At 65.1% G+C, this 57,671-nt stretch carries 47 protein-coding genes (1 of these 47 running past the window's edge); 21 read left to right on the top strand and 26 right to left on the bottom strand.

Annotated elements, in window-relative coordinates; all coding sequences use genetic code 11:
• From DRB17_RS20010 to DRB17_RS17045, 8 genes are all read right to left on the bottom strand, one after another.
• Nucleotides 1-253 carry the beginning of a division plane positioning ATPase MipZ gene (locus tag DRB17_RS20010; protein WP_161958874.1) on the bottom strand. The gene continues 1,460 nt to the left of window position 1, outside the view, so the window shows 253 of its 1,713 coding nt (coding positions 1-253); its start codon is at nucleotides 251-253; its stop codon lies off the left edge, out of view.
• 16 nt (nucleotides 254-269) lie between these two features.
• Nucleotides 270-1,952, bottom strand: coding sequence for an EAL domain-containing protein (locus DRB17_RS17075; RefSeq protein ID WP_161958873.1), 1,683 nt, complete (start codon nucleotides 1,950-1,952; stop codon nucleotides 270-272).
• Nucleotides 1,953-2,260: 308 nt separating this feature from the next.
• Nucleotides 2,261-3,031, bottom strand: a complete 771-nt coding sequence (locus tag DRB17_RS17070) for a FadR/GntR family transcriptional regulator (protein ID WP_114583441.1) — start codon at nucleotides 3,029-3,031, stop codon at nucleotides 2,261-2,263.
• A complete protein-coding gene (locus DRB17_RS17065) occupies nucleotides 3,028-4,029 on the bottom strand; it encodes an ABC transporter ATP-binding protein (protein WP_114583440.1) in 1,002 nt (333 codons plus the stop codon). The genes DRB17_RS17070 and DRB17_RS17065 overlap by 4 nt, the downstream gene beginning before the upstream one ends.
• Entirely contained in the window at nucleotides 4,026-5,957 is a 1,932-nt protein-coding gene (locus tag DRB17_RS17060; protein WP_114583439.1) for a dipeptide/oligopeptide/nickel ABC transporter permease/ATP-binding protein, read from the bottom strand. Before DRB17_RS17060 ends, DRB17_RS17065 begins: the two co-directional genes overlap by 4 nt.
• Nucleotides 5,954-6,901 (bottom strand): ABC transporter permease, encoded by a 948-nt coding sequence (locus DRB17_RS17055; RefSeq protein WP_114583438.1) that lies wholly within the window; start codon nucleotides 6,899-6,901, stop codon nucleotides 5,954-5,956. The genes DRB17_RS17060 and DRB17_RS17055 overlap by 4 nt, the downstream gene beginning before the upstream one ends.
• A 79-nt stretch (nucleotides 6,902-6,980) precedes the next feature.
• Nucleotides 6,981-8,546 (bottom strand): ABC transporter substrate-binding protein, encoded by a 1,566-nt coding sequence (locus DRB17_RS17050; RefSeq protein WP_206607928.1) that lies wholly within the window; start codon nucleotides 8,544-8,546, stop codon nucleotides 6,981-6,983.
• Between the two features lie 110 nt (nucleotides 8,547-8,656).
• Complete coding sequence (locus DRB17_RS17045) at nucleotides 8,657-9,316, bottom strand: DUF1028 domain-containing protein (RefSeq protein WP_161958872.1); 660 nt, start codon at nucleotides 9,314-9,316, stop codon at nucleotides 8,657-8,659.
• A 123-nt stretch (nucleotides 9,317-9,439) separates the two neighbouring features.
• On the opposite strand from DRB17_RS17045, the gene DRB17_RS17040 reads away from it, so the two are divergent.
• From DRB17_RS17040 to DRB17_RS17030, 3 genes are all read left to right on the top strand, one after another.
• The gene (locus DRB17_RS17040; RefSeq protein WP_241503879.1) at nucleotides 9,440-10,690 is read left to right on the top strand and encodes an allantoate amidohydrolase; all 1,251 of its coding nucleotides are present in this window, start codon (nucleotides 9,440-9,442) and stop codon (nucleotides 10,688-10,690) included.
• Nucleotides 10,691-10,892: 202 nt separating this feature from the next.
• Nucleotides 10,893-13,118, top strand: a complete 2,226-nt coding sequence (locus tag DRB17_RS17035; protein ID WP_114583436.1) for a CHASE2 domain-containing protein — start codon at nucleotides 10,893-10,895, stop codon at nucleotides 13,116-13,118.
• Nucleotides 13,115-16,492: a TonB-dependent receptor domain-containing protein gene (locus tag DRB17_RS17030; RefSeq protein ID WP_114583435.1), complete on the top strand. Its 3,378-nt coding sequence runs from the start codon at nucleotides 13,115-13,117 to the stop codon at nucleotides 16,490-16,492. Before DRB17_RS17035 ends, DRB17_RS17030 begins: the two co-directional genes overlap by 4 nt.
• Here DRB17_RS17030 and DRB17_RS17025 read toward each other — a convergent pair.
• Nucleotides 16,489-18,291 carry an IlvD/Edd family dehydratase gene (locus DRB17_RS17025; RefSeq protein ID WP_114583434.1) on the bottom strand — a complete coding sequence of 601 codons (1,803 nt, stop codon included), beginning with the start codon at nucleotides 18,289-18,291 and terminating at the stop codon, nucleotides 16,489-16,491. The genes DRB17_RS17030 and DRB17_RS17025 overlap by 4 nt on opposite strands.
• A gap of 117 nt (nucleotides 18,292-18,408) precedes the next feature.
• On the opposite strand from DRB17_RS17025, the gene DRB17_RS17020 reads away from it, so the two are divergent.
• The 8 genes from DRB17_RS17020 (at nucleotide 18,409) to parC (ending at nucleotide 26,950) form a co-directional block, all read left to right on the top strand.
• On the top strand, nucleotides 18,409-19,302 hold the full coding sequence (locus DRB17_RS17020; protein WP_161958871.1) for an SIS domain-containing protein: 894 nt from the start codon (nucleotides 18,409-18,411) through the stop codon (nucleotides 19,300-19,302).
• Nucleotides 19,299-20,330, top strand: a complete 1,032-nt coding sequence (locus tag DRB17_RS17015; RefSeq protein WP_114583432.1) for a TRAP transporter substrate-binding protein — start codon at nucleotides 19,299-19,301, stop codon at nucleotides 20,328-20,330. The genes DRB17_RS17020 and DRB17_RS17015 overlap by 4 nt, the downstream gene beginning before the upstream one ends.
• A gap of 68 nt (nucleotides 20,331-20,398) precedes the next feature.
• Nucleotides 20,399-21,004, top strand: coding sequence for a TRAP transporter small permease subunit (locus DRB17_RS17010; protein WP_114583431.1), 606 nt, complete (start codon nucleotides 20,399-20,401; stop codon nucleotides 21,002-21,004).
• A gap of 1 nt (nucleotide 21,005) precedes the next feature.
• On the top strand, nucleotides 21,006-22,445 hold the full coding sequence (locus tag DRB17_RS17005) for a TRAP transporter large permease (protein WP_114583430.1): 1,440 nt from the start codon (nucleotides 21,006-21,008) through the stop codon (nucleotides 22,443-22,445).
• Nucleotides 22,435-23,397 (top strand): sugar kinase, encoded by a 963-nt coding sequence (locus tag DRB17_RS17000; protein ID WP_114583429.1) that lies wholly within the window; start codon nucleotides 22,435-22,437, stop codon nucleotides 23,395-23,397. Before DRB17_RS17005 ends, DRB17_RS17000 begins: the two co-directional genes overlap by 11 nt.
• Nucleotides 23,394-24,050, top strand: coding sequence for a bifunctional 4-hydroxy-2-oxoglutarate aldolase/2-dehydro-3-deoxy-phosphogluconate aldolase (gene eda, locus DRB17_RS16995; protein WP_114583428.1), 657 nt, complete (start codon nucleotides 23,394-23,396; stop codon nucleotides 24,048-24,050). Before DRB17_RS17000 ends, eda begins: the two co-directional genes overlap by 4 nt.
• A 171-nt stretch (nucleotides 24,051-24,221) precedes the next feature.
• A complete protein-coding gene (locus DRB17_RS16990) occupies nucleotides 24,222-24,557 on the top strand; it encodes a hypothetical protein (protein ID WP_147274934.1) in 336 nt (111 codons plus the stop codon).
• Nucleotides 24,558-24,706: 149 nt separating this feature from the next.
• Entirely contained in the window at nucleotides 24,707-26,950 is a 2,244-nt protein-coding gene (gene parC, locus DRB17_RS16985) for a DNA topoisomerase IV subunit A (RefSeq protein WP_114583426.1), read from the top strand.
• 120 nt (nucleotides 26,951-27,070) lie between these two features.
• On the opposite strand, the gene DRB17_RS16980 is transcribed toward parC, so the two are convergent.
• The 13 genes from DRB17_RS16980 to DRB17_RS16920 all read right to left on the bottom strand — a co-directional run bounded on the left by DRB17_RS16980 (nucleotide 27,071) and on the right by DRB17_RS16920 (nucleotide 43,044).
• The gene (locus DRB17_RS16980) at nucleotides 27,071-28,015 is read right to left on the bottom strand and encodes a bifunctional 5,10-methylenetetrahydrofolate dehydrogenase/5,10-methenyltetrahydrofolate cyclohydrolase (protein ID WP_114583425.1); all 945 of its coding nucleotides are present in this window, start codon (nucleotides 28,013-28,015) and stop codon (nucleotides 27,071-27,073) included.
• Between the two features lie 86 nt (nucleotides 28,016-28,101).
• Nucleotides 28,102-29,721: a TRAP transporter large permease gene (locus DRB17_RS16975; RefSeq protein ID WP_114583424.1), complete on the bottom strand. Its 1,620-nt coding sequence runs from the start codon at nucleotides 29,719-29,721 to the stop codon at nucleotides 28,102-28,104.
• Nucleotides 29,722-29,730: 9 nt separating this feature from the next.
• Complete coding sequence (locus DRB17_RS16970) at nucleotides 29,731-30,264, bottom strand: TRAP transporter small permease subunit (RefSeq protein WP_114583423.1); 534 nt, start codon at nucleotides 30,262-30,264, stop codon at nucleotides 29,731-29,733.
• Nucleotides 30,265-30,380: 116 nt separating this feature from the next.
• On the bottom strand, nucleotides 30,381-31,496 hold the full coding sequence (locus DRB17_RS16965; RefSeq protein WP_114583422.1) for a TRAP transporter substrate-binding protein: 1,116 nt from the start codon (nucleotides 31,494-31,496) through the stop codon (nucleotides 30,381-30,383).
• 171 nt (nucleotides 31,497-31,667) lie between these two features.
• Nucleotides 31,668-32,426, bottom strand: a complete 759-nt coding sequence (locus DRB17_RS16960; RefSeq protein WP_114583421.1) for an arginyltransferase — start codon at nucleotides 32,424-32,426, stop codon at nucleotides 31,668-31,670.
• A 51-nt stretch (nucleotides 32,427-32,477) separates the two neighbouring features.
• Nucleotides 32,478-33,446, bottom strand: a complete 969-nt coding sequence (locus tag DRB17_RS16955) for an alpha-E domain-containing protein (protein ID WP_114583420.1) — start codon at nucleotides 33,444-33,446, stop codon at nucleotides 32,478-32,480.
• A complete protein-coding gene (locus DRB17_RS16950; protein WP_114583447.1) occupies nucleotides 33,439-34,932 on the bottom strand; it encodes a circularly permuted type 2 ATP-grasp protein in 1,494 nt (497 codons plus the stop codon). Before DRB17_RS16950 ends, DRB17_RS16955 begins: the two co-directional genes overlap by 8 nt.
• A 94-nt stretch (nucleotides 34,933-35,026) precedes the next feature.
• Nucleotides 35,027-35,524 carry an RDD family protein gene (locus tag DRB17_RS16945; protein ID WP_161958870.1) on the bottom strand — a complete coding sequence of 166 codons (498 nt, stop codon included), beginning with the start codon at nucleotides 35,522-35,524 and terminating at the stop codon, nucleotides 35,027-35,029.
• 111 nt (nucleotides 35,525-35,635) lie between these two features.
• On the bottom strand, nucleotides 35,636-36,583 hold the full coding sequence (gene motB, locus DRB17_RS16940; protein WP_114583418.1) for a flagellar motor protein MotB: 948 nt from the start codon (nucleotides 36,581-36,583) through the stop codon (nucleotides 35,636-35,638).
• 89 nt (nucleotides 36,584-36,672) lie between these two features.
• Nucleotides 36,673-37,839 carry a cystathionine gamma-synthase gene (locus DRB17_RS16935; RefSeq protein WP_114583417.1) on the bottom strand — a complete coding sequence of 389 codons (1,167 nt, stop codon included), beginning with the start codon at nucleotides 37,837-37,839 and terminating at the stop codon, nucleotides 36,673-36,675.
• Between the two features lie 18 nt (nucleotides 37,840-37,857).
• The gene (locus DRB17_RS16930) at nucleotides 37,858-39,240 is read right to left on the bottom strand and encodes a pyridoxal-phosphate dependent enzyme (RefSeq protein WP_114583416.1); all 1,383 of its coding nucleotides are present in this window, start codon (nucleotides 39,238-39,240) and stop codon (nucleotides 37,858-37,860) included.
• A 110-nt stretch (nucleotides 39,241-39,350) separates the two neighbouring features.
• Nucleotides 39,351-40,607: a threonine ammonia-lyase gene (locus DRB17_RS16925; protein ID WP_114583415.1), complete on the bottom strand. Its 1,257-nt coding sequence runs from the start codon at nucleotides 40,605-40,607 to the stop codon at nucleotides 39,351-39,353.
• A 46-nt stretch (nucleotides 40,608-40,653) separates the two neighbouring features.
• Nucleotides 40,654-43,044 (bottom strand): penicillin acylase family protein, encoded by a 2,391-nt coding sequence (locus tag DRB17_RS16920; protein ID WP_114583414.1) that lies wholly within the window; start codon nucleotides 43,042-43,044, stop codon nucleotides 40,654-40,656.
• A gap of 212 nt (nucleotides 43,045-43,256) precedes the next feature.
• Here DRB17_RS16920 and DRB17_RS16915 point away from each other — a divergent pair, with 212 nt between their 5' ends.
• Nucleotides 43,257-43,955: a substrate-binding periplasmic protein gene (locus DRB17_RS16915; protein WP_161958869.1), complete on the top strand. Its 699-nt coding sequence runs from the start codon at nucleotides 43,257-43,259 to the stop codon at nucleotides 43,953-43,955.
• 76 nt (nucleotides 43,956-44,031) lie between these two features.
• On the opposite strand, the gene DRB17_RS16910 is transcribed toward DRB17_RS16915, so the two are convergent.
• Nucleotides 44,032-45,525, bottom strand: a complete 1,494-nt coding sequence (locus tag DRB17_RS16910; RefSeq protein ID WP_114583412.1) for an aldehyde dehydrogenase family protein — start codon at nucleotides 45,523-45,525, stop codon at nucleotides 44,032-44,034.
• 46 nt (nucleotides 45,526-45,571) lie between these two features.
• On the bottom strand, nucleotides 45,572-47,095 hold the full coding sequence (locus DRB17_RS16905) for a malonate--CoA ligase (RefSeq protein ID WP_114583411.1): 1,524 nt from the start codon (nucleotides 47,093-47,095) through the stop codon (nucleotides 45,572-45,574).
• Between the two features lie 191 nt (nucleotides 47,096-47,286).
• On the opposite strand from DRB17_RS16905, the gene dctP reads away from it, so the two are divergent.
• The 8 genes from dctP (at nucleotide 47,287) to DRB17_RS16865 (ending at nucleotide 55,780) form a co-directional block, all read left to right on the top strand.
• Nucleotides 47,287-48,279: a TRAP transporter substrate-binding protein DctP gene (gene dctP, locus DRB17_RS16900; RefSeq protein ID WP_114583410.1), complete on the top strand. Its 993-nt coding sequence runs from the start codon at nucleotides 47,287-47,289 to the stop codon at nucleotides 48,277-48,279.
• Nucleotides 48,280-48,405: 126 nt separating this feature from the next.
• Nucleotides 48,406-48,957 (top strand): TRAP transporter small permease, encoded by a 552-nt coding sequence (locus tag DRB17_RS16895; RefSeq protein ID WP_114583409.1) that lies wholly within the window; start codon nucleotides 48,406-48,408, stop codon nucleotides 48,955-48,957.
• A complete protein-coding gene (locus DRB17_RS16890; protein ID WP_114583408.1) occupies nucleotides 48,954-50,270 on the top strand; it encodes a TRAP transporter large permease in 1,317 nt (438 codons plus the stop codon). Before DRB17_RS16895 ends, DRB17_RS16890 begins: the two co-directional genes overlap by 4 nt.
• A 13-nt stretch (nucleotides 50,271-50,283) precedes the next feature.
• A complete protein-coding gene (locus DRB17_RS16885) occupies nucleotides 50,284-51,747 on the top strand; it encodes a malonyl-CoA decarboxylase (protein ID WP_114583407.1) in 1,464 nt (487 codons plus the stop codon).
• Nucleotides 51,748-51,895: 148 nt separating this feature from the next.
• Nucleotides 51,896-53,065: a type III PLP-dependent enzyme gene (locus DRB17_RS16880; protein WP_161958868.1), complete on the top strand. Its 1,170-nt coding sequence runs from the start codon at nucleotides 51,896-51,898 to the stop codon at nucleotides 53,063-53,065.
• Nucleotides 53,059-53,934, top strand: a complete 876-nt coding sequence (locus DRB17_RS16875; protein WP_114583405.1) for an alpha/beta fold hydrolase — start codon at nucleotides 53,059-53,061, stop codon at nucleotides 53,932-53,934. Before DRB17_RS16880 ends, DRB17_RS16875 begins: the two co-directional genes overlap by 7 nt.
• An 8-nt stretch (nucleotides 53,935-53,942) precedes the next feature.
• Nucleotides 53,943-54,749 carry a formate/nitrite transporter family protein gene (locus DRB17_RS16870; RefSeq protein WP_114583446.1) on the top strand — a complete coding sequence of 269 codons (807 nt, stop codon included), beginning with the start codon at nucleotides 53,943-53,945 and terminating at the stop codon, nucleotides 54,747-54,749.
• Nucleotides 54,746-55,780 carry a YheT family hydrolase gene (locus DRB17_RS16865; protein WP_114583404.1) on the top strand — a complete coding sequence of 345 codons (1,035 nt, stop codon included), beginning with the start codon at nucleotides 54,746-54,748 and terminating at the stop codon, nucleotides 55,778-55,780. The genes DRB17_RS16870 and DRB17_RS16865 overlap by 4 nt, the downstream gene beginning before the upstream one ends.
• A 17-nt stretch (nucleotides 55,781-55,797) precedes the next feature.
• On the opposite strand, the gene DRB17_RS20255 is transcribed toward DRB17_RS16865, so the two are convergent.
• Nucleotides 55,798-55,971 (bottom strand): hypothetical protein, encoded by a 174-nt coding sequence (locus DRB17_RS20255; RefSeq protein ID WP_153242380.1) that lies wholly within the window; start codon nucleotides 55,969-55,971, stop codon nucleotides 55,798-55,800.
• 19 nt (nucleotides 55,972-55,990) lie between these two features.
• Nucleotides 55,991-57,130, bottom strand: coding sequence for an isobutyryl-CoA dehydrogenase (locus DRB17_RS16860; protein ID WP_114583403.1), 1,140 nt, complete (start codon nucleotides 57,128-57,130; stop codon nucleotides 55,991-55,993).
• A gap of 264 nt (nucleotides 57,131-57,394) precedes the next feature.
• Here DRB17_RS16860 and DRB17_RS16855 point away from each other — a divergent pair.
• Nucleotides 57,395-57,671 (top strand): PLP-dependent transferase (locus tag DRB17_RS16855; protein ID WP_193725746.1); only part of this gene is annotated, 277 nt, incomplete at its 3' end.

The raw sequence follows: 57,671 nt of genomic DNA, 5'->3' as shown, positions 1-57,671 counted from the left end.
CGATGGCAAAGTCCGAGGCGCCTGCAAGGGCGGCTTGGCCGGCAAACGCCTCCGATCTTGCGTCCACGACGCAGAGGTCGGCGTCCTGCCGCCGGATCGTTTCGATCAGCGTATCGGTCCCGCCGTCGTGCGGCGCTTCAAGCCGTGTGCAGCTCAGTGGCGGCTCCATACGCCTAGCGGCATCGGCGAGCAGGTCGGCTATGGGACCGGTTTCGGTGTCGGCTTCGGCGGCCGTGACCGTGATGACGCGCATCCTCCGCTCCGTTCCGCTAGGGAAGTGGCTGATCCTGTCCGCGCGTCGCGAAGTACCCTGTCGCCGGCATGGACGCGGCCTGTTGGAGGTGCTCGGTGGGCTTACCGAACAGGAAGCCCTGGACATAACTGACACCGCACTCGCGGACGAATTCGAGGGTTTCCCGCTCGTCGATCATCTCCGCAATGGTTTGCGTCCCGATCCGCCGGCACAGATCCGTCAGGGCCGACAGGAATGCCCGGCCCTTGGCCGCATTGCGGGCGCGCGACACGGCACCGCCGTCCAGCTTGACGTAGTCGACGTCAATTCGGCTGAGGTATTCGAAGCTGACGGATCCCGCGCTCAGGTCATCCAGGCAAACGCGATGGCCCCGGTGGCGCAGGTCGTGGACGAACGCGCTTGCCTTATCGATGTCGGCGATACGCTCGGCTTGTGTGATCTCGAATACGACACGCTCGGGCGGGACGGAGGAGGCCTGCAGGACCTCGTGCAGCAGACCGGCAAAGGATGTGTTCTCAAGCGACGCGGCAGAGATGTTGATGGCGATGCTGGACGCCGCCGCGCTGCCGCCGGCCTCGGCCATGCGGCTGAGGATGTGCCGCACCATCGCGGCGTCGAACAGGTGAACGAGTCCGGTCTGCTCGGCGAATGCCAACCGGCGGAAGGGCGAGGCGCCGCTGTCGGCATGGAAGCGGCACAGCGCCTCAACATAAAGCGGAAGGCCGCTGCGCGCATTCAATACCGGATGGTAGACGACGCCGAAGCCCTTGCCGTCCAGCATCTGCTCGAAGCCGCGAACGTCGGCAATGGATTCCTGCAGTAGCCGTGCGATGTTGCCCTGAAAGTCGGTGGTCGAGAACGACGAGACCTCGCCGAGACGGGCAAGCGAGCAGATCAGCGCCTTCGTCAGCTCGTCCTGTTCCGTGCCGGGGGGAACGCAGTCGTTCACCCCCGCGCAAACCGCGTTCCACGACGGGGCGGAATCATCATAATGCTTGCCCACGCCTTCGATCTCGTCGCACATGGCGGTGACGTCGCAGTGCGGGTCATGCTCTATGGCATATAGGTTGTCGTTCAGGCGGGTAACGCTGCCGCAGCCGGCGAACTGACCGCGGATACGGCCGTCGAGCGCCTGCAGACAGGTTTGCCATGTCCAATCGCTGACCGCGCCCGCGGCAAACTCGCTCGGTGCGCTGAAGCCGAGGATGCTTAGCGCACTCGTCCCAGTCGCAATGCCGCGCGCGGCGGAGCGTGCGAGACCGGCACGGGAGGAAGCGCCGGACGACATCTCCCGGGGCTCCTGGCTCGACTGCGTCGGCGTCATGCGGATACCGATGCAGGTTCCGTCCAGCGGCGCGACAGCGACCGCCGCGGCGCGCGCCTCGAGCTGGTTTCCGTTCTCGGCAATCAGGCGAACGCAGACGGGTGCGCGGCGCACGCCGTTGCGCGGCGTCGTCAGCAGTTCCTCCACCGCCGTGCCATCCATGACGTCGCGCAGCCATAGGCCGGCAAGATCCTCCGTGCCGTGACCCGTAAAGCCGCGCCAGTTCCCGTGCGCGGCCGTGATCCGGCCCGAGGCGTTGGCGACGAGCAGCAGGTCGGCCCAACTGAACGGTGACTCGGTCGATACCGAAATGGGGGGCGCGTTCGGCTTGTCGCCCGCCGCATTGAACGGGGTTCCGCTGCTATCTCGTTCCATCGGTTGCATTGTGCGTTTGTCCTTGCCGGTCACCAGTCAACAGAGGAATTTCCGCTACACTTCATTCAATGAACGCAAGTGTTTCGAGTGCAAGTTTATTGTATCTCGTAAACGCTAATTCTTTTTTTGTTGAAAAGCGGTTAAATGATTGTCTACCACTTAAGTATTAAAAATGGTTTGGGTGGTCCGCAATATGGTGTCACGGCACCACGCGGAACTTTTATTTTCAAATATGGGGAAGGCGTCGATGCCAACGGGAAGGCTCGCAACCTGTCAGCGCGCTATCGAAAATTGTGCCGAACGTCCATTCAGCGGGCATCGTCGCCGGGCAGCACGAAACGCCGTTCCAGTTTGGCCTCGGAGTCCAGCATGATTTGCTCTGCCGCGGCGATATGATCGCGCATCAAGCGACGGGCGGTTGCGCCATTGCCCTCGCGCAGCGCCGTCAGCAAAGCCGCGTGGTAGGCATGGCCTTCGCGGGTGAGGTCGTTCTGCGGCCGGTCATAGATTTCCTCGCAGACAGCCAGGTTCTTCAGAAGGCTGTTGGCGAAGCGGCAGAAGAAGCTCAGGAGGGGGTTGGGGCAGGCGTCGGCCAGGACGTCATGGAAGTCCAGTTCCGCGATGCGCTGCGCCCGTCCGTCCGCGCCGCCGGCGGGCTCACCCGCGCAGATATCGATTGTGTGCTCAAGCGCAAGGATCTGCGAATCCGACAGGCGCCCGGCGACCATCTCCGCCACTTCGGGCTCGACCAGTTTCCGCACGGCGTAAATGTCGGCGATGGTGATGGACTGCGTATAGAAATAGTTGCTCAGCAGTTCCATCGCCCTGGCGTAGCTGACGACCGTCACCGACGCCCCGCCGCTGGGTCCCGTGCGGATACGGACGAGCCCTTGCACTTCGAGCGATTTCAGGGCTTCGCGGATCGTGCCCTTGCTGACGTTGAAGCGGGCCATCAGGTCGCGCTCCTGGGGCAGGCGGCGACCCGGTGCGATTTCGTCGTTCATGATCCAGCGCTTGATCTCGTCGACGACGATGTCCGAGCGCTTGCGGCTACGACCCTTGTTGGTGGCCCCGTTCATGCCTGGCTGGCGTCCTTCCCGGCTTCCCTGGCAAGCGGGTAATAGCAGGCGGCAAGGTGGCCGTCAGCCATCCGCTCCAACGGCGGCCGCGCCTGTCGGCAGTCGTCGCGGGCGCGTGGGCACCGTGGCGCGAAGGCGCAGCCCGGCGGCGGCGCGGCGGGATTGGGCAACTCGCCCTCAGAGAGTGCGTCCGGGTCGCTGCGCCGCCCCAATGTCGGCACGCTCTGCAACAGCGCGTGCGTATAGGGGTGGCGTGGCGAGCGGAAGATCTCTTCCGCGGGGGCATGTTCAACGACGTTGCCGAGGTACATCACCGCGACGGTGTCGCACAGGTGTTCCACCACGGCGAGGTCGTGGCTGATGAAGACGTATGTCAGCCCCAGGCGCTGTTTCAAATCGCCCAGCAGGTTCAGGATCTGCGCCTGCACGGAGACGTCGAGGGCGGAGACAGGCTCGTCCAGCACCATCACCTTCGGCTCGGCAGCAAGCGCGCGGGCGATCCCGATGCGCTGGCTTTGCCCGCCGGAGAACTCGTGTGGGTGGCGGTCGACGAATTCGGGGCGCAGGTTGACGAGCTGCATCAGCTCCGCCACGCGTTCCCGGCGCCGGTCGCGCGGCATTCGAAGAAGATTGTCCAGGGGCGCTTCCAGGATCTGCCGCACCGTCTTGCGCGGGTTCAGCGAGGACAGCGGATCCTGGAACACGAACTGCACCTTGCGCCGCAGTTCGCTGCGGGCATTGCGGCGCATCTCGGCGACGTCCCGGCCCGATAGCGCAACCCGCCCGCCGGTCGGCTCCGACAGGCCGACCAGCATGCGGGCCAGCGTGGACTTGCCGCAACCGGACTCGCCGACGATGCCAAGCGTCTCGCCCTTGCGCACCTGCAGGTCCACACCGCGCACCGCCTGCAGGCTGCGCTTGCCCTTGCCCCAGGGCAGCAGGCCCCGGCCGCCGAACGACTTCTCCAGGCTGGCGGCTTCAAGCACGATCTCGTTCATGCCGGCGACTCTCCCGGCCGGATGCAGCGCACCTCGCGTCCCTCGCCGTGTGGTGCCAGCGATATCGGCCGCGGGGTGCAGGCCGCGGTGGCCACATCGCAGCGCGGCGCGAAGGGGCAGCCTGGCGGCAGGTCGTTCACCGCCGGGGGCAGGCCAGGTATCGCGGCGATGGGGTTGCGGCCGCGGCCAAGCTGCGGGATGCAGCTCATCAGGCGGCGGGTATAGGGATGCAGCGGCCGCTCGAAGACATCCTGCACGCGGCCGCTTTCGACAACCTCGCCGGCGTACATCACCTGCACGTGGTCGCAGATCTCCGAAACCACGCCGAAGTCGTGGGTGATGAAGACCAGTGCGGCGTTGTGCTTGCGCCGCAATTCGTCGAGGAGCTTCAGCACCTGGGCCTGGATCGTAACATCCAGCGCGGTGGTCGGTTCGTCGGCGATGATGACGTCCGGGTCGTTAGCCAGCGCCATTGCAATGACGATGCGCTGGCGCATGCCGCCCGACAGCTCGTGCGGATACGCCCTGGCGCGACCGGCGGCGTCGGGAATGTGCACGGATTCCATAAGCTCCACCGCGCGTTGCCATGCGTCCCGGCGCGATAGGCCCTGGTGACGTTCAACGGTTTCGGCAATCTGGTCGCCAACGGTATAAAGCGGATTTAGCGTCGTGAGCGGATCCTGGAACACGTAGGCGATTTGGCCGCCGCGCACCTGCTGCAGGCGCGGCAGTGGTGCTGCCAGCAGGTTCTCCTCCTGATAGACGACCTGGCCGCCGGCGATCAGGCCCGGCGGGGTGGGCACCAGGCCGAGGACCGACATCGCCGTGACCGACTTGCCGGAGCCCGACTCCCCGACGATGCCGACGCATTCGCCGGGCGCCACCTGGAAGCTGATGTCACGCGTCGCGTGGTAGACGTCGTGGCCGATGCGGAACTCCGTCGAAAGCCGGTCCAGCGCCAGGGCCGCGTTGCTGTGGGCCGAGCGCTCGGGCTGGCTCATGGCGGCCGGCGCGACCTCGGTCATCGCGCGGGGCCGGCTGAGCGCGCCGGACTTGAGCCGCGGGTCGAGGACGTCGCGGATGCCGTCGCCAAGGAGGTTGATGCCGATCACCAGGACCAGGATGACAAGGCCCGGTATCGTTGCCACGTGCGGCGCGGTGATCGCCAGCTTTCGTCCGTCGCCCAGCATGGAGCCGAGGTCGGCCTGCGGCGGCTGCGCGCCCAGGCCCAGGAAACTGAGTCCTGCCGTTTCCAGAATCATCCAGCCCAGGGTCGTGGACATCGTCACCACGATCACCGGCACCACGTTGGGCAGGATCTCGCTGAACAGGATGCGACCGTTACCCAGGCCTGACATCCGCGCGGCATCCACGTATTCCAGGCGGACAAGGCTGATCGTTACCCCGCGCACCGAACGGGCGAAGAACGGGATGTTAACGATGGCGATGGCGAAAAGCGCGTTCAGCAGGCCCGGGCCCAACGCGGCGACGATGGCCAGCGCCAGAAGCATATAGGGAAAGGCCATCAGCATGTCGACGCCGCGCATCAGCGTGTTGTCCAGCCAGCGCCCGTAGAAGCCGGCCACAATGCCGATCAGCGAGCCGATCGTGGCCGCGACGATGGTGGCCACCGCGCCGACGGCGATGCTGACCCGCGCACCCCATAGGATGCGGGAGAGCATGTCGCGGCCAAGTTGATCGGTGCCCAACAGGTGGCCGTCGGTAAACGGGCGCTTCAGTCGTGCCGCAAGATCGGTGGCGTTCGGATCGGCCAGCGGCAGAAGCGGCGTCATCAGCGCCAGCACACACATACCGGCGACGATACCTAGCCCGACCACGGCCAGATGATTGCGCGACAGCCGCGCCCAAATGCCCGGGCGACCGGAACGGCGCCTGCGCCCGCTTGCCCGCTGCGCTATCGCCGTCATGTCGAGATCCTCGGGTCGAGCGCGTGCTGCACAAGGTCGGCGATCAGGTTGAACAACACATAAGCGGCGGCCACGACCATGACGCCGCCCTGCACGAGCAATACGTCGCGGGTCGAGATCGCCGTGACCAGCATCCGCCCGATGCCGGGCCACTGGAATACCGTCTCGATGTAGACGGCGCCGCCGATGACGAAGCCGGCCTGCACGCCGATCACCGGCACCACGTTGACAGCGGCGTTCTTGAAGGCGTGCTTCATGATGACGGTGCGCTCACCCATGCCCTTGGCGCGGGCGGTGCGTACGTAATCCTGACGCAGCACCTCCAGCATGTTGAGCCGCGTCAGCCGGGCGATCACGCCTGTCGCCACCACCGCCAGCGTGAAGGCGGGCAGCGCCAAATGGTGCAGCAGGTCCCCAAGCCCGCCGCCGCCATAGATCGCGAACATGCCGCTTGCCGGGAACCAGCCCAACTCCACGGCGAAGAGCAGGACCAGCACGATGCCCAGCCAGAATGACGGCGTGGAGATACCTATCAGAACCAGCAGGCTGATCAGCTTATCCTGCCAGCCGTACTGCCGGACCGCCTGAACGACGCCAGCCAGCAGGCCGAAGATCGTGCACAGGATAAGCGACGTTCCCGCCAGCAACAGCGTGGGGCCGAACCGCTCAAGCACCTCGTCGATCACCGGGCGGTTCAGGTTGTACGAGCGGCCGAACTCGCCTTGAAGGACGTTGCCGAGCCAGATCAGGTACTGCTCCACCAGCGGCCGGTCGAGGCCAAGCTGATCGCGCAGCCGCTCGGCATTCTCGGGTGTTGCGTAGGACCCCAGGATCGCGGTGACCGGGTCGCCGGGAATCATCGCCATGATCAGGAAGACGATGATCGAGATCCCCAGCAGGACCGGGATCGTCATCAGCAGTCGCTTGCCGGCGTAGACGAGCATCGTCGCACGCTCCCCCGACGATAGGGATTAAGGTCCGTGCGAGCCGGACACAGCCGGCTCGCACGGGAGGCTCGCGTGGTTACGGTTTGGAGACGCCGTCGAGCAGCAGCAGGAACGACGGCTCAAGCTGGAAGCCCTTCACCCGCTCGCTGGCGACGGCGTTCTGCTTCCAGTTCGCGACGAAAACCCAGGGGGCGTCCTCGTGGACGATCTCCTGCATCTCCTTGTAGAGCTTCGCGCGTTCGTCCTGGTCGGTGCTGCGCCGGGCGGCTTCCAGCAACTCGTCCACCTTCGGATTGGCGTAATAGCCCGAGTTGAAGCCGCCATTGTCCGGGAAAGCGTCGCTGCGCAGCGCCAGGAAGGGCAGGGTGTCCGGATCGTTCGTCATCCAGGCCATCTCGGCCATGTCGGCCTTGCCTTCCAGGCCGGGGTTCACCTTGCCCAGGAAGGTGTTCCACTCATAGGTCTCAATCTTCGCGTTCAGGCCCACGGCGGCGAGGTCGGCCTGGATTGCCGTGCCCATCGCAACCGGGTCCAGCATGCCGGAGCCGCCCTCGGTGACGTAGAAGGTCACCTCCGCGCCGTCGTAGCCGGCCTCCTCGATCAGCTTGCGCGCCTTCTCGGGATCATAGGGGTAGGGCTCGATGCCGTCATTGTGCGCCCAGGCGAAGGCCGCCGGCGTCGGTCCGTTGGCGACGGTGGCCGTGCCCTGCAGCACATCCTCGACCAGCGCCTTCTTGTTAATGGCGTAGTTGGCCGCCTGTCGCACCCGCTTGTCGGCGAACGGGCCTTCCTTCAGGTTCAGGATCAAGAACCAGACGTGCGGGCCGGCCTGCTCAAACACCTGGAAGCTGGGATCGTTCTGGAAGGTGGCGACGTTGTCCGGCGGCACCTCGACCATCATGTCTATGCCGCCCGAGAGCATCTCGGTCACGCGCGTGTTCGCATCGGTGATCGGGCGGAACACCACGGCCTGCAGGTCGGGCGCGCCGTCCCAGTAGTCGCCGTTCTTCTCGGCCACGACCTTGCGGTTGCTCTCCCACTCGACGAACTTGAAGGGGCCGGTGCCAACCGGGTGCCGGCCGACGTCCTTGCCATGCTCCTTCACGGCCGCCGGCGAGATCATCAGGCCCGTCGGATACGCCAGGTTGCTGAGCAGCGGCGCATAGGGTTCGTCCAGCCGGAACTGTACCTCGTGCTCGCCCAGGACCTTGGTTTCCTTGATGGCGTTGAAGAAGAACGACAGCGGGAACGGCCCGGTGTCGTGGTAGGGGTGATCCTCGTTCAGCATCCGCTCGAAGTTGAACTTCACGGCCTCGGCGTTGAACGGCGTGCCGTCGTGGAACGTGACCCCCTCGCGCAGCTTGAAGGTGTAGACCGTGCCGTCCTCGCTGATCTCCCACGAAGTGGCCAGCGCCGGCTCAACCTGCAGGGTGCCGGACTTGTAGCGCACCAGGCCGTCATAAACGTTGACCAGGATGCGGAAGTCGTTCACCGCCGTGACCGCGGCCGGGTCTAGCGACTTCGGCTCGGCGATCTGGCCGACGACCAGGACGTTGGGTGGGGTTTGCGCGGCGGCCGTTCCGCCGGCGAGCATGATACCGGCAAGGACCGTTGCCAACCAGGTGACGATGCGCTTTCGCACTTCATGCCTCCTCTGTTCGCGGGCGTAAGGAGTCGGCTTTCGCCCCTATTTGTCATTATTAATTATCGATCCTAAGCGCCAAACTTGCCAGCGCGCAAGCACGGCGTGCATCAATAACTGTGCGGGTTGTGGCGGGTCGGCAGCGACGCCCGGAAATCGGCAACATAGGGCTGTCGGCTTTCCCGCAGCAGCACCGCCAGTTCGCCTAGCGGATCGGCATGGTTGTCAACGCGGAGGTCGAGCGCGGCATAGGGCTCCGTATCGACGATGTAGAGTGCCGCGGACTGGCGCCCTCGCTTGTCGCCGCCCTTGGCTTCGCCGGCTTGAAGTGCACCGAGAAGCCGGTCGGCGAGCTCGCCGCCGGTGGCGTTCCGATAGGCGGCCAGGGTTGCATCCACCACGTGCGGGCCCGTCAGCATGTTGCCGGCAACAGCCACGGAATCCGCCGTCTTATGGCCAGCCCAGCCGACCGTTTCCTCCCCGGTCCATCCGGCGGTGTCGCCGTTTGCACCGACAACGATGACCTGCCGATGCTCACGTCCCCGGTCGGCGCCCGTGAGGCGGGAAACCACCTCCGCCGCCGACATGCCCTGTTCGAGAAGGAGAAGACCGTCCACGCCGTAAAGCGGATTCGTGGATGCCTGTGTCGCCAAGCCGCCGCAGCCGGCTCGTGCGAAGGGCACCGTGGCGCCGACGGCGAAGTGACAGGTGGTTACAGCTACGCCCAAGCGCCCGCTCGACGGTTCGCGGGCGACGATGGAAAAAGTCATGCGCGCCTTCCGCATTCAGACGCCGGGTTGCCTCACCGTATATCTATCATGATAATTAGCGGATCGAACAGAGGCTGCCACACGCTTTTGCCGGCAAGCCTCGGTCCAGGTTGGGAGAACGGCATGACTGGCGGAGAGGGGGCGGCGGCCTTGCCGGAGCGGCTCGGCGATGTCCTGATGCAGCGGCTCGACGCGCTCGCCGCGATCAGCGAGGACGAGGGCGCGCTGACTCGCCGCTTCGCCACGCCGGAACACCGCGCCGCCATCGAGTTGATCGGGGCCTGGATGCAGGCGGCGGGCATGGCGACGCATCTCGACGACGCCGGCACGCTGGTCGGCCGCTACGAGGGAGAGAGCCCGGACGCTCCCACGCTTATCATGGGCTCGCACCAGGACACCGTGCGCAACGGCGGGAAGTACGACGGCATGCTCGGCATCGTCGTGCCAATCGCCTGTGTGCAGGCACTGCACGATGCCGGCCGGCGCCTGCCGTTGGCCATCGAGGTGGTGGCGTTCGGCGACGAGGAAGGCACGCGCTTCCAGACGACGTTGTTCGGCAGCAAGGCGCTGGCTGGCACCTTCGATATGGGCGTTCTGGCTCGCCGTGACGACGACGGCGTGACGGTGGAGCAGGCGCTACGCGACCTCGGCCTGTCGCCCGAGCGGATTCCGGACATTGCTCGCCGACCCGAAGACATCCGTGGTTTCCTCGAAGTCCATATCGAGCAGGGGCCGGTTCTCGAAGCCGAAGGCCTGCCACTTGGCATCGTCACGGCCATCGCCGGTTGCAGCCGCCTGACGGTCACCGTCGAGGGGGAGGCGGGACATGCCGGCACGGTGCCGATGGACCGCCGGCGCGACGCGCTGGCCTGCGCAGCCGAGGCCATCACGACGATAGAGCGCCATTGCCGCGATGCCGGCGACCTCGTAGGGACCGTCGGCCGGCTTCAGGCGCAACCGGGAGCGATCAACGTGATTCCCGGCCGCGTGACGTTCACGATCGACCTCCGCGCGCCCGACGATGCGCGGCGCACGACCGCCCGCGACGAGATCACCGCGAAATTGAACGCCATCGGGAATGCGCGTGGCCTCTGCGTTACCGTCGAGCCGGTTTACGAAATCGGGGCCAGTCGTTGCGACGACGGCCTCCAGACGGCGCTGGCAGAGGCCATTACCCAGGAAGGCGGCACACCGCGGCACCTGTTCTCCGGCGCCGGGCACGACGCAATGGCGATGGCGGATCTGTGCCCGACGGCGATGCTGTTTGTCCGCTGTGCTGGCGGAATCAGTCATAATCCGCGAGAGTCTATAATGGCCGAGGACGCGGCGATGGCCGCAAAGGTCCTGCTGCGGACCCTTGGCAGTCTTTCCTAGCAATTAGATCACTGCGAGACATTTAAGAGCGCCAAACGCCTTTGGATTGCAACATTATGGATAAGTGCGTCTAGCCAAATCCATGATGTAATCTGGTGCGACAGGCTAGGAAGGGTTGCATTGCCGATCCCCGCGACCGGCAGGATTCCCCTGGCCGACATAGCTTCGCCCTGAGGTTGTTGATCTGAGGCGAGGTTGCGCGATGCGGTCTAGGTTTCGTCTATCGAACTGGCTGCTTGCCCTCACCGTCGCCGTGGTCGTGGGCGTTGTCGGGCTTGTGACCGCGTTCAGCAACCCTGGCGGACGGTTCGAGGAGACGCTGGGGCTAGCGTGGCTGTTCGAGTTGCGAGGCAGCGGGCCGGCACCCGAAAACGCCGTCGTGGTGGCGGTCGATGGACGGCGTCTGCCACGGGAACCGGGATCGAACTGCGCGGCGGCACCGCGACCGTATCCTGACCGCTGGCCACGTTCCTGTCATGCTCGTCTGATCGACACCCTCAACCGACTCGGCGCCGAGGCCATCGTATATGACGTTGGCTTCACCGAGCCCGGAGCCGATGGAGAGGACAGGCGATTGGCGGACGCCATCCGTTCGTCGGGCCGCGTCGCCTTGCTGCAACCCATCGAAGTAGACAGCGTGGCGGGTGTGAGCAACATCTCGGTGGAGCGGCTGCGACAGCCCGTTTCGGCGTTGAAACAGGCAGCAGCCGGCGCGGCGCCTTTCCCGCTACCCAAGGTCCCTGTGCGTGTAAGTCAGTTCTGGGCTTTCAAGCCAAGCCTTGGCGATGTGCCGACCTTGCCGGCGCTTGCGCTGCAGGTGCGGAACGTCGATTTGCTTCCACGGTTCCTGGAACTGCTTGCAGGCGCCGGACTTTCCGGCATTCCCGAGGCCACACAAGCATCACGGGCCAATCTGGAAGGATTGATGCGCAAGCTGCGCAGGCGGCTTGCGGGGCTGGAATGGTTGCCGGGCCATCTCGACGCGGCGCTGACGAAAGACGAGACGCCAGAGCACATCCAGCGCCGCTTGCGTGCATTGAGCCAACTCTACACCGGCCCCGACAGCTATTACTTCAACCTGTATGGCCCGCCGGACACGGTGCCGACATACCGTGCGGACCGTCTGCTTGAAGGGAGCGAAGGCCCGTCACCCGACCTGGCCGGCAAGGTCGTGTTCGTGGGCGAGGCGCGCCTCGCGGCGGCGGACAAGGACGGCTTCTATACCGTTTTCTCGCAAGCCGATGGCATTGACCTCAGCGGCGTCGAACTGGCCGCGACGGCTTACGGAAACCTGCTCGATCGAAGTTATGTCAATCCGGCAAGGCCCTGGCTCGCGGTCGCCATCCTTATGGGCTTCGGGGCAGTTTGTGGGATACTGGCCGGGCTGGTGCCCGGCGTGTGGGTGGCGACGGCGGTGCTGCTGGTGGCGGCTGTCCACGTGGGCGCGGCACTGCTCATCTTTGCGCAGGATCAACTCTGGCTGCCGGTGGCGACACCCGTGGTGGTTCAGGCGCCCGTCGCGGCGCTTCTCGGTCTTGCCCTGCAGTACGCGCGGGCCCGGCGGCAGAGGCGGAACGCCGCCCGGGCGGTCGGCTACTATGTCCCGCCGGAAGTTGCCGAGAATCTGGTCGAGGGCGCCACGCCGTCGCGTGTCTCGGAACTGCGGTATGGCGCGTGTCTGGCGACCGATATCGAGGGCTATACGCGGATTTCCCAGACCATGCCGCCGGTCGAACTGGCCGGATACATGAACGGCTATTTTGAAACCCTTGTGAGCGAGATCGAGAGGCAGGGCGGCTATGCCTGCCAGACGGTGGCCGACAGCGTCATAGGCGTGTGGCTTGGCCAGCCGGAGGAAGCGGATGTGGCGGCGCGGGCCTGTGTTGCAGCGTTGTATCTTCAGCAGGCCGTCGATGCGTTCAATGCCAGGCGCGCCGGGCCGGTACTGCGTACGCGCGTCGGGTTACACGTCGGCTGGATGGCCCTGGGTCATGTCGGCGGCGCCGGGCATTTCGCCTACACGGTGACCGGCGATACGCCAAACGTGGCATCCCGCCTGGAGAACACCAACAAGCGGCTCGGAACGCGGATCCTGGCCTCGGCGAGCGCTTTCGAAGGCGCGGAAGCCGAGTGTGTTGGCCGCTACGTCGGCTCGTTCGTCCCGCGCGGCAAGAGCGAGCGCATACGGGTCATTGAGGTGCTCTGCCGAAGGGATGAAGCCCCGGAGGCTACTCTCTCGCTCCGCCGGGACTTCGAGGCTGCGCTGTCCTTGTACGAAGCGGGGGACCGCGCCGGGGCGGGTGAGAGGTTCAAGGCCATCCTGGAAGAGCATCCCGGCGACGGTCCGTGCCATTACTACCTGCGGAAGTGCCTGCCGCGCCACGGCTCGGTGGCCGGAGACGATGGACAGCGGGCGGATACGCCATGACAGGCGCCGGTGTCGTCGGGATAGCGCTTCTCGTTTTCGCGCTTTGCCTTGCCGATACCGCTGCAATCGCGGAGGAGCGCTGTCGTGACCCGGTGGGCCGGCTGGTATCCGCGCAGGGCATCATCGAACTGAAGTCGAGGGCAGACGAAGATTGGGAGGAGTTGAAGGTGGACGCCAGCCTGTGCCCGGGCGACACGCTGCACGTGCGCGGGCGCAGTCGGGCTGCTGTTTTTCTCTTCGCCAGCAGAGCAATCCTGCGCGTCGACCAGAACACCACGCTTAAACTCGGACCGGCACGCGAGGGCCAGTCGTTCCTCGATCTGTTCGAAGGCGGCGCGCATTTCTTCAGCCGCCGGCCGCGCGCCTTGAATGTCTCGACGCCCTTTGTCAACGCAGGCGTGGAGGGGACCGAGTTCTATATCCGCGTCGGCCCGTCGAAAACCGACCTGACTGTCTTTCAGGGCCAAGTGGAGGCGCGCAACGAGAAGGGCCGGCTCGCCATTTCCAGCGGTGCATCGGCAACCGCCGGCGCAGGCATGGCGCCGGAAGAGCGGGCGGTTACGCGGCCGCGCGACCTGATCGGCTGGACGCTCTATTACCCGCCTGTGTTCGCGCTGGGCGACGGGGAAGATCTCGCCCCCAATGTCGAGGCGGCGCGGGAGGCCCGGGCCAGAGGTGATCTCGCCGCGGCGTTCGAGGCGATGGAACGCATACCGGAGGCCGAAAGGGACAGCGACTATCACGTTCACTTGGCCGCTTTGCTGGCCGATGTCGGACGCGCCGGAGAGGCGCGGACCGCTATCGACACCGCGCGCCACCTGGCGCCGCGCTCGGGCAAGCCGGATGCCATCGACAGCGTTATCGTGCTCGCCCGGGGCCAACGGCAACGCGCCTTGGATCTTGCCCGTCGCGCCGTGCGGCGTTCACCCGACGTGCCCGCGACACATCTGGCGTTATCCTATGCCTTGCAGGCGGACCTTCAACTCGATGCGGCGCTGGACAGCACATTGACGGCGGCGGAGCGGTTCCCGGAACACAGCCTGCTTTGGGCGCGCACGGCCGAGCTGTGGCTGGCGAAGGGCGACACCGCGACGGCGCTGGCTGCGGCGGAGACGGGTGCAAGCCTGCGTCCCCGTCTTGCGCCCGCACTCTCGATACTCGGCTTCGCGCGGTTGTCGCGCTTTCAGACAGACAAGGCGATTCGGGCGTTCCGCGACGCCATCGCGCTGAACTCGGCCAGCCCGACCCCCCGGCTTGGCCTGGGCCTCGCGAAGATCCGCCAGGGCCAACTGGCCGAGGGGCGCCAGGAGATCGAGATCGCGGCGGCGCTGGACCCCGGCGACGCATTGCTGCGCAGCTATCTCGGCAAAGCTTACTTCGAGGAGCGGCGCGACAAACCGGCGGCGGACGAGTTGCGCACCGCCAAGACATTGGACCCGGATTCGCCGACGCCGTACTTCTACGATGCATTGCGTAAGCAGGCCGAGAACCGGCCCACTGAGGCGCTGAGCGATCTTCGGAAATCGACTGCCCGCAACGATAACCGCGCGGTCTATCGCTCGCGCCTGCTGTTGGACGAAGACCTTGCCGTTCGCGGGACCAGCGCGGCGCGGATCTACGACGATTTGGGCTTCGAGCGCCTCGCGCGGCTTCAAGCGTCCCGTTCCCTGGCGCTGGATCCCACCAACCACTCCGCCCATCGCTTCCTGGCCGACAGCTTCCGGGGCAGCGCGCGGCAGGAATCCGCGCGGGTGAGCGAGCTCCTGCGCGCGCAGTTGCTGCAGCCCCTGAATATCCAGCCCGTGCAGGCATCGTTGTCGGAGACCGAGGTGAACCTGCCGTCCCGGGCGGCGCCGAACTCCCCCGCGTTCAACGAGTTCACGCCGCTGTTCGTACGCGACGATGTCCAGCTTGCCGCCTCTGGTCTGGGCGGCGACGACGGCACCTTCGGGGACGAGGTCGTGGTTTCCGGTATCGCCGGGCGAGGCTCGTTCAGCTTGAGCCAGTTCCATTTCGAGACCGACGGCTTCCGGCCCAACAACGATCTTCGTCACGATATCATCGGTGGGTTCGGGCAGGTGTCGCTGACGCCCGAGTTCAGCGTGCAATTCGAAGCTCGCCACCGGGATACCGAGCAAGGGGACCTGGAACTGCGCTTCGACCCGGACGATTTCGGTCCCGAGGATCGCCGCGAGCAGGACGAGGACACCTTCAGGCTGGGCAGCCACCTCAAGCTTTCGCCGCGCGCCGATGTCATTACCTCGGTGATCTACGAGGACCGTGACGCGAAGCAATTCAACTCGCAGCGCAGCCTCGCCTTCCTCGGCGGCGTGCCGATACCGGTGAGCGTCGACATCACCGAAGACGTCGAGGCGGAAGGCGTGGACGCCCAGACCCAGCTTCTGCTGCGCGGAGACGGCTACAGCGCGATTGTCGGCGGCGGTGTCGGCACCACCGATCTGCGCGAAGAGACCTCGACCCTGGTCCAGCCGTTTGGAATATCCGAGTCATCGACACGCGACGTCACCGAACGCCAGCACAGCCTCTATGGCTACGTGCACGGCAACCTGCCGGATCCGGTAATCTGGACGCTCGGCTTCAGTTACGACTCCTATGAAAAGGCGGCCATCGACGTCGATAAGCTGAGCCCGAAACTGGGGGTTCAGTGGGAGGTGACCCCCACAATCCGCCTGCGCGCGGCTGTCATGCGGACAGTCCGGCGGCCGCTGCTCGCCGATCAGACGTTGGAGCCATCGCAGGTCGCCGGCTTCTTCCAGTTCTTCGACGATCCGAACGGGACGGCGGCGTGGCGCTCCGGCGTCGGCGTCGACGTCACTCTGGGCGACAGCCTCTTCGCGGGCCTGGAGGCGTCGTGGCGCGAGCTCGATGTACCGCTGGAGGATGAAAGCGCCGACCGGTCGGAGACGTTCGACCAGGATGAGGCCCGCTATGGCGGCTATCTCTATTGGATTCCCGCCGAGCGCTGGGCTATCAGCCTGACGCCCAGCTTCGAGCAGATCGACGTGGAGGAATCGATCGGCCCTGAGAGGCTTGAAACCTTGGAGGCGCCGCTGGGTGTGCGGTACTTCCATCCCAGCGGCCTGTTCGCCGGCATTTCGGGCTCGCTCGTCCACCAGACTTTCGATCCCCGCATCAATGGGGCCGGAACCGAAACGGAAACCTTCGGCGTGCTGGATGCCTTCGCCGGGCTGCGCCTTCCCGGCCGCCAGGGGATCATCAGCCTGGAAGGCCGGAACCTGACGGATGCCGACTTCAATTTCCAGGATGACAATTTCGTCAACTTCGGCCGTCCCGTGCGGCCACGTTACGAGCCGGATCGACAGGTGATCGCCCGCCTGACCCTGATATTCTAGTGGGAGTGCCGGGGAACCCCGAACCGCTGGGCGATGCGCATGAAATCGACCGCATCCTCCAGGCACGCGCCGGAACCGAGTTGCCCGACACTGCGGCGGTAGATTGCTTGCCAGGGCGTCTGGTCCGCCGGCACCTCGGGCTTTGCCGCCGTCCGCCGGTCTTCCAGTTCCGTCTCGCTCAAGAGGACGTCGGCTCGCCGCCGGCCAAGGTCGATACGAAGCCGATCTCCCGTTCGCAATAGCGCCAGGCCACCTCCTGCCGCCGCCTCGGGTGAAGCGTTCAGCAGCGAGGGAGAGCCGGACGTGCCGCTCTGCCGGCCGTCGCCGAGGCAGGGCAGGGAGGTGACACCGCGTCGCACCAGATAGTCCGGCGGCAGCATGTTCACCACCTCGGCGGAACCCGGATAGCCGACAGGACCGCAGTTGCGGATCACGAGTATGCAATCCTCGTCGATGGCAAGCGCCGGATCATTGATGCGGGCGTGGTAATCTTCCGGCCCCTCGAAGACGATGGCGCGCCCCTCGAAGGCGTCCGGATCCGCCGCGTTGGAGAGGTAGCGCGCCCGAAATGCCCCGTCGATGGCAGACGTCTTCAGCACCGACGACTCGAACAGATTGCCGCGCAGCACCAGGAAGCCCGCGCGCTCTTGCATCGGTTCGTTCCAGGCGCGGATCACCCGGCGGTCGCCGTCGGGTATATCTCCCAGATTCTCCGCCAGCGTCCGCCCGTTGACGGTCAGCGCCGCACCATGCAAACGACCGGCGTTCAGCGCTTCCTTCAGGACCGCAGGCGCACCGCCGGCCCGATGGAAATCCTCGCCCAGGAAGCGCCCGGCCGGCTGGCAGTCCACCAATAGCGGCACGTCATGACCTGACTCCCAGTCGTCGATACTGAGGTCCACGCCGGCATGGCGGGCGATGGCATTCAGGTGAACCGGGCAGTTGCTTGAGCCGCCGATGGCGCTTGTCGCGACGATGGCATTCTCGCAGGCTTCGCGGGTTATGATGCGCGAGGGACGGATACCGTTGCGCACGGCGGCGACAGATGCTTGGCCGGTGCGATATGCCATCTGCGCACGCTCGCGATACGGGGCCGGGATCGAGGCACTGCCCGGCAGCGACATGCCCAGCGCCTCCGCCAGCACATTCATCGACAGCGCCGTGCCCATGGTGTTGCAATGACCCTCGCTCGGCGCCGAGGCGGCGGCCATGTCCATGAATTCCTCGTAGTCGATGAGACCGGCCGAATAGAGTTCCCGCGCCTTCCAGATAACCGCGCCGGACCCCGCCAACTTACCCTTATAGGTGCCGTTCAGCATGGGGCCGCCTGAAAGGACGACCGCCGGCAGGTCGACCGTGGCCGCCGCCATAAGACAGGCAGGGGTGGTCTTGTCGCAGCCCGTCGTCAGCACGACCCCGTCGAGTGGGTAGCCGTACAGCACCTCCACAAGACCAAGGTAGGCGAGATTCCGGTCCAGCGCAGCCGTGGGGCGCTTGCCGGTCTCCTGGATGGGGTGGACGGGAAATTCCAGCGCCACCCCGCCGGCGTCGCGCACGCCTTCCTTCACCCGTTCCGCCAGCCGCCGATGGTGGCGGTTGCAGGGTGTCAGATCGCTGCCGGTCTGGGCGATGCCGATAATGGGGCGGCCGGATTGCAGTTCCTCGCGGGTGAGGCCGTAGTTCAGATAGCGCTCAAGGTAGAGCGCCGTCATATCCGGGGTTTCGCGGTTGTCCCACCACTCCCGGCTGCGCAAACCCTTGTTGTCGCTACCGCCGTTACCGTCGTCGCGTTGGTTCATGCCACCACCTCCACCATGATGCAAAGTTACAGGAGGTTTCAGGAATGGCAATATCGGGGTTGTTCGCTCCGCGAATCTGTAGTTTTCTTACAAACTCTCGATACGGATGGAGTGCTGATGGCCGCCTTTCTGACGCGAATCCGCGACAATGCCCACACGCTGCGCCGCTCGGAGCGACGGGTAGCCGAGGTCGTGCTTGCGATGCCGCGCAAGGTCATGGGCATGAGCATCAGTCAGCTCGCCGAGCGCGCCGAGGTCAGCGAGCCCACCGTGATGCGCTTCACCCAGCAGCTTGGCCTCAAGGGGTACAGGGAGTTCTCGCTCAATCTGGCGCAGGAGCTTGGCCCGCGCGCGCCATCGGTGCGCACGGACGTCGAGGCCGGCGACGACGTGGCCACCATCGGCGCGAAGATCTGTGCCTCGTCCAGCGCGGCGCTGGCACAGTTTCAGGATCAGGCCGACTGGAAAGCCATCGAGCGGATCGTGGATGCCCTGGCGGGCGTGGAGCGGTTCGAATTTTACGGAGTCGGTGCCTCTGGCCTGGTGGCGCAGGACGCGCAACAGAAGTTTTTCCGCCTGGGCAAGGCGGCAAATGCCTACAACGACCCGCATCAGCAGATCATGTCGGCCAGCGTCGCCGACGCGCGCACCGGGATCCTGGCGTTCTCCTATACCGGCCGCTCACGCGAAACGGTCGAGGCCGCCGCGCTGGCGACCCGAAGCGGGGCGGAAGTCGTGGCCGTCACGGCCGCGCCGTCGCCGCTTGCGGAGGGCAGCCGCCACCTCCTGGCGCTGCCGCGCTTCGAGGACACCTTTCTCTATACGCCGATGGCCAGCCGTCTCGTGCAGCTTGCGGTGGTGGACATCCTGGTCACCTCGCTGGCACTGCGCTGCGGCGACGAGCTAACGGACCGGCTGTCTCGCATAAAGGACAGCCTCAATACGGTAAGGCCGGGGCCAACGGCACCCAACAAAAGCAAGGACGACGACACTTGGGAGGCGACATCATGAAGGTGACGAAGGCACTTGCAATCGCGGCCACGGCTACGGTCGTGGCGTTAAGCTTCAGTGCGGGCAACGCTCGGGCAGCCAAATACGAATGGACGTTCCAAACCTCGGCCCAGGCGGGCGACAACTTCTTCAAGATCGAGCAAGCATGGGCGGATCGCGTGAACGCGATGTCAGGCGACCGCATCGAGATCGAGATCCTGCCCGTCGGCGCCGTGGTGGCACACAACGAAACGCTTGAGGCGGTGGGTGCCGGCATCCTGCAAGGCCACCTGACCGATCCCTCGTACTTCGCCGGCAAGGATCCGGCATTCGCCATGCTGGGCAACCTCGTCGGCGCCTGGTCCGACCCCGACCAAATGCTGAAGTTCATGAACTACGGCGGCGGTAAGGAGCTTTTCAACGAGCTGGTCGAGCCCTATGGCCTGCACTTCATCGGCGCGTCGGCGACCGGACTGGAGGCGTTCCTGTCGACCAAGCCGCTGAACGGCGTCGACGACCTGGAGGGCCTGAAGATGCGCGCGCCCGAGGGCATGGTGCAGGAGGTCTTTGCCCGCGCCGGGGCGGCACCGGTGAACCTGCCCGGCTCCGAGGTTTATACCTCGCTGGAGAAGGGCGTCATCGGCGCGGCCGACTACACGGTCTTCTCCACCAATCACGATCTCGGCATGCACGAGTTCGCCGACAACCCGGTCTACCCCGGCTTCCACTCGCTGCCGGTGGTCGAAGTCTCGCTGAACAAGCAGATCTGGGACGGCTTGCCCGAGGATCTGAAGGCGATTCTCGAAGTCTCGGTGCGCGACTTTGCCCGCGACATGGTGGCCCGCCTGGAGGTGGCGGATGCCAAGGCCGTGGCCGAGGCCCGCGCCAATCCGGACATCACGATCAGCGACTGGCCTGAATCTGAGCGTGCGAAGTTCCGCGAAATCGCCCGTGGCGTCTGGAAGGACTGGGCCGGACGCAGCGACATGGCCGGCAAGGTCTACGAGCAGGTGACCGCGCACATGCGCGGGGTCGGCCTCCTGCAGTAGGCGGCCGGGCAGGACGGAAGCTCGCCAGCGTGCGGGCTTCCGTTTCCGAAACCATGGAGTAGGCAGGGATGCCGGATCGGGCAAGCAGTGCCGCGATAGCACGACACGGCGACCAAGAGCAGGCTGATGGCGAGGCCGTGTACGACCTGCTTGCCGATACGCGTCCAGTCACCGCGCTCGACCGCCGGGTGGACCGGTTGGGGCGCTATGTCGGGGTGCTGTTCCTGGTGGCCGTGGCCATCAGCTTCTACGAGATCGTCATGCGCTATGCCTTCAACGCCCCCACCATCTGGGTGCACGAGACGGTCATCGCGCTCGTTGCCGTCTGCTACGCCTTCGGCGGGGCTTTTGCCCTGGCGCGCGACAGTCATATCCGCATCGGCCTGATCCGCGCCGTCGCGGGACCGCGCGTGCGAAAGATCCTGAATGTGGTCAACGCGGCAATGGCCCTTGTCTTCGCCGCCGCGCTCGGCTGGGCGGCGTACCTGATGACGCGGAAGGCCTGGATCTCGCCCGCCGGCGAGCTGTCGCTCGACCGCAGCGGATCGGCCTGGAACCCGCCGTTGCCCGCGATGATCAAGGCCGGGCTTCTCGTTTGCCTGGTTCTGATGGGCGTGCAAGCACTCTTGCATCTCGTTCACTGGCTGCGCGACAGCATGGGGCGGGAGCATTGAGATGAGCCTGCCGGCCACAAGCTCGCGTGGTATCGGGGACTGGCTGCCGCTGGCACTGGTCGGCGCCGTGCTGGTCCTCTTCGCCGTAACGGCCGGTTATGTGCTGATTGAAGGGCGCGGTATCGGCATCGAGTTGGGCTCGCTGCTGCTGGTCGGCTCGATCCTGCTGCTGATGCTCACGGGCCTGCCGCTTGCCATCGTGACCGCGCTTGTCGCAATTCTGTTTACGGTGGGTTGGTTCGGGCCGATGGGCCTGCCGCTGGTGGCATCCAGGGTCTACAGCTTCATTAGCGAGTACGTGCTGGTCGCCGTGCCGATGTTCGTGCTGATGGCTTCCATCCTTGATCGCTCGGGTATCGCGCGCGACCTCTACGACGCCATGCGGGTCTGGGCCGGCGGGCTGCGGGGCGGGGTTGCTGTCCAGACGCTGGTCGCAGCCGTCTTCCTGGCGGCAATCTCCGGCATCATTGGCGGCGAGATCGTACTTCTCGGCATGATCGCGCTGCCGCAGATGCTGCGCCTGGGCTATGACCGCAGTATCGCCATCGGCACGGTGTGCGCCGGCGGGTCGCTCGGCACTATGATCCCGCCCAGCATCGTGCTCATCATCTATGGCCTGACCGCGAACGTCGCCATCGGCGACCTGTTCCTGGCGACGATCACGCCGGGCCTGCTGCTGGCGGCGCTCTACGTCGGCTTCATCCTGATCCGCTGCCATCTGAACCCGCAAGCCGGCCCGCCCGCCCCGCTAGAGGAGCGGCGCATGAGCCTGCGCGGGAAGCTGGCGAAGCTGAAGGGTGTGGCGATCCCGATGGCCGTGGCAGTGCTGGTGCTGGGCAGCATCTACGGTGGTATCGCCTCGGTGACCGAGGCCGCGTGTATGGGCGTCGTCGGTGTTCTGGCCGCCGCGGCGATACGCCGGGAACTGACGCTTGCCATGCTGCGCGACAGCCTGACCCAGACGCTCAATACCTGCGGCATGATTATCTGGATCGGTATCGGGGCCAGCGCGCTCGTCGGCGTCTACAACCTGATGGGCGGCACCCGCTTCGTGCAGGAGGCCATCACCGGGCTTGGCGTGGCGCCCATCGTCGTGCTGGCGTTCATGATGCTGATCCTCCTGGTCCTGGGAATGTTCATGGACTGGATCGGCATCGCGCTGCTTACCATGCCGATCTTCGTGCCGGTGGTGCAGGATCTGGGATATTCGCCGGTCTGGTTCGGCATCCTGTTCGCGATGAACATGCAGGTGTCTTACATCACCCCGCCATTCGGCCCGGCGGCTTTCTACCTGAAAAGCGTGGCGCCGCCGGAAATATCCCTGGCGGACATCTTCGCCTCGCTCTGGCCCTTCATCCTGCTGCAGTTGTGCGGCCTTGCAATTGTGCTCCTGTTCCCGGAAATCGCGATGTGGCTGCCGGAGGCGGTAAATGGACACTAAGCGCACCGGGCCGGTCGCCGCCCTTGGCGAGTGCATGATCGAGCTGGGCGAGGACGGTGCCGGCAACGTTCGACGCACGTTCGGCGGCGACACGCTGAACACGGCCCTCTATCTGGCGCGGTTGGGTGTGGCGACGGAATACGTCACTGTCCTGGGCGACGACCCGTACAGCGACGACATGATCGCGGCGTGGCGAGCGGAGGGCGTCGGCACGGACTATGTCGCGCGCAAGGCCGGAGCGGTTCCCGGCCTCTACGCCATCCGCACAAACGCGGCTGGGGAGCGGCATTTCCATTACTGGCGCTGGAACGCGCCGGTTCGCACCATGTTCCGTGACGGCTATGCTGAGCGGTTTGCCGCCGAAATCGGGAAGTTCGCCGGGCTTTATCTCAGCGGCATCACCCTGTCGCTGTTCGATGCCGGGCAGCGCGAGCAACTTTTCGACCTCGCCACCCGCGCGCGCGCCGCCGGCCTGTGGGTGGCGTTCGACATGAACCACCGGCCGAACTGCTGGCGCAACGAGGACGAGGCGCGCGCCGCCTACGACCGGATGAGCCGTATTGCCCATATCGCCCTGCCGACGTACGAGGATTGCACCGCGCTCTACGACGATCCCTCTCCACGAGCAGCCGCCGAAAGGATCTCCGGTCATGGCGCCCACATTGTCGCCGTGAAACATGGCCGCAACGGCGCCAGCGTATTCCGCACCGGCTGCTGGTGCGAAATCCCGGCCGAGCCCGTGGCGAACGCGATCGACACCACCGCCGCAGGGGATTCCTTCAATGCCGGGTTCCTTGGCGGATTGCTCGCGGGCCAGCCGCCGGCCGAGGCCGCGCGTGCCGGCAATCACCTTGCGGCAAGGGTTATTCAACATCGTGGCGCGATTATTCCGGCCGAGGCCACATCCGACTTCGACATACCTTCCGCGTTTGCCGGAGGCGCCGCGTCGTGACAGCCCTCGAAGCGGATTTGCGGGCCCGGCTAAAGGCTGCCGGCGTCGTTCCTGTTCTGACCATCGACGACGCGTCGAGAGCGGTAAGGCTGGCCGAGGTTCTTTGCGAGGCCGGAATCAACGTCCTCGAAGTGACGCTGCGCACCCCCGTCGCCCTCAAGGCGCTCTCCAACATGACAATGGCAGTGCCGCAGGCGGTCGTCGGCATCGGCACTGTCCTGGATGCCGACGATCTCCGCGCTGCCCAGGCCTCTGGGGCGCAGTTCGCCGTCAGCCCGGGGGCGACCGCCTCGCTGTTGAACAGCGCCGCCGACATCGGCCTTCCCTTTATCCCTGGCGTTGCAACGCCGTCCGAGATGATGGCAGCACGGGAGAACGGTCTCGGACTGCAGAAGTTCTTCCCCGCCGAGGCGGCAGGCGGACGGCAGATGTTGAGCGCTGTTCGCGATCCCTTGCCGGACGTCATGTTCTGGCCCACCGGCGGCATCGACGCCGATATGGCGGGCGGTTACCTGACGCTCCCAAACGTCTTGGCCGTCGGCGGTTCCTGGATTGCGCCGCGCACGGCGATCGGCCAAGGGGATTGGTCGTTGATAGCCGCCCGGGCTCGCGAGGCCGTCCTGCTGGTGAGCACGTCCATTCGGTCGCGGTAACGCCAGCCGGTCGTCGGTCTTTTCCCTCCGTCCTGCCCTCGCTACAGGATAATTGAGATAAGAAACTTCCCATGTTCATTCGTCCGAATGGGATACGAAATACTTCCCCTAGTTGAATTTAATAAAGCGGATTTCCGTAGTATTTTATTATGCACGACCGGGGAGGTTAAAATGAAACTTGTACCTGTTTGGATTCTGGCAGCCGCGATCACACTGAGTTCCGGTATGGCGTATGCGCAAGACGAATACAGTCCGAAACAATTGACGTTTGGCAGCCTCAGTGAGCTTGGGGTCAACGAGAAGGACACAGCCTTCGTTATTGTGATCAATAAAGACGGTATACAGGAGTTTGCAAACGGCGGACTCAGGTCGGTCGGCAAGGACGGGCTGAACGGAAGGCCCATCCTGGGTGATCCTCAGGCATTTGTCCTCCAGTATGTCGGGGGGTCCGAATGCGTGACCTACCGTTCGGTCAGCGGAACGGTGAAGCGGGTCTGCTGGGACTGAAGCGTATTCAGGCGAAATAAAGCGCGGTTTGGCCTCCCAGGCTTCCAAGTCCGCCGGGCTCCTGCTCGTTTCGATGTCTCCCCCACGGAGCTTGTGGACCGCGTGGCGCAGCCGTACTATATCTAGCCGCCCACGCAGAGGGAGCCCTGATGACCGACCTACTGGACGACGAGCCGGGCGGCGACGTGCGCGAGGTCCGGCTGGCGGAAGCGCTAGCCGACAGGTACCTGTCGTATGCCCTGTCTACGATCGTTTCACGCTCGCTGCCGGATGTGCGCGACGGGCTGAAGCCGGTACACCGCCGGCTGCTCTACGCCATGCGGCAGTTGCGGCTGGAGCCGAACGCGGGCTTCAAGAAATCGGCGCGCGTCGTCGGCGACGTCATCGGTCAGTACCATCCGCACGGCGATCAGGCGATCTATGACGCCCTGGTTCGTCTGGCGCAGACATTCGCCCTTCGGTACCCGTTGGTGGACGGGCAGGGCAACTTTGGCAACATCGACGGCGATAACGCCGCCGCCATGCGTTATACCGAGGCGCGGCTGACCGAAGTTGCGATGACCCTGCTGGAGGGGATCGACGAGGACGCCGTCGATTTCCGCGCCACCTATGACGGCGAGGGGCAGGAGCCGGTGGTGCTGCCGGCGGCCTTCCCGAACCTGCTGGCCAACGGCGCGCAGGGGATCGCCGTCGGCATGGCGACCAGCATCCCGCCGCACAACGTCGAGGAAATCTGCGAGGCGGCGCTGCACCTGATCCAGCATCCCGACGCCGCCATCGAAACGCTTGTCGAGCGGATGCCTGGCCCTGACTTCCCGACTGGCGGCATCCTTGTCGAACCGCGCGAAAACATCGTCGAAGCCTACCGCACGGGGCGCGGCTCGTTCCGCCTGCGTGCCCGCTGGGAGCGGGAGGACCTGAAGGGCGGCACCTATCAGGTCGTCGTGACCGAGGTGCCCTATCAGGTGCAAAAGGCGCGGCTGGTGGAGAAGATCGCCGAGTTGCTGGCGAACCGCAAGCTGCCGGCGTTGGCCGATGTGCGGGACGAATCGACGGACGAGGTAAGGCTGGTGCTGGAGCCGCGCAGCCGCAACATCGCGCCGCGCGTGCTTATGGAGTCGCTGTTCAAGCAGACCGACCTGGAGGTCCGCGTCGGCCTGAACATGAATGTGTTGGATTGCGAAACCACGCCGCGCGTCATGGACCTGCGGCAGGTGCTTCAGGCCTTTCTCGACCACCGGCACGAGGTGCTTGTCCGCCGAACACGCTACCGCCTGGCCGAGATCGCCCGGCGGCTGGAAGTGCTGGAAGGCTATCTTGTTGCCTATCTGAACCTGGACGAGGTGATCCGCATCATCCGCGAGGAGGACGAGCCCAAGGTGGAGCTGATGCGCCGCTTCGAGCTTACGGAGGTGCAGGCCGAAGCCATCCTGAACATGCGCCTGCGTGCCCTGCGGAAGCTCGAGGAAATGAAGATCCGCGAGGAGCACGCGAAGCTGTCGGAGGAGCAGGCGGACCTGCAGGCGCTGATGGCGGACGAGTCCAGGCGCTGGCGTATCGTCGGCGATCAGTTAAAGGCCATCAAGAAGCGCTTCGGCAAGTCCGAAATCATCGGCAGGCGCAGGACCCATATGGGCGAGGTGCCTGCCGACATCGACGTACCGCTGGAGGCCGTGGTGGAGCGCGAGCCGATCACAGTACTGTGCTCCGCCAAGGGCTGGATCCGTGCAATGAAGGGGCACCTCCAGGACACCGGCGACGTCAAATACAAGGACGGCGACCGCCACCGCTTTGCGATCCACGCGCAGACGACCGACAAGCTGCTGGTCTTCGCCACCAACGGCCGCTTCTATACCCTGGGGGCCGACCGCCTGCCGGGCGGGCGCGGTTTCGGTGAGCCACTGCGATTGATGATCGACCTGCCGAACGACCAGGACATCGTCACCATCCTGGTGCACAAGAACGGGCGCAAGCTGCTGGTGGCCGCCAACGACGGCCGCGGCTTCCTGGTGGGTGAGGATGACGTGGTCGCGCAGAAGAAGGGCGGCAAGCAGATCCTGACGGTATCCGGCAAGACGGAAGCCCTGTTGTGCCGCCCCGTTCCGGAGGGGGCCGATCACCTCGCGGTCGCCGGGAGCAACCGCAAACTGCTTGTCTTCCCACTGGAAGAGCTGTCCGAAATGGCGAAGGGGCGCGGCGTCATTCTGCAGCGCTATAAGGACGCGGAGTTGAAGGACGCCAAGGCATTCCGTCTTGAGGACGGCTTGACGTGGCCGGCCGGGGCAGGGCGGACACGCACGGAGACCGACCTGCGACCGTGGCTTGGCAAGCGCGGTCAGGCCGGACGCTTGGCCCCCAACGGTTTCCCGCGCTCCAACACGTTCGGGGAATAGCGACTGCGTTTTAGTCGTCTCCCCGTGGTGGGGAGGGAGGTTGCCGAAAGGCAGCCACAGATGGGTGCGTCCGCGCCATGGCCCGCAGCCTCCAGCTTCAGGGAAGCGCGTTTTTGCACTCTACGCGTCAGCCACGAAGGTTGCTTCGCCGTACTGCTTTTCGTAGTGGCGCTTCTGCAGTTCCGCGGCCTTGGCGACGTTGCGCATCAGGATCGACACTGTGACCGGGCCTACGCCGCCGGGCACGGGCGTGATCCAGCCGGCGACGTCGTGACAGGTTTCGTAGTCGGCATCGCCGACGACCTTCGAAGAGCCGTCCTCCGCCTGGATCTGGTTGATCCCGATGTCGATCAGCGCGGCACCTGGCTTGATCATCTGGCCGGTGATGAGCTGCGGCTTGCCCACCGCCACGAAAACGGCGTCGGCGCGGCGAAGGTGGACCGTCAGGTTGCGGGTCATGTGGTGGCAGACCGTGACCGTCGCCCCCTCGCTCATCAGCAGGAAGGCAATCGGCTTGCCGACGATTTCGGAGTGGCCGACGACCACGACCTCCAGGCCGGGCAGGGCCAGGCCCGTCGCCTTCAGCATCTCCACCGCCGCGACGGCCGTACAGGGACCGAGGATCAGATCGTTGTAGACGATATTGCCGATTGAGGCGGGGTGCATGCCCTCGACGTCTTTTAGCGGATGCACCGCCGCTTGCAGTTCCTTGATCGACAGGTGCTTGGGCACCGGTCGCTGAATGAGGATGCCGGTTACCGAGGGGTCGGCGTTCAGCGCCGCGATGGCCGCCAGCATTTCCTCGCGGGTCGTCTCTTCTCCATAGTGACGGTCGTCGAAATTGATGCCCAGCTTATCCGCCACGCGTCGCTGGTTGCGGATGTAGAGCTTCGCCGGCTCCGCCGCGCCGATGGCGATGGAGACGAGGCGCGGGTGCCAGTTTGCATCCTTCAGCGCGGCGACCTTATCGGCGACCTTTTCACGAATGCTCTGACCGACGGCGCGGCCGTTCAGGATTTTGTGGTCCTTGCCGGGCTCTTTTTGCCGGGCAGTGGCGCTGGACATCGGGTCCTCCACGGAGTTTCGTACTGCTTGCCGGGGCACTTATCCGGTTCGCCGGCCGATAGCAAGGGGCCGGCATTCGTATATTTCTATCCGAATACGAGGCTGGGCAGCCACGTTGCCAGCCCTGGGAACAGGGCGAGCAAGAGCATGCCGACGATCTGGATAATCACGAATGGAATGGCGCCGCGATAGATGGCCGTCGTCGCAACCTCCTTCGGTGCCACTCCGCGCAGGTAGAACAGTGCAAACCCGAACGGCGGTGTGAGGAAGGAGGTCTGTAGGTTCATTGCCATCATCACGCCCAGCCAGATCGGCGATATGTCACTTTGCAACAGGACTGGTGCCACCATCGGCACGACGACGAATGTGATCTCGATGAAGTCCAGGAAAAAGCCCAGGACGAACATCACGGCCATCACCGTCAGGATCGCGGCGGCGTCACCGCCGGGCAGGCCCGTCAACGCGGCGTGCACCAGCTCGTCCCCGCCCAGGCCACGGAACACCAGCGAGAATACGGCGGCGCCGATGAGGATAACGAACACCATTGCCGTGATCTGCATGGTGGACCGCGTTACCGCCGTCAGAACCCGATTTCGGTGCACCCGCGACAGCGCCACGACCAAGCCATAGACGAGCACCATGCAGGCAATCGCCGCTATAACGATTCCGACCCAATCCCCGACAGGAATGACATCTCGCTTGACGCGAAGGTCCATCGTGGCCTGGAGCACGATCAGCACGACCAGTGACGCCGCCGCCAAGATAATGGGCCGAGGCGTGCCACGGTCGAGCACGCGTGTAATCCCGCCGGTTGGCACGGCCGCGCCGCTTTCCCCCAGCCGTATTCCGGCCAGCAGGATCGCGCCGACGGCACCAACGGATGCCGCCTCCGTCGGCGTGGCGACGCCGGCCAGGATGGAACCCAGCACGGCGACGATCAGGACGATCGGCGGCACGAGAGCGTTGAGAACCTTGAGCCACAGCGCAACGCCGACCTCGGTTTCCTCGCGCGGCATCGGCGGGGAACTTTCCGGACGAAGCCATGCGACAAGGGCCTGATAGCCGATATAGAGCCCGACCAACATAAGGCCCGGAAGTAGCGCGCCGGCAAAGAGGTCGCCGACGGACACCGGCTCGGGCGACCAGTTGCCGATGGCGCGCTGCGCATCGACATAGGCGATGGCGATCTGGTCGCCCAGCAGCACCAGGATGATCGATGGGGGAATGATCTGGCCCAGCGTCCCGGCGGCGCAGATGGAGCCGCAGGCCAGCTTCTGGTCGTAGCCGCGCCGCAGCATCGTCGGTAGCGACAGAAGGCCCATCGTGACCACGGTGGCGCCGACGATGCCGGTTGACGCAGCCATCAGCGCACCCACGACGGCCACCGAGATGCCAAGGCCGCCACGAAGCTGGCCGAACAGCTTGCCCATCGTCTCCAGCAGTTCCTCGGCGACCTTGGAGCGCTCCAGCATGACGCCCATGAAGACGAACAGCGGCACCGCGATCAGGACCTGGTTGGTCATCGCGCTGCCATAGATGCGCGAAGGCAGGGCGCCGAAGAAGGACATGTCGAAGACGCCCGCGCCGACACCCACCAGCGCGAACAGCAACGCCGTGCCGGCCAGCGTGAAGGCAACGGGGAAGCCGGCCAGCAGGAAGCCGCAGACCGTCACGAACATGAGAATGTCGAGGATATCCGCCAGCATGCCGCGCCCTTACACGCCGGTCTCGGATGTCTCGGGCGGCGCTGGAGGCTTGCCCTTGAGCGTCAGCCACGCCTTCGTGGCCTGCGACAGGCCCTGCAAGGCCAGCAGCGCGCAGAACAGCAGTACAACAGTCTTCAGCAGATAGACGCCCTGAATCCCGCTACCCTCCATTGACCCTTCACCCACCGCCCAGGACTGCGCGACATAAGGCCAGGCATAGATGAAAATCAGAACGCAGACGGGGACGAGGAACAGAAAGCTGCCGGCGATGTCCACCTTGGCTCGCGTCGCTGGACTGGCGTCGCGATAGAAGACGTCCACCCGGACGTGACCATCGTGCAGGAGCGTATAGCCCGCTCCCAGCATGAACATCGCGCCGTGCAGATAGACCACCGATTCCTGAATGATGAGCGAGCCCAGGCCGAAGACAAAGCTCATCAGCACAAAGGTGAACTGGACCAGCACCATGGCCAGCGCGAACCACGCGACCAATCGGCCGATACGTTCGTTCAGCCAGTCGATACCACGCGAAAGTCGCGCCATCGTCGGCTGCACCTTCCGCCCCCCGTTTGACTCGGACTCTGTGTACTACAAGGTAACGACCCGCGCCGCCGTGGCGGTGCGGGTCGCGACGTCGGAAATGCCCATGGGCCGCCGGATCACGGCCGGGCGTAGTCGAATGGCAGCAGTCGAGCCGAGAGATAGGCGCCGTCGGCGACCTTGCTCCAGCCCACCAGCTTCTGGCGCGCCTGCAAGTAGGATTCGACGACCTTCTTCGTCTTCTCGTCACCCTCGGCGCGCAGTTCCTCGATAACCTCGGCCGCGGCCTTGCCGCCGGCGATCAGAAGCTCGCGCGAGAACTCGTGCACCTTGACGCCATGCTCTTCCGTCAGGGTCTTCAGCGAGTCGGCGTTCCGCGCGTTGAACTCTGCGTACATGTTGTCGTACTCGGCCTCGCTGGCCGTGCGGATGATCTCCTGCTGGCCCTTGGTGAGCGAGGAATACACCGACTTGTTGACCGCCAGCTCCGTCGCCAGGCCCGGCTCGTTGAAGCTTGGCCAGTAGTAATTCTGCGCCACCTTGTAGAAGCCCAGGGCTAGGTCGGTCAGCGGGCCGACGAACTCTGCCGCGTCGATACGCCCGGACTGCAGCGCCTGATAGATCTCGCCGCCCGGCAGGTTGATCACCGACACGCCGAGGCGACGCCAGACCTCGCCGGCAAGGCCGGGCGTGCGGAACTTCAGGCCCTTCAGGTCGTCCAGCGAGGTCAGCTCGTTACGGAACCAGCCGCCGGCCTGCACGCCGGTCTGGCCCGACATGAAGGGCTTGACGCCGAAGTCGTCGTAGACCTCGTCCCACAGCTCCTGTCCGCCCATGTATCGGATCCAGGCGGAAATCTCGCTGGCCGTGAAGCCGTAGGGAACGCCGGTGAAGAAGTTCAGCGCCTTGGTCTTGCCCTGCCAGTAGTAGGCGGCGGAGTGCGACATGTCCGCCGTGCCGCTGATCACCGCGTCGATCGACTCCAGCGCGGGCACCAGTTCGCCCGCGGCGAAGACACGGACGGTCAGCGTGCCCTCGGACATCTCCGTGATGCGTTTGGCCAGTCGCTCGGCGCTGGTCCCCAGGCCCGGGAAGTTCTTGGGCCAGGTGGTGACCATCTTGAGTTCGCGCTTCTCCTGCGCGACGGCGGGTGCCGGGAAGCTTCCGGCTCCGGCGATGGCGCCCGCGGTGGCCGTCGTCGCGGCGGCCGTCTTCATGAAATCACGGCGTTTCATGTGTTTCCAATCTCCCCAAGGCGTTGAATTTGCGTTGCCCCCTTTTACACCGGTTGCGACCCCGGCCGCGACGGTGCGCGATTTTTAGCGCGAGAGGATACGAGGAGCCAGCAGCCGAAGCAAGAAATGCCGCCGCGTATCTCGCGTAAGCGCGGCGCAGAGAGGCCTGGTTCAATCGCACACCCGCCGCCATCCGGCGGATGTCAAGCTTTCCAGCGGTTTGTAGCGCGTCTTGTAGGCCATCGTCCGGGACTTCTCGATCCAGTAGCCGAGATAAACGTAGTCGCCGCCCCACCGCGCGGTGGCCTGGATCAGCCAGTGCACGACATAGGTGCCGAGGCCGCGCTCGGGCTGGTCCGGCTCGAAGAAGGAATAAACCGCCGAGGTGCCGTCATCGAGCAGGTCAAAAAGGCACGCGGCCTGGAGCGTACCCGCCGCGTCGCGGAACTCGGCGATGCGTGTCTCAACCGCCGTTTCCTCGACCATCGGCCGGTAGTCGATGAAGCTCATCCGCGCCATCTCGCCGCCCGGATGTCGGTTGTTCAGGTAGCGCGTGAACAGGCGGTACTGCTCATAGGTCGCCGCGGCCGGACGAACCTGGATGGAGAGATCGGCATTGCGCCGCACCGTGCGCCGAAGGGACTTGCCGGGGGCGTATTCCCTCGCCGCCACGCGCACGGGCACGCAGGCGTCGCAGCCTCGGCAGGCCGGGCGATAGGCAAACAGATGGCTGCGGCGAAAGCCGCCGCGCGACAGATCGCCATAGCTGGCAGCCGCGTTGCCGCCGGCCAGCTCGGTAACGACCTTGCGTTCGCGCATTCCTGACAAATAAGGGCAGGCCATTTCGCGCAGGACAAAAAAGTTCTGCGGCGGTCTGTCCTTGCTTCGCGCTAGCGCGCGCAGGTTGATTTGGGCGCCGGGCTCGTTCATCGACTCCAAGATTGGCTCTATGTTGCACGTGCGTCCAGCCCCCTGAACGCGCTATTCCGCCGCCGCGGCGTGACCTAGGCCGAAGAAGTCCGATGCAAGCCCGGCAGACACCGCATTCAGCCTGGCCTGAACATCGTCCAGAAGCTCGTGCAGGCCGGCCTGCACAACCGCGGCCGCCGTGTGGCCGCGGAGCATGGCGCGAAGCTCGTGCAACTGCTCCAGAGCATCCGCGCCGCCCGTGAGCGCATAACCCTCCCGCAGCTCCTCCAGCGTCTGCGCCGCGCTATGCACGCAGGCATGGACGGAGCGCGGGAAGGGCAGGTGAAGCAACAGGAAGCCGGCGACGTTCGCCGCCGTCATGCCGCTGGGATGCAGCCGCCGGAAAGCATGAAAGCCGGCGGCGGAGCGCAGGACGGCGTTCCACTGGCTGACGTCGAAGGGCGAGCCGACATCCTGCGACGACGGCAACAACAGATGATACTTCACCTCGAGAAGGCGCGTCGTCTGGTCGGCCCGTTCCAGGCTCCGCCCAAGCTGGTAAAAATACCAGCCTTCGTCGCGGTAGAAGGTGCCCTCGGTGATGCCGGTATGGGTCTGGCAGCCCTCCTTGATGAACGAGCAGAAACGGGCGAGGCGCGGCTCGGCCAGATCTTCCCGCGTCATCGCCCGCAGCCGGTTGTAGAAGATGTTGAGCTGGGTCCACATCTCCGTCGAGATCAGCGGACGAAGCGTGCGCGCGTTCTCCCGCGCCGCGCGGATGCTGGAGACGATGGACGACGGATTCCCGGCATCAAGGGTGTAGAAATGAATCACCTCGGCCGCTGACGCATGGGGATTGGCGGCGAAGAAACGCTCATCGTCGGCGTAAAGCTGCAGGATGGAGCGCCAGTTCTGGCCGCCCCGGCTATCGCGGCTGAAGGTTTCGTTCACGTCCAGGATACGCGCCAGATCCTCCGCGCGCTCGACATAGCGGGCGAGCCAGAAGATCGAGGCGGCGTAGCGTGCCAGCAGGTTACTCAAGGACCCAGGTATCCTTCGACCCGCCGCCTTGCGACGAGTTGACGATGATGGAGCCTTCCCGCAGCGCAACCCGTGTCAGACCGCCGGGTAGTACCCAGGTGCTTTTGCCCGTCACGGCGAAGGGCCGCAGGTCGACGTGGCGCGGCGCGATGGCGTGGTCGGTGAGGGTGGGACAGACGGAGAGGTCGATCATCGGCTGGCTGATATAGTTCGCCGGCCGCTCCTCAAGTTGCTTGCGGCAGGTCTCCAGCTCATCCCGGCTGGCGCGCGGGCCGACCGTGATGCCATAGCCGCCGGCCTCGCCCACCGGCTTCACCACCAGCTTGTCCAGGTTGTCCAGCGTGAAGCGCAGGCCTTCCGTCTCCCGGCAGATATGCGTCTCCACGTTCTGGATCACCGGCTCCTCGTCCAGGTAGTACCGGATGATGCGCGGCATGTAGGCGTAGACAGCCTTGTCGTCCGCGATGCCGGTGCCGACCGCGTTGGCGAGCCCCACCGTGCCCTTGCGGTAGCAGCGCATAAGGCCCGGCACGCCCAGCATGCTGGCGGGGTTGAAGGCCTCCGGGTCCAGGAAGTCGTCGTTGATGCGCCGATAGATCACGTCGACCCGCTGCAGGCCACGAATGGTCTTCATGTAGACGCGGTCGTCCTCGACCAGGAGGTCTCGGCCCTCGACCAGAGGGACGCCCATCTCGCGCGCCAGGAAGATATGCTCGAAATAGGCCGAGTTGTACGTCCCCGGTGACAGCAGCACGACGACAGGGTCCAGTACACTCTCGGGCGCGATATCGCCTAGCGCTTCGCGCAGGCGCTGGCCGTAGTTCGATACCGGGCGGACCGGCAGCTCGTGCATCAGGTCGGGGAAGGCGCGCAGCATCAGGTGGCGGTTCTCCACAACGTAGGAAACGCCCGAGGGCGTGCGCGCATTATCCTCCAAGACGTAAAACGCGCCGTCGTTGCCGCGAACGATGTCGGTTCCGTCGATATGGGCGTAAGTGCCGTGTGGGACCGCGAGGCCTTCCATCTCGGGCCGGTAGTTCTCGTTCGTCAGCACCAGGTCTGCGGGCACCACGCCGTCCTTCAGGATCTTGCCATCGTTGTAGACGTCGCCGATGAAGGCGTTGATGGCGGCGACGCGCTGCTGTACGCCGCGCTCCAGCACGGCCCAGTCGGCGGCGGAGATTGCGCGTGGGATCACGTCGAACGGCAGGATCCGGTCGATCGCGTCCTTCTGCGTGTATACGGTGAAGGTGATGCCGAAGTTGTAAAGCTCCAACTCGGCGTCGCGGGCGCGGTCGCAGAGCGTTTCCAGGTCCATGCCGTCGAGGCGGTCCAGAATCGCCCGCGCACTTGGGTTCGTGTCGCGGTAAAGAGCCAGCAACTCGTCGTAGTGACCGAGGGCCTCGTAGCCGGCGAGCAAACCCTGCGCGGGCTTGGTAGGCTGTGGCGCCAGAGTTTCGGCGGCCTGCTGCTGGTCCTGCGGCATGCGCATCACTCCATCGACGTGCCCATCAACGAGTATGACAGCTTCGCGGCGACGCTGGCCAGTGCTCGATGGAAATGCTTGGCGGATCGAATCGCTACCGAGTCCGGCGTACGACGACCGTGCCGGCCATGATGTCGTGCAGCGTGCGATGGCGCTGCGTGAAGAGGGCGACAATCAGTACAAGGGCACTGGTCAGCGCCGTGGTCACATAGAAGAAGATCGCCATCAGGAAGCCCTGCGCGTACCCAACGCGCCGCCCGGTCCAGTCCAGCACCGTCAGGCCGAAAAGCCGCATCCCCGGTGTCGCCGAAGCTTGGCTGCCGCCGATTGTGGCGGCCGCGTACAACGAGGGGAAAAGGGGAATTAGAGGGATCAACAGCGGCCCCAGTGCGCCGAAGGAGATCGCGACCAGGAACACCAGTACGAACCACGCGAGTACGCCCAGAAGGACGATGAGGCAGGCGTCAACGAGATGCGCGGCCACGCGGCGCCATAGCAGGCCTTCATAGAGTTCCGGCGCGTCGAGCGGGTCGGGCGGCGCATTCTGCCAGGCGCTTGCGCTGGCGGATGTGCTGGGAAGGCGGCTGGCCAAGGGGAGGGGGCCTCTCTCACTGGATACGCAACGCTGCTTCGTGCCGAGGTTGGACGGCAGGTCGACGACTTGGCAAGCCTTGCCATGGCACGGCGGCGCCTGCGGCTTGGCCTAGCCGGCGTTGTCCTTGCCAAGGATGCTGGGTCCGATCGTCCGTGCCGGTGCCGCGCCGCCTCTGGTTCCATCGCCGGACGCCGCCTGGGTTGGCTGCTCGCGCAGCAGCAGGATGGAGATGCGACGGTTCTTTGGATGTGTCGGATCGTCCGGCAGCAGCGGGTCCTGGTCGGCGCGCCCCACCACCTGGGAAATCCGTTCCGCCTTCAGTCCGGATTCGACGAGGGCCCTGCGCGTCGCGTTGGCACGGTCCGCCGAAAGCTCCCAGTTACCATAGCCGTTGCTGCCGCGGAACGGCGTAGCGTCCGTATGCCCCTTGATGGCGATATCGTTCGGCAGCCCGGCGATCGAGTCACTGACCAGCTTCAACAGTTGCGTTGTCTTCGGCAGGGGCTTGGCGCTGCCAAGGGCGAACATCGCGTTGTCCGCCCGGTCCACAACTTGGATGCGCAGGCCCTCAGGCGTTTCGTCGACCAGCAGATGCTCGCTGAGCCCGCTGAGTTCCGGGTTCTCTTCCAGCGCCCGCCGAAGCTGCCCAGCCGCTTCCTCGAAACGTGCGCGCTCCTGCTGCCTTGCCACGGATTCGGCATCGCCTGCTTCGCTTTCCGTCGAGGTGGCGGGCGGTGGCGGCGGCATGGTCAGGTTGACGCCGACCGGCGCGCGCTGGTCCACCATCGCGCCCTCGTCGGTCAATGTCTGGCCGCCGAGCATGCCGCCGCTGCCGCTTGAACTGTCGCTCACCGTCGTTGGCGAGAAATAGTCGGCAATGCCATTTTTCTGCTCTTCCGTCGTGACGTTGAGCAGCCAGAGAAGCAGGAAGAAGGCCATCATCGCGGTCACGAAGTCGGCGTAGGCAACCTTCCAGGCCCCTCCGTGGTGGCCCTCGTGTCCGCCCTTCTTGACCTTCTTGATAATGACAGGAGCGTTGTCGCCTTTTGCCGCCATTTATCCCGCCCGACAGGTGAGGTCCGCACCGGCGCGCCGGCCGCGGAACTCTGGCCGAAGACGGTTAAGATGGGGTTATTGGCGGCGGCTCAGGCCAAGGCCTGCTCCAGGTCGGCGATCAGGTCGTCGGCATCCTCCACGCCGACGGACAGGCGGACCAAGCCGTCGGTCAGGCCGATTGCCTCGCGCTTTTCGCGGGGAATAGACGCATGGGTCATGATGGCCGGATGCTCGATCAGGCTTTCCACGCCGCCCAGGCTCTCGGCCAGGGCGAAGACCTCGACCCGTTCCAGGAAGCGGCGCGACGGCTCCAACCCACCCTCGATGAAGATCGTGACCATGCCGCCGCCGGCGCGCATCTGCCGTTTCGCGAGCTCGTGCTGCGGATGGCTGGGCAGGCCGGGGTAGATCACCCGCTCCACTTTCGGATGCCGTTCCAGGTACTCACCGACCCGCAGGGCGTTCTCGCAATGCCGCTCCATGCGCAGGCCGAGCGTTTTCAGGCCGCGCAGGGCCAGGAACGAATCGAACGGCCCCTGGACAGCTCCGACGGCGTTCTGCAGGAAGGTAAGCTGATCGCGAAGCTCGGCATTGTCGCCGACGATCAGCAGGCCGCCCACCATGTCGGAGTGGCCGTTCATGTATTTGGTGGCGGAGTGCATGACGGCGTCGAAGCCAAGTTCCAGCGGCCGCTGCACCCATGGCGTGGCGAAGGTGTTGTCGCAGCACGTGAGAACGCCGCGCTTGCGGCCAAGCGCGGCCAGGGCCTCCAGATCGACCAGCCGTAGGAGCGGATTGGTCGGCGTTTCCGCCCAGATCAAGCGGGTTTCTGGTCGGATCGCGGCCTCGACGGCCGCGATGTCGCGCATGTCGACGAAGCTGAATTGCAGGCCGCTTGAACGCTTGCGCACGTTCTCGAACAGGCGGTAGGTGCCGCCGTAGAGGTCATCGCTGACGATCACGTGGCTGCCGGTATCGAGCGTATCCAGCAGGGTCGCCGTCGCCGCCAGGCCGCTGGCGAAGGCGAAGCCGGCGGTGCCGCTTTCGAGGTCCGCCGCGCAGCGCTCGTAAGCGAAACGCGTGGGGTTGTGGCTGCGGCTGTACTCGAACCCCTTGTGCCGTCCGGGGCTTTCCTGCGCGTAGGTCGAACTGGCGTAGATCGGCGTCATAATCGCGCCAGTCGTGGGGTCCGGGCTTTGGCCCGCGTGTATCGCGCGGGTCGAAAAGCCAGCGCGATTCGACTTTTTTTGTGACATGTCAGGCAATTAAAGAACCTATTTCATCTTACGCCGAAGGTGGTTGAGGAGGTCGATACGGGTGATCAGCCCGTAGAACCTGCTCTCCTGCATGACGATGGCGACATGACCGCGCGAGAAGATATTCATCAACTCCTCCATCGGGCGGTCCGGCGTGATGGTGTCGAGCCGGCTGGACATCACCGTGCGCACGGGGTCTGTAAAGCTGGCTTCGTCGCGCACCACCGCCAGCAGGATATCCTCCTCGTCCACCAGTCCGACGACCTTGCCCTCACTGTCCAGTACGGGAAGCTGCGAAACGTCGTAAAGCTTCATCCGGCCGTGCGCGGCAATAAGCGTGTCGTCCTGGCCGATCAGCACGGTGCTGCGCTCGTCGTGCGGGCGGCCGATGATATCGCGCAGGTCGCCCACGCGCTCGCGCTCTATGAAGCCCTGATCGATCATCCAGTAGTCGTTGAACTGCTTCGTCAGGTACTTGTTGCCGCTGTCGCAGACGAAGGTGACAACGCGCTTCGGTGTGGTCTGCTCCCGGCAATAGCGCAGGGCGCCGGCGATCAGCGTGCCGGAGGAGGACCCGCACAACAGCCCTTCTTTTTTCAACAGTTCCCGTGCTGTCAGCAGCGCCTCCTTGTCGGGAACTTCATAGGCAGTGCGACACCGGGACAGGTCGAGGATGGACGGCAGGAAGTCCTCGCCGATTCCCTCGACGATCCAGGAGCCGACCTCGTTCGGCATCTCTCCGGTGCGCACGTAAGGCGCGACGACCGAGCCCTCGGGGTCGGCAACAACCATTTCCAGGTCCGGCGCCACCTTCTCGAAGTAACGGGATAGCCCCGTCAGCGTGCCGCCCGAACCCACACCGCAGACCACCGCGTCGCAGCGCCCATCCATCTGCGCCCAGATTTCCGGCCCGGTCGTGGTTTCGTGGGCCAGCGGGTTCGCCGGGTTGGCGAACTGGTGGACGAAGAAGGCGTCCTCCTCCTTCGCGATACGCTCGGCCATGTCCTGATAATACTCGGGATGGCCCTTGCCGACATCCGAGCGGGTCAGGTGAACTTCAGCGCCTAGTGCCTTGAGATGGAATATCTTTTCCTGTGCCATCTTGTCGGGCACGACGACGATCAGGCGATAGCCTTTCTGCGCGGCGACGATGGCAAGCCCCAGGCCGGTGTTGCCGGCCGTGCCCTCGACGATGGTGCCACCAGGACGGAGCCGGCCGTCCTTCTCCGCCTGCTCGATCATCGAGCGGCCGATGCGGTCCTTGATGGAGCCGCCGGGGTTCTGGTTCTCCAGCTTCAGGTAAAGCTCGCACGGGCCGGTGTCGATGTTCGCCACTTTCACTAACGGCGTATTGCCGATGGTTTCCAGCGTCGATTGGAAGACGGGACCTGGGCTGGTCATGATGGTATGCCGACTCTCTGCGGTGGCGATGTTCGACTACCGCTGGTTATGACGCTCGCGCGCCGCCTTGGCAACCCGGCGGCACGCGATCGTGTCGGCCAAGTGGGCCTTCAGATCTGGGTTGGTCCGTCGACCGAGAGCGTGGACAGCATGCGGCAGGGGAATCCGCCGCCTTCCAGCGCTTCCGTCACCTCGCGCACGTGCTCGGCGTTGCGGGTCTCGACGACCGCGTCGATCTCCGCGCGGCGAACCGGCACGTCGTGGAACAGTCGCTGGTGATAGACCTCGACGATATTGGCGCCGGTGCGGCCAATCAGGCCCGCGACCCTGGCCAGAACGCCGGGCGCGTCGTTGATGTCGATGCGCAGGCGCACCAGCCGGCCATCGCGCACCAGCCCGCGCATCAGCACCGAGGCCATCATGCGGGTGTCGATATTCCCGCCGCAGATGACGAGGCCGACCTTCCGGCCGGCAAAACGGTCGCGTTCCTTGAGCAAGGCCGCAAGCGGTGCGGCGCCGGCACCTTCCGCGACAACTTTCTGATACTCGCACAGGGTTGAGATCGCCGTCTCCAGGACCGGCTCATCGCACAACACGATGTCGCTGACGAGTTCCTCCACGATTCGCTTCGTCAGCTTGCCCGGCCGCTTCACCGCGATACCATCGGCAATGGAGATGCCGCCGGCTGTCGGCTCCATCCCGTGCAGGGCCTGATACATCGAGGGATAGAGCTCCGCCTCGACACCGATCATCTCGATCTCCGGGCGTAGTCCTTTCGCCGCCGTGGCCACGCCGGAGATCACGCCGCCGCCGCCGATTGGCACGATGATGGTATCCAACTCGGGCTGGTCCGCCAGCATCTCCAGACCGATGGTGCCCTGGCCGCATATAATGGCCGGGTCATCATAAGGGTGGACAAAGGTCAGGCCATCCTGCTCCATGAGTTGCTGCGCGACATCGGCGGACTCGTCGATGGTCTCACCCGACTGAACAACCCTTGCGCCGAATCCGCGCGTGCGCTCCACCTTGCTGAAAGGCGCACTTTCCGGCATCACGATGGTCGCCGGGATGCCCAGCCGTTGGGCGTGGTAGGCGACACCCTGCGCGTGGTTGCCGGCCGACATGGCGATGACGCCGTTCCGCTTCTGCTCGTGCGTCAGGCTCTTCAGCTTGATGAACGCGCCGCGGTCCTTGAACGAGCCGGTGTACTGCTGGTTCTCAAGCTTCAGATAGAGCTCGCAGCCAAGCATGGCCGACAACCGCGGCGCGAAGATCAGCGGCGAGCGGACCGCATGCCCCTCCAACTGATCGGCGGCGTCGCGGATATCATCCAGCGTGACCTGCTGGTCTTCTGTGGCAGCATTCATGGCGGCTCTCCCTGGGGGCGCGGACGTGTCGGCGTTTCTACCCGTATTAACGGCTCGCGGGAGTGAGCCGAAGCAGGTGCGAGGAGTCTTGCACATCGCCGACCAATTTTACGTAACGTCCGTCGCGCCAATCCTCCGCAAGGTTCGCGTAGTGCGGCGAGAGCGGATTGCCCGACTGCCCGTCCGCGATCATGAACAGAGAACTTCCCGGATCCTCCGCCATATCGTGCACGGCTCGCAGGCCCGCGCCGTGAACGTGCCGGTAGCGTCCCGACCGGGAACCGTTGAAGCGGCTGCCACCCCGGTTGACGGTCTCCTGGCCGCCGTCGGTGGCGATTTCCGCCCCGAAAAGGCCATTCAGGCCCGGAATGCGCGACAGCATGGGGTGTGGCAGGCGCGTGTTGTGGGCGCCGCCCCAGGTTACCTGCCCAAGGTCGCCGAAGCGCTTCTCCAGACTGTCAAGTGCATCCTCCAGCGCAAGTTCGACCTGCGCCGCACAGCCTTCGCGAATGTCCCGTGTCGAGACGTCGTCGCACCATTGCGTATCTTCCTCGACGGCGCGCCTGATAACGCGAGGGTCGGGACTGGCGAACTCCCCGAACAACGCCCCGCCAAGCTCGTCCGCGAAGAGCGCGCGGTTGAGGAAATCCATCCAGGCTACGAAGATCAGGGGCGCGGCCTCGTTACGGTCCATATGGCCGTCCCAGCCGCGCAGGACTTTCATGGCCTGCGTGGCGCGGCGGCTCGTCACCTCGTGCCGCAACAGCGTGGGTAGCAGGATCTCCGCCATCGGCGATCGGGCGTCGAGCTGCATCGCCGTCATGGCGTCGACGTCCAGCGGCGCCGGCGCCTCGTCGAGCATCGCCTCGATCCGTTCCGCCCGCCACGGCGGCGGCCAGTTGGCTGCGATCAGATGGGGATAGGTGTCCGGCACCACCTTGTTGTTGGCGTTGACAATGCGTCCGTCGGGCGGATTGATCGCGCGGGGCAGGGCCTCGAACGGCAGGAACCCGGTCCAGTCGTACTCCCCGCTCCAACCCGGCACCGGGCGGGAACCGTCGCCCTTCGCGCGGACCGGCACGCGTGCCGGCGCCGTAACGGCGATGTTACCCTGATCGTCGGCCAGATGGACATTCTGTTGCGGGCTATGGACCTTGGCCATGGTCCGCAATGCCTCGTGAACGTTCTCGGCCCGGTTGATCTCCGCGATTGCGTCGGGCGTGCGGTCATCGGCGCGCAGGGCCGGCCAGGCGAGCGCCAGGACGTGATTGCTCGACGCAAGGCCGCCCGCCGCAGGAATACTGTCGGAGACGACAGGCCCGTGGCGCGTCGCACGAACCGTCAGCTCGACCGGTGTCTCGCGGCCTTCGACAGCGATTTGCTCGGTACGCGTATCGAAAGGACGAGGGCCGTCCGGTGTGATGTAACTGTCGGGCGCGCCCTCCGCCAACTTCTCGATGAAGAGATCCTGGGTATCGCTGTGCGTCGTCGTCAGACCCCAGGACAAGTGTTCGTTGCGGCCCAGGATATGGAACGGCAGTCCTGGCGCCGTGGCGCCGACAAGGGTCTGCTCCGGCGTCTCGACGCGCGCCAGATACCAGTAGCCCGGCGCCTGCAAGCCGAGATGCGGGTCGTTCGCCAGGATCGGCTTACCGCCCACCGTTCGCTGGCCCGACACGATCCAGGCGTTGGATGCGGACTTCGGTTGCAGCTCATATGGCAGAAGCGATGCCAGTTCGCCAAGCGGCAGGCTATGAAGGGCAGCGCGGCCTTCTTCCACAGTGGTCGGCGCATCCGCTGGATAGTCGGGAAAGAGGAAGGCAAGCTGCCGAGTGTCCAGCTTTTCTTCCATTCGGGCGCGCACGATCTCCTGGCGCCAGTTGCCGGAAAGCTGCATTGCCATCAGCCGCACCCAGGACAGGCTGTCCGCCGCCGTCCATGGTTCGGGCTCGTAGCCCAGGATCTGGAATTCGAGGGGCAGGGTAGGGTCGCTGTCGATGAAGGCGTTCACGCCTGCCGAGTAGGCCTCCAGCGCCCCGCGCGTGCCGGGCGCGATGTGCTGAAGCTGTTCCTCGGCCAGCCGGCCAAAGCCCATCACCCGCATGAAGCGGTCGATGCCGAGTGTGCCTTCGCCGACCACCTCCGAGAGGCGGCCGGCGGCGGTGCGGCGCATGAAGTCCATCTGCCAAAGTCGGTCCTGGGCATGGAGGAAGCCAAGCGCCGTATAGGCGTCGTACAGGCTTCCGGCCTTTATGGTCGGAATGCCGTTGCCGTCGCGCACCACCTCGACCGGCTGTTCCAGCGCACGGAGGCGTATTTCGCCATCCGTCTTAGGCAGTGAGCCGTGCAGGTAGCCGTAGCCACCCGCCAAGCCGACGGCGGCAAGCATGACAATGGCGACGACGGCGCCCAGCAGCCAACGGAAAGCTCGTTTCATGACGTCAAGATGGCGGGTTTTCCCGACCGTGCAAGAGGTTACTGCCCTGAACCTCGCAAGGAAATCGGGTTAACCTTTCGATAAGTTTTTGTTAATGGAGCGGAGCTATTCTCGATCAGTTCTCTCGTTAGACGGGTGGTGTCATCGGGTGAATCACGCCGGAGGGGAATGCTATGCGACTGGCTCTTGCCGTGCTGGCTTTTGCGGCCGTCATGGCGGCGGTCAACGCCCGGGCGGACATCGTTCGCGCGACGACCGTGAACTTTACCCCTTACTACGGAGACTCGCTCGAAGGCGGCGGTGTCATCACCGCCCTCGCGCGCGCGGCCTTCGCTGAGCGTGGGCACGAATTCGAGGTGAAATTCCAGCCTTGGCGGCGGGCCCTGGCGAAAGGGCGCGCTGGCGCCTATGACGCCGTGCATGCGGCTTATTGGGCGGCGGATCGCGAGCGCGATTTCTATTTCAGCAAGCCGTTCTACTCAATCGAAGTCGGCTTGATGGCCCATAAGGATCTGGGCCTGTCGCGCTTCACCCCCCTGGAGGACTTGAAGCCTTATCTGATCGGCTACAACGCGGGCTGGGCGTACGGGGAGAAGTTCGAGAACGCGGATTACCTGCAAAAGGATCCGGCGAACAATCAGACCATCAACGTGCGCAAGTTCTTTGCCGGGCGCGTCGACATCGTCGCGGTGGCGCGGAGTATCTTCCGCTACGAGGCGGCCAGGATCGAAGGCGCCGATCTGTCCGAGGTGACGTTCATCGAGCCGCCGCTGAAGATCGGGCGGCTGCACATGATGTTTCCCAAGGTCAACGAAAATGCGGAAAAGCTGCGCGACGACTTTGACGCAGGGCTGAAAGCCATTCGCGAGAAGGGAATCTACGCCGAGATCATCGACAGATACGGCTTCTAGGGATTTGCGCGCCGGCCCGGATCGGAGTCGATACAGGGCCGGCGCATCCGACGGTTCGGCGTGAACGTGGGGGCGATCACGTCATATTCATGATGACTGTCTTCTTGTGCGTAAAGTGCTCCAGCATAGCCTCCAGCGAGGCTTCACGGCCGAGACCCGACTTCTTGATGCCGCCGTAGGACAGGCCGGGCTGCACGACCAGGTTCTGGTTCACCTGCACGAAGCCGGCCTCCAGTCGCCGGGTGGCGTCCAGCGCGGTCTTCAGGTCCGTCGTCCAGATAGTGGCGGCAAGGCCATATTCGCTGGCGTTGGCGCGCTGGATGACTTCCTCGTAATCGTCGAAGCGGTACATGCAGGCGACGGGGCCGAAGATCTCTTCCGTCGTCAGGCGGCTGTCGTCCGACAGGCCGGTGAAGACCACCGGTTGCACGAAGAAGCCCTTTGCGAGGCGCGGGTCTTCAGGCAGCTCCGAGCAGACATGGGCCTCGGCCCCAGCCTCGCCGCGGCCGATCTGGATGTATGAGTTCACGCGGTCATACTGCTGCTGGCTGACGATGGAGCCGATGTCGGTTTCCTCCGCCAGCGGATCGCCCATCTTCATCTTGTTCACGCGCTCCACAAGCGCATCCAGGAAGCGGTCATGCAGCTTGTCCTGCACGTAGATGCGCGAGGAGGCGGTGCAGCTCTGCCCCTGCCGACTGAAGCGCATGCCGGTGATGGCGCCCTGGACCGCGCGCTCCAGATCGGCATCGTCCATGACGATCATCGGGGACTTGCCGCCAAGCTCCAGCGTCACCGGAATCAGCTTCTCCGAGGCCATGGCGTAGATCGCCTTGCCCGTCTCGACCGAGCCGGTGAAGCTGACCTTGCCGACGTCGGGATGCTGCACCAGCGGGGCGCCGCACTCGGGGCCGAAGCCGGAGAGCATGTTGAACGTCCCCTCAGGCAGCACCTGGTTCAGGATCTGGCAGATGCGCAGGACGGCAAAGGGGGCCTCTTCCGCCGACTTCACGACGACCGTGTTGCCGGCCACGAGCGCGGGCGCGATCTTGAAGGCCATCAACATCATCGGCACGTTCCACGGAATGATCGCACCGACGACGCCGATCGGCTCACGGGTCGTCACCGTCATCATGTCGGGAGAGAACGGGACCGATTCGCCCTTCAGCTCGCTGCCCAGGCCCCCGTAAAAGGTGAATGCGTCGGCCACCACGCTCGCCTCTACACGGCTTTCGGTGCGCAGCGCCTTGCCGCTTTCCAGCGCCATCAGCCGGCCCAGCTCCTCCGCATGCGCCTGTAGCGCGCGGCCGCATTCCGCCACCAGCTTACCGCGCTCGCGCGCCGAACGCCGTGCCCAGGCCGGCTGCGCCCGCTTCGCCGCCTCCACGGCAGCGGCGACGTCGTCGGCATCGCCGAGCGCCGCCTCGCCGACCACTTCCTGCGTGGCAGGATAGATCACCGCGAAGGTCTTGCCGGATTTCGCCGGGACCAGACTGCCGTCGATCAGGTGCTTACCCGACAGCTCGCGGGCCAGGGCGTGGGGGTCCGTGGTGGGCTGAATCTGCGGCATGACGTCTGGGTCTCCTCCCCGGGTTCTTGTAAAGCGCCGGCTGTGGTTACGCCGCGCTTGTAAAGATGGTCTTGTGCTCGTCGCGCAGCTGGTTCTTTTGCACTTTGCCCATCGTATTCCGGGGCAGGCTTTCGGCAAAGAACACACGCTTGGGCACCTTATAGTTGGCAAGCTGCTTTTTCACGGCCTGAATGACCGTCTGTTCGTCCGGCGCATCGGCGCCTTCCGGTACCACCGTAGCGGTCACGGCTTCACCGAAGTCGGGGTGCGGCACGCCGTAGACCGCGGATTCCTTCACGCCCGGCAGGTCGTCGATGACGATCTCGACCTCCTTTGGATAGACGTTGTAGCCGCCCGAAATGATCAGGTCCTTGGCGCGGCCGACGATGTGGACATAGCCCCGATTGTCGATCAGCGCGTTGTCGCCGGTGATGAAGAAGCCGTCGTCGCGGAACTCCTCCGCCGTCTTGTCGGGTTTGCGCCAGTAGCCCTTGAACAGGTTCGGCCCCTTGATCTCCAAGACGCCGACCTCGCCATTTTCGAGAACCTTGCCGTCCTCGTCGCAGACCCGCGCCTCCACGCCGGGCAGCGGGAAGCCAACGGTTCCCGGCCGGCGTTCGCCGTCCAGGGGGTTCGATGTGATCATGCCGGCTTCCGTCATGCCGTAGCGTTCAAGGATGCGGTGCCCGGTCCGCCGCTCGAACTCGGCGAAGGTGTCGGGGTGCAGCGGGGCAGAGCCCGCGACGAAGAGCCGCATGTTGCCTACGACCTCCCGCGTGAACGCCTCGCGCTCCAGGAGGCGGACGTAGAAGGTCGGCACGCCCATCATCACCGTGGCCTTGGGCAGCAGGCGGATCACCTCGTCGGCGTCGAACTTCGGCAGGAAAATCATCTTCGAGGCGTTGAGAAGCGCCGTGTTGGACGCGACGAACAGGCCGTGCACGTGGAACAGCGGCAGCGCGTGGAGCAGCACGTCGCCGGGCTGGAAGCCCCAGATCTCGTGCAATGTCCGGGCGTTCGACGAAAGGTTGCGATGGCTCAGCATCGCCCCCTTGGAGCGTCCCGTCGTCCCGGAGGTGTAGCAGATCGCGGCGATGTCGTCCGCCTCGCGCGGAACGGTTGGCGTGCCCGAGTCGAGATTAGTGCTATGCTCTGCCAGACTCCCGCCGCCGGTGGCGTCGAGGGTCAGGACATGGGCCACGCCGGTCTTGTCGGCGATGGGTTTCAACTCGTCCAGGCGCGACGGATCGCAGACGAAGACGCGCGGTTCCGCATCGCCCAGGAAGTATTCGATCTCGCCGCCCTTGTAGGCGGTATTCAGCGGCAGATAGATCGCCCCGGCCTTGAAGCAGGCGAGGTAGGCGAACAGGGCGCGCGGCGACTTCTCCACCTGCACGGCGACCCGGTCGCCAGGCGCCACGCCCAGATCGAGCAACAGCCGCGCGATACGGCCCACCTCTGCTTCGAGATCGCGATAGCTCCAGGTCGTGCCGTCGGCCAACTCGATGGCGGCCTGGTCGCCGGCCTTCGCGAAACGGGCTTCGAAGATCTCGTAGAGATTGTCGCTCATCGCTGCCATCCGTCCTGTCCCTGGCTGGGTTTTCGGAAAAATCCTATGCGCGGGTATAGCCAAGCCGAGGCAGCGAGGCAAATAACCGCGTCGGCTTGTCGACCCCGGGAACGCCCGTTACCGTTACTCACACATTGGCATCATTGAATGCCGCAAGGACGGCAAACCGTCACATTAGGGAGGTCAACCTTATGAAATCCACACGACTCCTGCTGAGCGCTGCTGTCGCCGGCGCGGCGATCGCTCTCGCCGGCCCGGCGGCCGCGCAAACCCTGAAGGCCTCGCACCAATGGCCGAAGGACGACGTGCGCGGCAAGATGGTCGAGATCATCAAGACCGAGATCGAGAAGGCTGATGTCGGCATGGACATCCGCGTCTATCCCAGCGGCTCGCTGTTCAAGCCGAAACAGCAGTGGGACGCGATGGTGAAGGGTCAACTCGACATCTCCGCTTTTCCGCTGGACTACGCCTCGGGCCGTCATCCGCAGTTCTCGGCGACGCTGATGCCGGGGCTGGTGAAGAACCACGACCATGCCAAGCGGCTGAACGACTCCGCCTTCATGGACGAGATCAAGAAGATCATTAATGATTCCGGAGTCGTCGTGCTTTCCGACGCGTGGCTCGCCGGCGGCTTCGTCGGCAAGGATTTCTGCGTCGACACGCCCGATAGCGTGCAGGGCAAGGTGATGCGTGCGGCGGGACCCGCATTCGAGCAGATGCTGGCCGAGGCGGGCGCCTCCATCAACTCCATGCCCAGTTCGGAGATCTACTCCGCCATGCAGACCGGCGTTCTGGACGGCGCGAACACCTCCTCCGGCAGCCTGGTGAGCTATCGCATCTACGAGCAGTCGTCGTGCCTGACGCCGCCGGGCGACTTCGCGCTGTGGTTCATGTACGAGCCGATCCTGATGTCCAAGCGCAGCTTCGACCGTCTGGACGAGGATCAGCAGGACGCGCTGATGGCGGCCGGGCAGGCGGCCGAGGAGTTTTTCTTCGAGAAGGCCAAGGGCCTCGATCAGACACTGGTCGATACCTACAAGGAGGCCGGCGTCAAGATCGTGAACATGAGCAAGGAGCAGTATGACGCCTGGCTCGATGTTGCGAAGGAATCCTCCTACAAGCAATTCGAGGAAAAGGTCGAAGGCGGCGAGGAGCTGATCGACATGGCGTTGTCCGTCGACTGACGGCATAGCGGTTTCTTTGGACGCCGCGGCGGCGGCTGCCGCTTCCCATGGGACAACGGCAGCCGCCGTTCGTGCCTTTCGTACCCCGGTTCGCCGGGCGTGCTGTTGGCATAAGGGGGAGCCTTCATGGATGCCTTCGTCACCTTCGTCTGGCGAATTTCGCGCGTCTGCGGCGTAATCTCGGCGGCGCTATTGCTGGCTGCCGTGCTGGCGGTCTGCCATCTCGTGTTTGTTCGCTATGTGCTCAATCAATCTGCCATCTGGCAGCACGAGTTCGTGACGTTCAGCGTGATCGCCGCGACCTTCATCGGCTCGCCCTACGTTCTGTTGAAGCGCGGTCATGTGAACGTCGACCTGTTGCCGCACTACCTCGGCGAGAGGGGAAGGTTCTTTCTGGCACTCTTTGCCTCGGGCGCGTCGCTTGCGTTCTGCGCCTTCATCGCCGTCTACGGCTTCACCTTCTGGCATGAGGCCTGGGTGAATGACTGGCGCGCGGAGACCGTTTGGGCGCCGCCGCTTTGGGTTCCCTATGCCTCGGTGCCGATCGGCATGGGCCTGATGAGCCTGCAATACGTCGCCGATATCGTCGCAATCGTACTGGGCCGCGACATGCCCTTCGGTGCGCACGATCCCAGCGAATTGGCGGAGGAACGTTCCGAGACGGGGGGCTGGGCATGAGTGAATTGCAGCTTGGCCTTGTCATCGCCGTCGTGACCGTCGGGTTGTTGCTGCTGGGTATGCCGGTCGCCTTCGCACTCGGCCTCGTCTCGCTGATATTCCTCTATTACCAGGACGGTTTCTTCGGACTGGGCTTCATTGCCGACACGCTCTATGGCGGCCTGGACAGCTTTGCGCTGCTGTCGATCCCGATGTTCATCCTGATGGGCGGTGCCGTGGCGTCTTCGCGCGCCGGAGCGGACCTTTACGAGGCGTTAGACCGCTGGCTCTACCGCGTGCCGGGCGGGCTTATGGCCTCCAACGTTGGCGCTTGCGCCATCTTCGCCGCGCTGTCGGGCTCGTCGCCGGCCACCTGCGCGGCAATCGGCAAGATGGGCATCCCGGAGATGCGCCAGCGCGGCTATCCGGCCTCGGTGGCGACGGGAAGCATCGCCGCCGGCGGCACGCTGGGCATCCTGATCCCGCCGTCGATCACGATGATCGTCTACGGCATCGCGACGGAGACGTCGATCGGCCGGTTGTTCCTGGCTGGGATTCTGCCGGGCGTGATGCTGACTGTGCTGTTCGTCGCCTGGGGCCTGTTCGCGGCATGGCGCAAGGGCTATCGCTTCGTCGATCCGGCCGTCAGCTTCTCGTTGCGGGATAAGCTCGTCATGCTGCCCAAGGTCGGGCCGTTCCTGGCCATCATCGTGGGCATCCTCTACGTCCTCTACGGCGGCGTCGCCACGCCGTCGGAGGCGGCGGGCGTCGGCGCGATGTTCTGCCTGCTGCTGGTGATCGTGATTTACAAGCTGCGCAAGCCCGGACAGCTCTGGCACATCTTCCGCGACGCCATGAAGGAGTCGGTGATGATCCTGATGATCATCGCCGCAGCCGAGCTGTTCAGCTACATGATGTCCTCGCTTTTCATCACCCAGACGCTGGCGGCCTGGATTGGCGACCTGGAGGTCAGCCGCTGGGTGCTGATGGGCTGCGTCAACCTGTTCCTGCTGGTCGCCGGCTTCTTCCTGCCGCCCGTGGCGGTTATCCTGATGACCGCGCCGACCTTGCTACCGGTTGTGGAGAATCTTGGGTTCGACGCCGTCTGGTTCGCCGTCGTCCTGACCCTCAATATGGAGATCGGGCTGATCACGCCGCCGGTGGGCCTCAATCTCTATGTGATCAACGGCATCGCGCCGGACGTGCGCTTGCCGACGATCCTTTGGGGCGCCCTACCGTTCATGCTGTGCATGGTGCTGGGTATCGTCTTGCTGTGCATGTTCCCGGAGATCGCCCTATGGCTGCCGAACTACCTGATGGGACCAACGATTTAGGTTGTAGAGCCTCATGAGCGAAACGCAGAGCGAGCGTCCGGTCTCCCTCTTCGAGCGTACCATCGATAACCTCTCCACAGCTTGGCGCGATGTTGCCGCCAGTGCCGCGCGCACGGTCGGCTGGGCCGCGCCGGAGGCGGGCGAGGGCGACGGCAAGACGCTGCGCAAGCTGATGCGCGACTGTCTGGAGGCGCGTGGCGGCGAGGTTTCCGCACGCGGCCGGGCGGCAGAACTGGGCCGGCGTTATCTCACCATGGATTCCGCCGGGCGTCGCCGCTTCCTGAAGATGATGGCCGAGGAGTTCGCCTGCGACGGAGAGAAGGTGGACGCGGCGGTGCGCGCCTATCAGGAGGCACCGGACCTCGCTACGCGCCTCGATGCCGAAACGGAGCTTAGGCAAACGCTGGTGCCGCCCTACGTCAAGCTGCTGACGCAGTTCAACGCGCTGCCGGACGGTACCAAGTTCCTGGTCGACCTGCGCGCCGAGTTGCTGCAGTTCGTGGGTAGCGATCCCTCCCTGCGGCACCTGGAGGCGGACCTGCGGGAACTGCTGTCGTCGTGGTTCGACGTCGGCTTTCTGGATTTGCAGCAGATCACATGGCGGTCCTCCGCGGCTGTGCTGGAGAAGCTGATCGCCTATGAGGCCGTGCACGAGATCCGCGACTGGAACGATCTGCGTAATCGGCTGGATTCCGACCGCCGGTGCTTCGCGCTGTTCCACCCGCGCATGCCGGAGGAGCCGCTGGCGTTCATCGAGGTTGCACTCACGGAGGAAATGGCCGGCAGTATCCAGGCGCTTCTGGACGAAACAGCCCCTCAGGACGATCCGAAGAGTGCCAAGGCGGCGATCTTCTATTCGATCTCCAACACCCAGCGCGGCCTGCGGGGCATCTCGTTCGGCGACTACCTGATCAAGCAGGTCGTTTCGCATCTCAGTACCGAACTGCCACAGATCGAGGTTTTCGCGACGCTGTCGCCAGTTCCCGGCTTCCAGGTCTGGCTGGACAAGGCGTCCGACGACCTGCTGAAGGCGCTCACCACCGAAGAGGAGCGCAACCGCCTGACCACGCTTTCCGGGCAAAGCGACCTTGGGGCGGCAGCGCAGGTGCTGCTGGCGCGCGCCGGTTGGCCCGACGACTACGAGACGAGCCGGGCGCTGAAAGGCCCCCTGATGCGGCTGTGTGCGCGTTACCTGCTGGACCGGCGCGGCGACGGCCGGCCCGTCGACCCGGTCGCCCGCTTCCACCTGAAGAACGGCGCCCGGCTGGAGCGGATCAACTGGCTGGGCGATGTTTCGGCAAAGGGTCTGCGTCAGTCAGCCGGCATGATGGTCAATTACCGCTATGTCCTCGATGACATCGAGCAGAACCACGAAGCTTACATGCGCGACAACCGCATTACCCTGGGTAGCGAGGCCAAGAGCCTTCTCCGCGGCTGGAAGGATCACGATGGTAAGCAGCTCCGACGGTTGGCCTGAATGGGAAATGCGACCGACTGAGCGCATACGATTGGCTGTCGACGCCGCCAGCCACCTAGCCTATTAAGCGAGCCCAACCGCACCACAAGCCGGGAATCCCGATTGACCGTCGGCGATGCCAAGTCACCGCCGGGACGGAGGCGATGCTATGAATCTGATCCGCCGTAGCCGCTACAGCTTCGACGATGCCCGTCACGTCGCCCAGGCCCTGCAGCCGTCGTATCCAGTGTACTGTCTGCGTCCCCACGTGCTGCGACGGGCGGCGCGGCGTTTCGTGGAGCTGTTTCCGGGCAAGACGCTCTATGCCGTGAAATGCAATCCGCATCCGCGTGTCCTGAACGCGCTGTATGACGGCGGCATCCGTGCCTTCGATACCGCCTCGCTACCGGAGATCGCGCAGATCTGCGAAACCTGGGACGACGCGGATACCTATTTTATGCATCCCGTGAAGCCGCGCGCGGCGATCGGCATGGCGCATCGGGTCTACGGCGTACGCGTTTTCGCGGTGGACCACGCGAACGAGCTGCGCAAGCTTGCCGAGGAGACGCGCGGCGTGCCCGGCATCGTCGCCGTGGTGCGTTTCAAGACAGAGAAGTCGGGGTCGTTGTTTCACCTTGCCGAGAAGTTCGGCGCCGAGCCCAGTGAGGCGGTCGAGTTGCTCAGGGAGGTGGCGCGCCTGGGTATGAAGCCGGGAATCGCCTTCCACGTCGGCTCCCAATGCCTGGACCCCTCGGCCTACCGCGACGCCATCCGGGTTGCCAGGGAGATACTCGACGCATCGGGCATTCGTCCGGCCTGCCTGGACATCGGCGGCGGCTTTCCCGCACCTTATCTGGGCACCGATGCGCCGTCGCTGGAGGCCTTCATGGCGGCCGTCGGCGAGGGGCTTGCCACGCTGGACCTGCCCGAGGACTGCGAGGTTCTGGCCGAGCCGGGGCGGGCGCTGACGGCGCAGGGATGCTCGCTGCTCGTGCAGGTGCAGCTTCGCAAGGGAGACCGCCTTTACATCAACGATGGTGTCTATGGCAGCCTGTCGGAACTGGTTGCCGTGGATCTCAAGCTGCCGGCCCGGGCCATACGCCTGGATGGCGACGTGGAGGGACAATTCTGTATGTTCAGCATTGCCGGACCCACCTGCGATGGGCTCGACATGGTCGCGAACGCCTGCTTGCTGCCCGACGGGATCCGCGAGGGCGACTGGATCGAGATCGACCGTCTCGGCGCCTATTCGAATGCCGTCGCCGCGCGCTTCAACGGTTTCCACCCGGAAACCTTCGTCGATGTCGCCGACGAGCCGCTTGGGGACAATCCATGCTGACCGCCGTCGCACCCCGTCTCGGGCAGGTGCTGGGCCTGTCCGCGCATGGCTTCCATCGGATCGCGCTGGCGGAATGGGGCGATTCCGGCAACACCGAGGTTGCTGTCTGTGCCCACGGTTTGACCCGGACCGGCCGCGACTTCGACTGCCTGGCCGAGGCGATGGCGAACGAATACCTTGTGCTGTGCCCGGACGTAGTCGGTCGCGGGCGGAGCGACTGGCTGCCGACGGCGGACGCCTATGGATATCCGCAGTACAATGCCGACATGGCGGCCGTTGTCGCCTATAGCCGCGCCGCGCGCGTCGATTGGATCGGGACCTCTATGGGCGGACTGATCGGCATGATGCTGGCGGCGCAACCGAACACACCGATCCGTCGGTTGGTCATCAACGATGTCGGCCCCTTCGTCCCGGCGAGCGCCCTGCGCCGGCTCTCGGAATACGTGGGCCAGGATCCTCATTTTGCCGATTTCGCCGAGGGTGTGGCCTATATGCGCAAGGTCCACGCGCCTTTCGGGCCGCTGAGCGAGCCGCAATGGGCGCATCTGGCCGAACACGCGCTGCGCACCGATCCCGACGGCGGCTACCGTCTGGCCTACGATCCCAGGATCGCCGCGCCTTTTGACGAACCGGACGCCATCGAGGACATTGATCTTTGGGCGCTATGGGACGCGATCCGGTGTCCGGTCCTGGTCCTGCGCGGCCGGGATAGCGACCTGCTGCGCGAGGACACGGCACAGGAGATGGCGGATCGCGGACCGGGGGCAAGCGTCGTCGAGTTCGAGGGCGTCGGCCATGCGCCGGCGCTGATGAGCCATGAACAGATCGCGGCCGTCACTGGCTGGCTGCGGCGAACCGAAGCGGCGTGAAGCAGTATATGGCGGACACCCAACCCACCGGCACCGGCAATCCCCTGGATGCCTACACGCCGGCGCAGATGGCCGAGCGTGTCGAGACAGTCGGGCTTGCCAAGGTAGGAATGCCGTTTCTGCAAACCCTGACGCTCGGAATGCTGGCCGGCGCCTTCATCGCCTTCGGGGCAATGCTTTACACGCTGGTGATGACCCAGCACGGCTTGGGGCTTGGCCCGGCGCGTTTGCTGGGCGGGACGGCGTTCTCGCTGGGCCTCATCCTCGTGGTCGTCGGCGGGGCGGAGCTGTTCACCGGTAACAGCCTGATCGTCATGGCCTGGGCGGAGCGGAAGGTTTCGCTCGGTCGCCTGGGACGGAACTGGGGCATCGTCTACTTGGGAAACTTCATCGGCTCCATCGGCAGCGTGATCCTGGTGTGGCTTGCCGGGACGATGCAGATCGGCGACGGCGCCATGGGACAGACCGCCGCCGCCATCGCCGCGGGAAAGCTGGCCCTGGGACCGGTCGAGGCCTTCGCGCGGGGCATTCTGTGCAATGCTCTTGTGTGCTTGGCGGTGTGGCTGTGCTTTGCCGCGCACGACGTGACCGGCAAGATCCTGGCCATCGTACCGCCCATTGCGGCTTTCGTGGCTCTTGGTTTCGAGCACTCGGTTGCCAACATGTATCTTATACCCGCCGGCATGGTTGCGGCCGGAGAGGCGGACATCGCCGGCTTTGTCGCGAACCTGGTTCCGGTCACGCTGGGCAACATCGTCGGCGGGGGCGTGTTCGTGGCACTGGTGTACTGGGTGTGTTACCTGCGCGGAAAATGACCCTGGCGGACCAGGAGGAGCACGCGGGCGAAGCGCGGATCGGCGCGGCCCGCGACCTGCCGATTCCGCCCTTCAAGCCCCGCCGGCGCTGGATCGGCGGCGACCTTCAGACTGTCCGCAACTTTGTCACCCGCCCCGAGATCAATCTTTCGCCCTGGCCCGGAAAGCGGCTGTGGCTGCCGGTGGAGGGCGGCGACGAACTGGCGGCGGCGCTCAACGGGGCGGAATATATCGGCCAGCGGCCACTCATCTTCCTTGTGCACGGTCTGACCGGCTGCGAGGACTCGATCTATTTGCGCCGTACGACGCGGGAATGGCTGCAGCGCGGCTATCCCGTCCTGCGCATCAATCTACGCGGCTCGAAGCCGTCCCGCCCGCGCTGCCGCGATCACTACCACGCGGGGCGTAGCGAGGATCTGCGGGACGCGCTATGCCGGTTGATCGAGATGGAGCCCGCCGTGGCCCGGACGGGCATTGTCACGGTCGGGGTGTCCCTAGGCGGCAACGTGCTGATCAAGCTTCTCGCTGAGCACGGGGAAGAGCTACCGATCCGGGCCGCCGCGACGGTCTCGGCGCCCATCGACTTGATGGCTACTTCACATCGGTTCCACCTGCCGCGCAACACTCTCTATCACCGTTGGATGCTGTCGAACCTGAAAGAAGAGGCGACGGCCCGGCCGGCCGCGCTGAGCGAAGAGGAGCGCCGGGCGATCGAGGCGGCGCGCACCCTTTACCAATTCGATAATACCTTCGTTGCGCCCCGCCACGGCTTCGCGGACGCGGAGGACTACTACACGCGCTGCGCCGGCAAGCGCTATCTGGCGGATGTCGCAGTTCCGCTGCTGGCGATTCACGCAGCCGACGACCCCTGGATTCCCGGCGATGCCTACAGCAGCTTCGACTGGTCGCGGAACACAAAGCTGTCGGCCCTGCTGGCCGCGAGCGGTGGCCACGTCGGCTTCCATGCGGCTGACGACGAAGCGCCGTGGCACGATCGGGCGATCATGGCTTTTGTGGACCTTGCCACTTGAGTCAAGGAGCGGGCGAATCAGCCCCGTCCGGACGTTTGTCGGCGGCGGAAGAACCACCACAGCCCGAGACAGATGGCGATGACCAGTGCGAACACACCGGCCATGAGGACGCCGCCCGGCTCGCGCAGCAACAGGATCAGGATCGCGAGGATGAGCCCCACGTTGAGGGCGGTGAAAAGCTTATAGGCCAAGGCCGCGTCTCCGCGTTTTTCAGTCGGCCAGCATGTGCCGCGCCACGATCAGGCGCATGATCTCGTTCGTGCCTTCCAGGATCTGATGCACGCGGACATCCCGCAAGTACCGCTCGATCGGGTAATCGCGGATATAGCCGTATCCGCCGTGGAGTTGGAGCGCCTCGTTGCACACCTTGAAACCGATGTCGGTGGCAAGGCGCTTCGCCATCGCGCAATAGGCGGTCGCGTCCTCCGCGCCGGCGTCCAGCTTGCTGGCGGCCCGGTGCAGAAGCAGGCGGGCGGATTCAAGCTCCGTGCGCATGTCCGCCAGCTTGAACTGTAGCGCCTGGAAATCCGCCAGCGGCCGGCCGAACTGCTTACGTTCCTTCACATAGGCCTGCGCGGCCTCCAGGCACGCTCGCGCGGCGCCGAGAGAGCAGGCGCCGATGTTCAGCCGCCCGCCGTCCAGGCCCATCATAGCGATCTTGAAGCCGTCACCCTCTTCGCCGAGCCGGTTGGCGACAGGGACGTGGGCGTCCTCGAAGATCACGGCGGCGGTGGGTTGGCTATGCCAGCCCAGCTTCTTCTCCTGCTTGCCGAACGACAGGCCGGGTGTGTCGTGCGGCACGACGAGCGTCGAAATGCCTTTCGAGCCGGCCTCGCCGGTGCGGACCATGACGACGTAGACTTCGCTGCGGCCGCCGCCCGAGATGAAGGCCTTGGAACCGTTCAGTACATAGTGATCGCCGTCCGGCGCGGCCCTGGTTTTCAGCGATGCTGCGTCGGAGCCCGCGCCCGGCTCAGTCAGTGCGTAGGAGGCGAAGTGCTCCATCGTCATCAGTTTGGGCAGGAACGCGTGACGCTGCGCGTCGTTGCCGAAGCGGTCGATCATCCAGGCAGCCATGTTATGGATGGAGATATAGGCTGCCGTTGAGGGGCAGGCGGCGGCCAGCTCCTCGAAGATGATCGCCGCGTCCAGGCGGCTCAATGCGCTGCCACCAACATCGTCGCGAACATAGATCCCGGCAAAGCCGAGTTCTGCCGCACGGCGCAGGGCGTCCTCAGGAAACAGACACTGCTCGTCCCATTCGCCGGCGTGCGGCAGCATCTCGTTCTGCGCGAAGGCGCGGGCGGCTTCCTGGAACGCGCGCTGGTCTTCCGTTGGCTCGAAGTTCATGGGCGATGCATTCCGGTTCGGGTTCCACGGACCGCGAGGATAGCCGCATGGAATAAATGATCAAAGCGAGCCGGTTAGGCTTTGCGCCAGCCGGCAACTCAGAGATGCGAGGGGAGACCGTGTCGCCAACGGCTGCGGAGCCGGCCCATGAGTATCCCCTGGCCATACATCCAAACCAATCATCTTTCCCGCCGCTCAATTTTACGTTATCGGGTTGTCAGAACCGAGATATCTCACAGGCGATTTCAGGGGAATGAGACAGCCATGTCCCGCAGCTACGACCATCCCGAGACTATCTGTGTCCACGCCGGCTTCGATCACGACCCGGCGACGGGCGCTGTGGCTCCGCCGATCTACCAGACGACCAGCTACCAGTTCCGCGATGCTGAGCACGCGCAGAAGCTGTTTGCGCTTGAGGAACTTGGCAATATCTACACGCGGATCATGAACCCGACGTGCGACGTGCTGGAGCAGCGGGTGGCGGCACTGGAGGGCGGCGCGGCGGCGCTGGCGGTGGCCTCGGGCCAGGCGGCAACGACGA

The sequence above is a fragment of the Ferruginivarius sediminum genome, from assembly GCF_003344765.1.
In the GTDB taxonomy this organism is placed as follows: domain Bacteria; phylum Pseudomonadota; class Alphaproteobacteria; order Kiloniellales; family Rhodovibrionaceae; genus Ferruginivarius; species Ferruginivarius sediminum.
Note: the sequence above shows the minus strand (reverse complement) of the source record. Positions and strands in the feature narration are given on the sequence as shown.

What these genes read in the sequence shown, in the direction of transcription:
- DRB17_RS16960 (WP_114583421.1), bottom strand. Translation starts at nt 32,426, where the DNA reads ATGAACGAGCCCGGCGCCCAAATCAACCTGCGCGCGCTAGCGCGAAGC.
- DRB17_RS17005 (WP_114583430.1), top strand. Translation starts at nt 21,006, where the DNA reads ATGAGCCTGCCGGCCACAAGCTCGCGTGGTATCGGGGACTGGCTGCCG.
- DRB17_RS16865 (WP_114583404.1), top strand. Translation starts at nt 54,746, where the DNA reads ATGACCCTGGCGGACCAGGAGGAGCACGCGGGCGAAGCGCGGATCGGC.
- DRB17_RS17030 (WP_114583435.1), top strand. Translation starts at nt 13,115, where the DNA reads ATGACAGGCGCCGGTGTCGTCGGGATAGCGCTTCTCGTTTTCGCGCTT.
- DRB17_RS17000 (WP_114583429.1), top strand. Translation starts at nt 22,435, where the DNA reads ATGGACACTAAGCGCACCGGGCCGGTCGCCGCCCTTGGCGAGTGCATG.
- DRB17_RS17020 (WP_161958871.1), top strand. Translation starts at nt 18,409, where the DNA reads ATGGCCGCCTTTCTGACGCGAATCCGCGACAATGCCCACACGCTGCGC.
- DRB17_RS16915 (WP_161958869.1), top strand. Translation starts at nt 43,257, where the DNA reads ATGGCGGCGGTCAACGCCCGGGCGGACATCGTTCGCGCGACGACCGTG.
- DRB17_RS16950 (WP_114583447.1), bottom strand. Translation starts at nt 34,932, where the DNA reads ATGCCGCAGGACCAGCAGCAGGCCGCCGAAACTCTGGCGCCACAGCCT.
- DRB17_RS17025 (WP_114583434.1), bottom strand. Translation starts at nt 18,291, where the DNA reads ATGAACCAACGCGACGACGGTAACGGCGGTAGCGACAACAAGGGTTTG.
- DRB17_RS17075 (WP_161958873.1), bottom strand. Translation starts at nt 1,952, where the DNA reads ATGGAACGAGATAGCAGCGGAACCCCGTTCAATGCGGCGGGCGACAAG.
- DRB17_RS16895 (WP_114583409.1), top strand. Translation starts at nt 48,406, where the DNA reads ATGGATGCCTTCGTCACCTTCGTCTGGCGAATTTCGCGCGTCTGCGGC.
- DRB17_RS16925 (WP_114583415.1), bottom strand. Translation starts at nt 40,607, where the DNA reads ATGAATGCTGCCACAGAAGACCAGCAGGTCACGCTGGATGATATCCGC.
- DRB17_RS16870 (WP_114583446.1), top strand. Translation starts at nt 53,943, where the DNA reads ATGGCGGACACCCAACCCACCGGCACCGGCAATCCCCTGGATGCCTAC.
- DRB17_RS17035 (WP_114583436.1), top strand. Translation starts at nt 10,893, where the DNA reads ATGCGGTCTAGGTTTCGTCTATCGAACTGGCTGCTTGCCCTCACCGTC.
- DRB17_RS16910 (WP_114583412.1), bottom strand. Translation starts at nt 45,525, where the DNA reads ATGCCGCAGATTCAGCCCACCACGGACCCCCACGCCCTGGCCCGCGAG.
- DRB17_RS16885 (WP_114583407.1), top strand. Translation starts at nt 50,284, where the DNA reads ATGAGCGAAACGCAGAGCGAGCGTCCGGTCTCCCTCTTCGAGCGTACC.
- DRB17_RS17065 (WP_114583440.1), bottom strand. Translation starts at nt 4,029, where the DNA reads ATGAACGAGATCGTGCTTGAAGCCGCCAGCCTGGAGAAGTCGTTCGGC.
- DRB17_RS17060 (WP_114583439.1), bottom strand. Translation starts at nt 5,957, where the DNA reads ATGACGGCGATAGCGCAGCGGGCAAGCGGGCGCAGGCGCCGTTCCGGT.
- DRB17_RS16965 (WP_114583422.1), bottom strand. Translation starts at nt 31,496, where the DNA reads ATGAAACGCCGTGATTTCATGAAGACGGCCGCCGCGACGACGGCCACC.
- DRB17_RS17010 (WP_114583431.1), top strand. Translation starts at nt 20,399, where the DNA reads ATGCCGGATCGGGCAAGCAGTGCCGCGATAGCACGACACGGCGACCAA.
- DRB17_RS16935 (WP_114583417.1), bottom strand. Translation starts at nt 37,839, where the DNA reads ATGTCACAAAAAAAGTCGAATCGCGCTGGCTTTTCGACCCGCGCGATA.
- DRB17_RS16860 (WP_114583403.1), bottom strand. Translation starts at nt 57,130, where the DNA reads ATGAACTTCGAGCCAACGGAAGACCAGCGCGCGTTCCAGGAAGCCGCC.
- DRB17_RS16930 (WP_114583416.1), bottom strand. Translation starts at nt 39,240, where the DNA reads ATGACCAGCCCAGGTCCCGTCTTCCAATCGACGCTGGAAACCATCGGC.
- DRB17_RS16875 (WP_114583405.1), top strand. Translation starts at nt 53,059, where the DNA reads ATGCTGACCGCCGTCGCACCCCGTCTCGGGCAGGTGCTGGGCCTGTCC.
- motB (WP_114583418.1), bottom strand. Translation starts at nt 36,583, where the DNA reads ATGGCGGCAAAAGGCGACAACGCTCCTGTCATTATCAAGAAGGTCAAG.
- DRB17_RS17015 (WP_114583432.1), top strand. Translation starts at nt 19,299, where the DNA reads ATGAAGGTGACGAAGGCACTTGCAATCGCGGCCACGGCTACGGTCGTG.
- DRB17_RS17055 (WP_114583438.1), bottom strand. Translation starts at nt 6,901, where the DNA reads ATGCTCGTCTACGCCGGCAAGCGACTGCTGATGACGATCCCGGTCCTG.
- parC (WP_114583426.1), top strand. Translation starts at nt 24,707, where the DNA reads ATGACCGACCTACTGGACGACGAGCCGGGCGGCGACGTGCGCGAGGTC.
- dctP (WP_114583410.1), top strand. Translation starts at nt 47,287, where the DNA reads ATGAAATCCACACGACTCCTGCTGAGCGCTGCTGTCGCCGGCGCGGCG.
- DRB17_RS16880 (WP_161958868.1), top strand. Translation starts at nt 51,896, where the DNA reads ATGAATCTGATCCGCCGTAGCCGCTACAGCTTCGACGATGCCCGTCAC.
- DRB17_RS17040 (WP_241503879.1), top strand. Translation starts at nt 9,440, where the DNA reads ATGACTGGCGGAGAGGGGGCGGCGGCCTTGCCGGAGCGGCTCGGCGAT.
- DRB17_RS16970 (WP_114583423.1), bottom strand. Translation starts at nt 30,264, where the DNA reads ATGGCGCGACTTTCGCGTGGTATCGACTGGCTGAACGAACGTATCGGC.
- DRB17_RS17045 (WP_161958872.1), bottom strand. Translation starts at nt 9,316, where the DNA reads ATGACTTTTTCCATCGTCGCCCGCGAACCGTCGAGCGGGCGCTTGGGC.
- DRB17_RS16990 (WP_147274934.1), top strand. Translation starts at nt 24,222, where the DNA reads ATGAAACTTGTACCTGTTTGGATTCTGGCAGCCGCGATCACACTGAGT.
- DRB17_RS16905 (WP_114583411.1), bottom strand. Translation starts at nt 47,095, where the DNA reads ATGAGCGACAATCTCTACGAGATCTTCGAAGCCCGTTTCGCGAAGGCC.
- DRB17_RS16975 (WP_114583424.1), bottom strand. Translation starts at nt 29,721, where the DNA reads ATGCTGGCGGATATCCTCGACATTCTCATGTTCGTGACGGTCTGCGGC.
- DRB17_RS16920 (WP_114583414.1), bottom strand. Translation starts at nt 43,044, where the DNA reads ATGAAACGAGCTTTCCGTTGGCTGCTGGGCGCCGTCGTCGCCATTGTC.
- DRB17_RS16890 (WP_114583408.1), top strand. Translation starts at nt 48,954, where the DNA reads ATGAGTGAATTGCAGCTTGGCCTTGTCATCGCCGTCGTGACCGTCGGG.
- DRB17_RS17070 (WP_114583441.1), bottom strand. Translation starts at nt 3,031, where the DNA reads ATGAACGGGGCCACCAACAAGGGTCGTAGCCGCAAGCGCTCGGACATC.
- DRB17_RS16980 (WP_114583425.1), bottom strand. Translation starts at nt 28,015, where the DNA reads ATGTCCAGCGCCACTGCCCGGCAAAAAGAGCCCGGCAAGGACCACAAA.